This window comes from Schaalia georgiae DSM 6843 (genome assembly GCF_000429245.1).
In the GTDB taxonomy this organism is placed as follows: Bacteria; Actinomycetota; Actinomycetes; order Actinomycetales; family Actinomycetaceae; genus Pauljensenia; species Pauljensenia georgiae.
The window spans coordinates 415079-472749 of the sequence record NZ_AUBM01000006.1 but is presented as its reverse complement, the minus strand read 5'-3'; the positions used below and the strand labels follow the sequence as shown (position 1 = coordinate 472749).

39 protein-coding genes and 1 riboswitch (2 of these 40 running past the window's edge) are annotated in these 57671 nt (G+C 69.6%); of the genes, 20 read left to right on the top strand and 19 right to left on the bottom strand.

Annotation, left to right across the window (positions count from 1 at the left end; translation table 11 throughout):
- Positions 1-813 carry the 3' portion of a LacI family DNA-binding transcriptional regulator gene (locus G447_RS10895; RefSeq protein ID WP_034475927.1) on the top strand. The gene continues 219 nt to the left of window position 1, outside the view, so the window shows 813 of its 1032 coding nt (coding positions 220-1032); the start codon falls outside the window, past its left edge; the stop codon is at positions 811-813.
- Positions 814-940: 127 nt separating this feature from the next.
- On the opposite strand, the gene G447_RS0102060 is transcribed toward G447_RS10895, so the two are convergent.
- The 5 genes from G447_RS0102060 to G447_RS0102040 all read right to left on the bottom strand — a co-directional run bounded on the left by G447_RS0102060 (position 941) and on the right by G447_RS0102040 (position 6342).
- Entirely contained in the window at positions 941-1504 is a 564-nt protein-coding gene (locus tag G447_RS0102060; protein WP_026429855.1) for an RpiB/LacA/LacB family sugar-phosphate isomerase, read from the bottom strand.
- Positions 1501-2571 (bottom strand): ABC transporter permease, encoded by a 1071-nt coding sequence (locus tag G447_RS0102055; RefSeq protein WP_026429854.1) that lies wholly within the window; start codon positions 2569-2571, stop codon positions 1501-1503. Before G447_RS0102055 ends, G447_RS0102060 begins: the two co-directional genes overlap by 4 nt.
- A 12-nt stretch (positions 2572-2583) precedes the next feature.
- The gene (locus tag G447_RS0102050; RefSeq protein WP_034475925.1) at positions 2584-3588 is read right to left on the bottom strand and encodes an ABC transporter permease; all 1005 of its coding nucleotides are present in this window, start codon (positions 3586-3588) and stop codon (positions 2584-2586) included.
- Entirely contained in the window at positions 3585-5141 is a 1557-nt protein-coding gene (locus G447_RS0102045; protein ID WP_026429852.1) for a sugar ABC transporter ATP-binding protein, read from the bottom strand. Before G447_RS0102045 ends, G447_RS0102050 begins: the two co-directional genes overlap by 4 nt.
- Before the next feature lie 160 nt (positions 5142-5301).
- Positions 5302-6342 carry an autoinducer 2 ABC transporter substrate-binding protein gene (locus G447_RS0102040; RefSeq protein WP_026429851.1) on the bottom strand — a complete coding sequence of 347 codons (1041 nt, stop codon included), beginning with the start codon at positions 6340-6342 and terminating at the stop codon, positions 5302-5304.
- A gap of 1495 nt (positions 6343-7837) precedes the next feature.
- Here G447_RS0102040 and G447_RS0102035 point away from each other — a divergent pair.
- Entirely contained in the window at positions 7838-8713 is an 876-nt protein-coding gene (locus G447_RS0102035) for a BtrH N-terminal domain-containing protein (RefSeq protein WP_243442281.1), read from the top strand.
- A 235-nt stretch (positions 8714-8948) separates the two neighbouring features.
- On the opposite strand, the gene G447_RS0102025 is transcribed toward G447_RS0102035, so the two are convergent.
- From G447_RS0102025 to G447_RS0102010, 4 genes are all read right to left on the bottom strand, one after another.
- Complete coding sequence (locus tag G447_RS0102025) at positions 8949-10406, bottom strand: ATP-binding protein (RefSeq protein ID WP_026429849.1); 1458 nt, start codon at positions 10404-10406, stop codon at positions 8949-8951.
- A gap of 494 nt (positions 10407-10900) precedes the next feature.
- On the bottom strand, positions 10901-12832 hold the full coding sequence (locus G447_RS0102020; protein ID WP_026429848.1) for a carbohydrate-binding domain-containing protein: 1932 nt from the start codon (positions 12830-12832) through the stop codon (positions 10901-10903).
- Positions 12833-12851: 19 nt separating this feature from the next.
- Positions 12852-13643 carry a polyphosphate polymerase domain-containing protein gene (locus tag G447_RS0102015; RefSeq protein WP_005868717.1) on the bottom strand — a complete coding sequence of 264 codons (792 nt, stop codon included), beginning with the start codon at positions 13641-13643 and terminating at the stop codon, positions 12852-12854.
- Between the two features lie 46 nt (positions 13644-13689).
- The gene (locus G447_RS0102010; protein WP_026429847.1) at positions 13690-14322 is read right to left on the bottom strand and encodes a DUF4956 domain-containing protein; all 633 of its coding nucleotides are present in this window, start codon (positions 14320-14322) and stop codon (positions 13690-13692) included.
- 138 nt (positions 14323-14460) lie between these two features.
- On the opposite strand from G447_RS0102010, the gene G447_RS0102005 reads away from it, so the two are divergent.
- Complete coding sequence (locus tag G447_RS0102005) at positions 14461-15471, top strand: potassium channel family protein (protein ID WP_034475923.1); 1011 nt, start codon at positions 14461-14463, stop codon at positions 15469-15471.
- Positions 15472-15596: 125 nt separating this feature from the next.
- Here the strand turns inward: G447_RS0102005 and G447_RS0102000 are convergent, their stop codons facing one another.
- The 3 genes from G447_RS0102000 to G447_RS0101990 form a co-directional block, all read right to left on the bottom strand.
- A complete protein-coding gene (locus G447_RS0102000) occupies positions 15597-16862 on the bottom strand; it encodes an MFS transporter (protein ID WP_026429845.1) in 1266 nt (421 codons plus the stop codon).
- A gap of 9 nt (positions 16863-16871) precedes the next feature.
- A complete protein-coding gene (locus tag G447_RS0101995) occupies positions 16872-17504 on the bottom strand; it encodes a TetR/AcrR family transcriptional regulator (RefSeq protein WP_026429844.1) in 633 nt (210 codons plus the stop codon).
- A 391-nt stretch (positions 17505-17895) separates the two neighbouring features.
- On the bottom strand, positions 17896-18570 hold the full coding sequence (locus G447_RS0101990) for an SA1002 family membrane protein (RefSeq protein ID WP_026429843.1): 675 nt from the start codon (positions 18568-18570) through the stop codon (positions 17896-17898).
- Between the two features lie 131 nt (positions 18571-18701).
- Here G447_RS0101990 and G447_RS0101985 point away from each other — a divergent pair, with 131 nt between their 5' ends.
- The 11 genes from G447_RS0101985 to G447_RS0101935 all read left to right on the top strand — a co-directional run bounded on the left by G447_RS0101985 (position 18702) and on the right by G447_RS0101935 (position 30238).
- A complete protein-coding gene (locus G447_RS0101985; RefSeq protein WP_026429842.1) occupies positions 18702-19166 on the top strand; it encodes a RidA family protein in 465 nt (154 codons plus the stop codon).
- Positions 19167-19740: 574 nt separating this feature from the next.
- Positions 19741-20172: a DUF2249 domain-containing protein gene (locus G447_RS0101980; protein ID WP_026429841.1), complete on the top strand. Its 432-nt coding sequence runs from the start codon at positions 19741-19743 to the stop codon at positions 20170-20172.
- 59 nt (positions 20173-20231) lie between these two features.
- Positions 20232-20705 (top strand): SRPBCC family protein, encoded by a 474-nt coding sequence (locus G447_RS0101975; RefSeq protein WP_026429840.1) that lies wholly within the window; start codon positions 20232-20234, stop codon positions 20703-20705.
- A gap of 128 nt (positions 20706-20833) precedes the next feature.
- Positions 20834-21292: a helix-turn-helix domain-containing protein gene (locus G447_RS10890; protein WP_051226194.1), complete on the top strand. Its 459-nt coding sequence runs from the start codon at positions 20834-20836 to the stop codon at positions 21290-21292.
- Between the two features lie 9 nt (positions 21293-21301).
- On the top strand, positions 21302-21883 hold the full coding sequence (locus G447_RS0101965) for a PIN domain-containing protein (protein ID WP_026429839.1): 582 nt from the start codon (positions 21302-21304) through the stop codon (positions 21881-21883).
- A gap of 205 nt (positions 21884-22088) precedes the next feature.
- A riboswitch (TPP riboswitch) is annotated at positions 22089-22191 on the top strand.
- Positions 22192-22223: 32 nt separating this feature from the next.
- Complete coding sequence (locus tag G447_RS0101960) at positions 22224-22832, top strand: ECF transporter S component (RefSeq protein ID WP_026429838.1); 609 nt, start codon at positions 22224-22226, stop codon at positions 22830-22832.
- The gene (locus G447_RS10885; protein ID WP_034475920.1) at positions 22825-25338 is read left to right on the top strand and encodes an ATP-binding cassette domain-containing protein; all 2514 of its coding nucleotides are present in this window, start codon (positions 22825-22827) and stop codon (positions 25336-25338) included. The genes G447_RS0101960 and G447_RS10885 overlap by 8 nt, the downstream gene beginning before the upstream one ends.
- Complete coding sequence (locus G447_RS10880; protein WP_034475919.1) at positions 25335-25889, top strand: nucleoside/nucleotide kinase family protein; 555 nt, start codon at positions 25335-25337, stop codon at positions 25887-25889. The genes G447_RS10885 and G447_RS10880 overlap by 4 nt, the downstream gene beginning before the upstream one ends.
- A 24-nt stretch (positions 25890-25913) precedes the next feature.
- The gene (locus G447_RS0101945; protein ID WP_026429837.1) at positions 25914-27407 is read left to right on the top strand and encodes a phospholipase D-like domain-containing protein; all 1494 of its coding nucleotides are present in this window, start codon (positions 25914-25916) and stop codon (positions 27405-27407) included.
- Between the two features lie 116 nt (positions 27408-27523).
- Positions 27524-28378 (top strand): class I SAM-dependent methyltransferase, encoded by an 855-nt coding sequence (locus G447_RS0101940; protein ID WP_026429836.1) that lies wholly within the window; start codon positions 27524-27526, stop codon positions 28376-28378.
- 138 nt (positions 28379-28516) lie between these two features.
- Positions 28517-30238 (top strand): alpha/beta hydrolase, encoded by a 1722-nt coding sequence (locus G447_RS0101935; RefSeq protein WP_005867739.1) that lies wholly within the window; start codon positions 28517-28519, stop codon positions 30236-30238.
- A gap of 145 nt (positions 30239-30383) precedes the next feature.
- On the opposite strand, the gene G447_RS0101930 is transcribed toward G447_RS0101935, so the two are convergent.
- The 3 genes from G447_RS0101930 to G447_RS0101920 all read right to left on the bottom strand — a co-directional run bounded on the left by G447_RS0101930 (position 30384) and on the right by G447_RS0101920 (position 35233).
- Positions 30384-31289: an alpha/beta hydrolase gene (locus G447_RS0101930; RefSeq protein ID WP_034475917.1), complete on the bottom strand. Its 906-nt coding sequence runs from the start codon at positions 31287-31289 to the stop codon at positions 30384-30386.
- Between the two features lie 165 nt (positions 31290-31454).
- Positions 31455-33503, bottom strand: a complete 2049-nt coding sequence (locus tag G447_RS0101925; protein ID WP_026429834.1) for an ABC transporter ATP-binding protein — start codon at positions 33501-33503, stop codon at positions 31455-31457.
- Positions 33500-35233 carry an ABC transporter ATP-binding protein gene (locus G447_RS0101920; RefSeq protein ID WP_026429833.1) on the bottom strand — a complete coding sequence of 578 codons (1734 nt, stop codon included), beginning with the start codon at positions 35231-35233 and terminating at the stop codon, positions 33500-33502. Before G447_RS0101920 ends, G447_RS0101925 begins: the two co-directional genes overlap by 4 nt.
- 162 nt (positions 35234-35395) lie before the next feature.
- Here G447_RS0101920 and G447_RS11665 point away from each other — a divergent pair, with 162 nt between their 5' ends.
- Both G447_RS11665 and G447_RS10865 read left to right on the top strand, forming a co-directional pair.
- Positions 35396-42607, top strand: coding sequence for a leucine-rich repeat protein (locus G447_RS11665; RefSeq protein WP_081697829.1), 7212 nt, complete (start codon positions 35396-35398; stop codon positions 42605-42607).
- A gap of 951 nt (positions 42608-43558) precedes the next feature.
- Positions 43559-46690: a leucine-rich repeat protein gene (locus G447_RS10865; protein ID WP_026429832.1), complete on the top strand. Its 3132-nt coding sequence runs from the start codon at positions 43559-43561 to the stop codon at positions 46688-46690.
- Positions 46691-46774: 84 nt separating this feature from the next.
- Here the strand turns inward: G447_RS10865 and G447_RS0101905 are convergent, their stop codons facing one another.
- The 3 genes from G447_RS0101905 to G447_RS0101895 form a co-directional block, all read right to left on the bottom strand.
- Positions 46775-47035 (bottom strand): hypothetical protein, encoded by a 261-nt coding sequence (locus G447_RS0101905; RefSeq protein WP_026429831.1) that lies wholly within the window; start codon positions 47033-47035, stop codon positions 46775-46777.
- A gap of 3 nt (positions 47036-47038) precedes the next feature.
- Positions 47039-48067: a trypsin-like serine peptidase gene (locus G447_RS0101900; protein WP_005871842.1), complete on the bottom strand. Its 1029-nt coding sequence runs from the start codon at positions 48065-48067 to the stop codon at positions 47039-47041.
- A gap of 130 nt (positions 48068-48197) precedes the next feature.
- Entirely contained in the window at positions 48198-50885 is a 2688-nt protein-coding gene (locus G447_RS0101895) for a lysylphosphatidylglycerol synthase transmembrane domain-containing protein (protein WP_026429830.1), read from the bottom strand.
- Positions 50886-50959: 74 nt separating this feature from the next.
- Between G447_RS0101895 and G447_RS0101890 the strand changes: the two genes are divergently transcribed.
- From G447_RS0101890 to pheA, 3 genes are all read left to right on the top strand, one after another.
- On the top strand, positions 50960-51643 hold the full coding sequence (locus G447_RS0101890) for a DedA family protein (RefSeq protein WP_005871848.1): 684 nt from the start codon (positions 50960-50962) through the stop codon (positions 51641-51643).
- 7 nt (positions 51644-51650) lie between these two features.
- Entirely contained in the window at positions 51651-54020 is a 2370-nt protein-coding gene (locus G447_RS0101885; RefSeq protein ID WP_026429828.1) for a DUF6541 family protein, read from the top strand.
- A gap of 174 nt (positions 54021-54194) precedes the next feature.
- Positions 54195-55208 (top strand): prephenate dehydratase, encoded by a 1014-nt coding sequence (pheA, locus tag G447_RS0101880; protein ID WP_005870058.1) that lies wholly within the window; start codon positions 54195-54197, stop codon positions 55206-55208.
- 246 nt (positions 55209-55454) lie between these two features.
- Here pheA and G447_RS0101875 read toward each other — a convergent pair whose 3' ends face one another.
- On the bottom strand, positions 55455-56852 hold the full coding sequence (locus G447_RS0101875; protein WP_026429827.1) for a diacylglycerol/lipid kinase family protein: 1398 nt from the start codon (positions 56850-56852) through the stop codon (positions 55455-55457).
- 274 nt (positions 56853-57126) lie between these two features.
- Between G447_RS0101875 and serS the strand changes: the two genes are divergently transcribed.
- On the top strand, positions 57127-57671 hold the 5' end (the start) of the coding sequence (serS, locus tag G447_RS0101870; protein WP_005870011.1) for a serine--tRNA ligase. It continues 730 nt past the right edge of the window; 545 of the gene's 1275 nt are visible here — the first part of the coding sequence; it begins with the start codon at positions 57127-57129; the stop codon falls past the right edge of the window.

Below are 57671 nucleotides of genomic sequence, written 5' to 3'. Positions count from 1 at the left end.
GTCCCCTCCATCGGGAACCCGTTCTTCATGGAGCTGGTGGCCCAAGTGGAGCACTGCCTGGCCGAGCGCGGACTCAACCTGCTGCTCGCGGACGCGCGCATGTCCGTGGCCCACGAGGACCACCTGCTCCGCTCCCTGGAGAGCGGTGCCGTGGACGGGCTCGTCGTCGTGCCCTGCCACGAGACCTACTCGACCCCCGCCCTGGAGCGCGCCGCCGCGCACGTGCCCACGGTCCAACTGGACCGCGGCGTCCGACTGGACGTGCCGATGGTGGGGGTGGACGACCCGCACGGCATCCGCACCCTGCTCGACCACCTGGCCGAGCGGGGCGTGGAGCGGATCGCGCTCCTGTCGAACACCGGCTCCAACGTCTCCTCGGTGACCCGCGTCCGCGCCGCCCGCGCAGTCGCGGAGGAACTGGGGATGCGCCTGGACCCCGACGACGTCATCGAGTGCAGCTTCTCGGTCGACGAGGCGGGGGCCGCCGTCAACCGGGTCCTCGACCGTTCTGGCGCGGTGCCCGACGCGTTCCTCTGCCTCAACGACCTGCTGGCCATCGGCGCCATCACGGCGCTGCGCGGCCGGGGCATCGCCGTGCCCGAACGCGTCCAGGTCACAGGCTTCGACGACATCCAGTTCGCGGCGCTCATGCGCCCCACGATCACGACCCTGCACCAGCCGCTCGACGCGATCGCCCACCGGGGGGTGTCGATCCTGATGGGGGACGATGACTCCACGGGCAGGATCCACATCGAGGGCACCCTGGTCGAAAGGGAGTCGACGAGGCGCCGCCCGGGCGCCGTCGGGGAGTGACGGGCCCGGGCGGGCGGGTGCGGGCGCGGCCGGGACCAGCGCACTGGAACGCGCCCGGGGCCAGCGGCTCTAGGCCGGGGGAGGCTGAGCGCGCCGGGCGATCAGCGCCCCCCGGGGCGGAGCGGGGTCAGTAAGCCAGGCCCCGGGGCTGTTCGGCGAGTTCGGCGGTCTGCGGGTCCACCACTTCGAAGCCGTTGGCCTTGTATGCCTCGTAGTCGAAGTTCTCGCACTCGTCGTAGCCGATGCGGTGGTAGGCGTAGAAGCCCTCCCAGTCCTCGTAGCCGCTGCCGAGCTCGGAGGCCAGGAACGCGTCCGCCATCGCCATCGCGGTGCGGGGCGCCACGTAGAACGCCCCCATCGCCAGCAGGTTCGCGTTGTTCGCGGCGGACGCCCGGCGGGCCGAGGGCACGGACTCGCAGACGGCGGCGTGCACGTGGGGCACCTTCGAGGCGGCGATGTGGATCCCCATGCCCGTGCCGCAGAACGCCAGGGCCCTCTCGAAGTGGCCCTCAGCGATCTGGGCGCCCAGGGCGAAGCCGACGCGGTGGTACATCGGGGTCTCCTCGAGGACGGGCGTCAGATCCGTCACCGTCCACCCCCTCTCCTCCAGGTGGCGCTTCACGGCCTCCTTCAGTGGGAAACCCGCGAAGTCCGCCCCTACGACGACGTTCTTGAACCGGACGGTCTTCATTGTTGTGTTCCTTTCTTGAGGAGGCGCCGCGAGGCGTCGATGAGGCGGCGCGCGGAGAGGGCCCCTTCGTTCATGCAGATGACGACGAGCAGGACCGCGCCCCAGATGAGTGGCCTGTAGAAGTTGGAGATGGTGGGGAACATGTTGAGCCCGGAGGAGAGGACCTGCAGCATCACGATGGCGAAGAGCACGCCCGACAGGCGGCCCGACCCGCCGTTCGGGTTCACCCCGCCCAGCACCACGATGAGGACGGTGAGCAGCGTGTACGAGGCGCCGTAGTCGGACTTCGCGGAGTTGTAGTTCGCCAGCATGACCAGCCCGGCCATCGCGGCCATCACGCCCGACAGGACGTAGGTGCGGATCAATAGGCTCGCCACGCGCATGCCGGAGAAACGGGCGGCCTTCTCGTTCGTGCCCAGCAGCAGGATCCTGGTGCCGAAGCCCGTCATCCCCAGGATCGCGGCCGCGACGAGGGCGCACACGATGAACACCACCAGGGGCATGGGGACGACCCCGCCCACGCGCGCGGCGAACACCGCGCCAAACGCCTCCGGGACGCCGGACACGGGCTTGCCGTCGGTGAGGACGATGGCGACGCCGCCGAAGAGCTCCAGAGTGCCCAGGGTCGCCAGGATCGGCGGGATCTTGGCGACGGCGATGAGGACTCCGTTGATGAGGCCGCACAGCGCGCCCACGGCCAGTGCGATCCCCAGTGCGACCGCTGTCGCCGTGGCCATCGACGGGACGGTGGCCGCGGGCTGCCCGTCCAGGACGGCCCGCAGGGCCAGGGCCGCGCAGATCGACGTGACATTGGCGATGGCCACCGCCGACAGGTCGATGCCGGCTGTGAACATGGTGAACATGACGCCCAGGCTCATCAGGCCGAACTCGGGGAACTGGATGGCCATGGACTGCCAGGTGCGCACCGCGAAGAACGGGCCGGATTTGACGATGGCGAAGAACGCCAGCAGCAGCACCAGCACCAGGACCAGGCGCGTGATGTAGGGGTCCCGCGTGAGGAACGCGGGCAGTGCTCCCGTCTTGGTGGAACGGGTCTTCGTGTTCATGGGCGTCTCCTCCTACGCTGTGCGCCCGCGGGAGCGGGCGACCTGGACGGCCGAGATCCCCGTGCCGACGATGATCAGCAGGCCCAGGGCGAAGTTCTGCCAGATCGTTGGGATGCCGGTGAGGATCATCGAGTTCTGAACGATGACGATGAGCAGGGTGCCCAGCATGACTCCGGTCAAGGAGCCCTTGCCCCCCGTGATCGCGGTGCCGCCCAGAACGACGGCGGCGATGACCATCATCTCCATGCCCAGCAGGTTCGTCGGGTGCATCTGGCCCATCGAGCACGTGCGGACCATGCCGGCCAGGGCCGCGATGATCCCCACGATCACGTAGAGCCAGAACTTCGTGCCCGCCACGGAGAACCCTGCGCGCGCGGCAGCCGCCTCGTCGCCCCCGATCGCGAAGATCCCGCGCCCGAACATCGTGTACCGGGTGAGGAAGAACGCCGCCGCGACCACTGCGACCAGCAGCAGGAACGACACGGGCATGGCCGACTGGAGGCCCGAGGCGCGGTTCTGCGCGACGAAGAGGGACGCCTGCCCGAAGGACTGCATCGAGGAGGGGATGGTGTTGATCTGCACGGACTTGAGTGCGCCCTGCATGAACCCGTTGAACACGTTCGCCGTGCCCAGTGTGATGATCAGGGTCGGCACCGTCAGCCGCGAGGTGAAGATCCCGTTGAACGCGCCCAGCAGCGCGCCGAGCCCGGCCGCGATCAGGAAGGGCACGATGACGGGCCCGTCGAAACCGTTATCGACCAGCATGCGCGTGGTCGCGTACACAGCCAACGAGGCCAGGGCCGGGAACGACACGTCGATGCCCCCCGAGACCAGGACCAGGTGGGCGGCCACGGCGAAGAGGCCGGGGACCACCATCGCGCCCGCCAGGTCCACCAGGTTGTTCGCGGTGAAGAACTGGCCCGAGCGCACTTGGATGATGAGCGCGAGGGCAACGACCACCAGGAACACCCAGAACTCGTTGGCGCGCAGCGTCTTCTTCTTCAACGCCTCCATCATCGCCCTCCTTCGGCTTGGTCGGCGCCGGCGTCCCCGGCGGGCCCGGAGGATCCGGGCTGTGAGTCGGTGGCGGCCAGCAGTTCCCCGAGGCGCGCCTCGGATGTCGTGGCGGGGTCCACGGCCTCGCGCAGCTGGCCACCGCGCATGATGAGGACCCGCGAGCAGTTCGTGAGCACCTCGGAGATGTCATCGGAGATGATGATGACCGCCATGCCGTCGGCGGCCAGCTCGCGCAGGATCGAGTGGATCGTGAACTTCGAGCCGATATCGACGCCGACGGTGGGACCGTTGAGTATCAGCACGTCGGGTTTGGTGGCGAGCCACTTGGCCAGGACGACCTTCTGCTGGTTGCCGCCCGACAGTGTGTTGACGGCGTTGGCGGGGTCGGGCGTGGCGATCTCGAGGTCGGACACCCAGCGGTCCTGCTCGGTGGCGATGGCCCTCTTGTCGACTCCGCCCAGGGCGTTGGTGAAGTCGGATAGCTCCGAGATCACGATGTTCTCGCCGATGGAGCGCGACAGGAACAAGCCCTCGGTGAGGCGGTCCTCCGGCACGTAGGCGATGCCCGCGTCGATGGCGTCGTTGACGCTGCGCAGTCGCACTTCGTCGCCCTGCACGCGGATGGTGCCCGCCTGGGTGGGGTGGGCGCCGAACAGCGCGAGCGCCAGCTCCGTGCGGCCCGAGCCGAGCAGGCCGGTGATGCCCAGGATCTCGCCGCGGCGCAGTTCGAAGGAGACGTCCTCGAAGGCGCCAGGGGCGCTGAGGCCCGCGACCTCCAGCACTGGCTCATCACTGAGCGCGGTGGGCTCGAAACGGGTCTCGTCGAACTCCTTGCCGGTCATGTGCTTGGCGAAGGAGCGCCGGTCGAGGTCCTCCTTCGGGCATGTGATGATCTTCTGGCCGTTGCGCAGGACCGTGAATCGCTCGGCGATCTCGAAGACCTCCTCGAGCTTGTGGGACACGAAGAGGATCGCGATGCCCCTGGAGCGCAGGTCCAGGATGATGCGGAAGAGCGCGGCCACCTCGTTCTTCGTGAGGGCCGTGGTCGGCTCGTCCATGATGATCAGCTTCGCGTCGGAGATGAGGGCGCGGCAGATGGCGACCAGCTGTTTGTCCGCGACCGACAGGTCCCCGACCTTTGCGTCCAGGTCGACCTTGAAGCCGATGGTCGCCACCGCGCGCTCGGCGATGGCGCGGAAGCGCTTCCAGTTGACCAGTTTTCGCCCGGCGGCCACTTCCGTGGTCAGCGCCAGGTTCTCCATGACGGAGAGGTTGGGGAACACGGAGAAGTCCTGGTAGATGACCTGAACGCCGGCTGCGATGGCCTCCAGTGGTGTGAGCCGGTCCCATGTGGTCCCGTTGATCGTGATCGAACCCGAGTCCGGGGCGTGCACCCCGGAGATGACTTTGATGAGCGTTGACTTGCCCGAGCCGTTCTCGCCCGCCAGGCAGTGGATCTCGCCCGGAGCCAGCTCCAGGTCGATGCCTTGCAGAGCGTGGACGCCTTTGAAGGACTTGCTCACGCCCGTCACAGTGAGCAATGGGGCTTCCATTGATTTTCCTTTCAGCCCGCAGTGCGCCGCGGCTGCCCTGCGGGGGCGCCGGCGCGGGAATTAGTGTGCGGGGCCCGTCGGGCCCGGCCCCCGCCCCGTCAATGGGGTCTACGAGGCGGGGGCCGGGGCGGTGCGGAACGGGCCCCGGGTGGTGGTGGGGTCAGAAACCGAAGGAGTCGACGTTGTCCTTGTTGATCTGGATCCAGCCGTTGCCTTCGAGGACCTTGTTGGACCCGGGCGAGAAGTGCATGTTCTCGTAGCCGGTGACGCCCAGGTTCACGCCGTCCGAGATCTTCTCGCCGTTGAGGATCTTCGTGGCCAGCGAGGCCATCGCGTAGCCGGCGTCAGCGGGGTCCCACAGGGTCAGCGAGGCGACCGAGCCGTCCTGGAGGATCTGCTTGTTGGCGTTGGGCAGGCCAGTTCCGGCGGTGAAGACCTTGCCCTTGAGGCCCAGTTCGTCGATGGCGCGGGCCGTTCCGGGCGCGTCGAAGGAGGACGTGCCCAGGATGCCCGTGACCTCCGGGTACTTCTTGAGGACCTCCTTGGCGGTCTGGTAGGCGGTCTCCGCGTTGTCCTGCGACTCGACTCGGGGCTCGGCCTCCAGCAGCTTCATGTTCGGGTACTTCTCCTTCTGGTGGGCCACCGCGCCGTCGGCCCACTCGTTGTGGGACGCGTTTGTCACGTGGCCGACCATCGTCGTGTAGGTGCCCTCCTCGCCCATGGCCGCGGCCAGGTTGTCCATGATGAAGGCGCCGTACTCGGCGTTGTTGAAGGCCTCGATGTCGTACATGGTGTTCTGCTGGGAGGCGCCCTCGTGGGTGACCACCGTGATGCCGGCGTCCATCGCCTGCTTGAGGACGGGCTCGATGGCCCCGGGATCAACGGGGACGACGCAGATGGCGTCAACGCCCTGGGCGATGAGGTCCTGGATGACCTGCGCCTGCATGGTCGCGTCGGTCTCGGCGGGGCCCTTCTGGAAGACGTTCATGCCGCTCTCCTGGGCGTAGCGCTGCACGCCCGTCTCCATGCGGACGAACCAGGGGTTCGTGGAGTCCTTGGGGACCACGGCGATGGTGTAGTTGCCTCCGCCGCCCGTGCCCGTTGTCCCGGACTGCGTGGTGCCGCCCCCCGAACATGCTCCGAGTGACAGTGCGATGGCCGAAGTGAAAACGATTGCACTTGCGGCGATGCGGGATTTCATGTCAACTCCTCCGTTGATTCTCAACCACTGTGTTGAGCCCTCGGGCACTCCGCCTGAGGGCAACGGCTCCTACCCGCCCGAAGTGGGGCTCCGGCCGTTGACGGTGCGGTCAGCGGGGCGCAGGGCAGTAGCGCGGTGTGTCCACTATACGGGCAGCCTTTTGCGTGCTGGAAGCGCTTTGGTGCAACGGTTATGCAATCGTTATCATCAGTGGGTTCGCGGGTGTCCGGGGGTGGCCAGGTGTCCGGGGACGGGCGGGTGTCCGGGGTTCGCGGGTGTCCGGGGGTGGCCAGGTGTCCGGGGACGGGCGGATGTCCGGGGGCGCGCGGGGGTGGGTGTGAGCAAGGCCGGCGACTGATGTGGCCGATCTGGGCGTGGGCGTGGTGGTGCAGGCGCGGGCGGATGCGCGTCCGCATTGGGGCAGGTAATGGCCTATCGGAGTAGGAACCGGATCATTGGGGTAGGAAACGGGTCATTGGGGCAGGTTATTAACCTGCCCCAATGCGGGCTAACGTGCCCCAATGCAGCTAACCTGCCCCAATGCGATTTGCGGCGCCCGGGCGGGCGCGGTGCGCGCGACGGGGCCTGTTTTCGCTGTGGTACCGCCTGGCCCGTGGGCGTCTGAGCCCGGGTATCCCGGCTGTGGGCTGTTTCCACGGCGGTACCGACACGACGGGCTCCGTTTTCACAGCGATGCCTCCGCTTTCACAGGGATGCAACACTTTGCAAGCGTTATAACACTTGCAAAGTGACGGTATCCCTTTGAAAACTCCGCTTCGCTTGCAAAACGGCCCCGAGCGCCCGCCCTGCGGGCGCGGTTTCCCTTTGAAAATGTGGCATTGCTTGCAAAACTGCTCGCGCGCAGTCCCGATCGCCCGCGTTCTATGGTGGAGCTCCCTCAGGAGGGTGCTAGGAGGTCGGGCGCCTTTCTGGTGGGATCGTTCCGCAACACATGACGCCACCAGGGCCGCCCGGCCAGGAGGACACCACACTCACACTCACCGCATAACCCACCCGAAGGACACGAAACGATTACACCGCTCCACTGGACGTGACCCGCTCCGGGTACCAGTTTCACCGCCATGGCGCCACCAGTGCCCGCGGCCCCAGCCGTCAGGGGGCCAGTGAAGCGGGGAATCCTGCGTCATCGAACGCCCCCCGGCCGAAAATAAATACGGGAAAAATAGTTGGAGAGAACCCGGGGAGCCCGAAGTGTTGACCGGAAATTTTATTGCCACTATGGTGATGGCGAGCGGTTCCCCGAGGACGAAGGAGGTCAAGATTCCGCAGAATGGAGCGTCGGTGGGGAATACTTCTCCGTCCGGTGCGAATAGCCCACCCTTTGTGGTGGATGACCGGTCGAGTATGCCTCTAGGAGTACTGTGCCCGGGAGCCGCCAAAAGACAGATTGATCTACTGTGCGCATAGGAAGAGAGGATGCGGCATGGACATGTACTTCGGAGACGTCTCGTTGTGCTATACCAATTCTTTGGCTATGGCACTTGATTCATACGGATTCCGTTTCCGCCCCGAGTATTTGGAGGCGCTGATGGTGATGGGCAACGGCGCGAGCGTCGTGGAGCGCGACGCGAAGCACCCGTTGGTCTTCTTCGACAACGGTCTGCCCGATGTCTCCATCAGCAACTGCCTGCGCATCCTCGGGTTCGAATACGAGGACTTCTATGTCGAAGAGGCAGAGGGGCTCAGCGCCGATGACGCCTGGGAGCGGCTTCAGCGGATGCTGGACAATGGCCCTGTGGTGGCGGGGCCCTTGGATATGGGCTACCTGACATACAACCCGAACTGCCAGGACCTGGGAGGGGTTGATCATTTCGTCTGCGTCTCAGGCCTCCACGAGGGGCGCGTCCGCCTGCACGATCCGGCGGGATTCCCCTGCATGGAAATGGAGTTGGAGGACTTCGCCAGGGCGTGGGCGGCAGAGGGGATCGCGTACAAGAGGGGCGCCTTCTCCATGTGGGGTGATTTCGCGCGGACAAGGGAACCGGATGCTGAGGAGATCTACCACGAGGTATCCATGGTCATGCGGAAGCGGTACGAGCAAGGCGAATCAGGCGTCATGCGGATGTACGCGGACTCGATCAGGAAGAATGGGATGAGCCGGCAGCAGAAGCAGATCCACAAGTTCTTCAGTTTCCGTCTCGCTGCGGCGAGGAGCCTCTACATGGGCCGGTTCCTCAAAGAACACGACCCCGAAAGGGCGGACCTGAAAGAACGGATCGCCGCCCTGTTCGGACAGGCGCATGTCAACAGCATGAAGGACGACAGTGCTCGACTGGCCGATACCCTGGCCAGGATCGCAGAGCTCGACGAGCGCTTCAAAGCGCTGTGCCTCCAGTACGAACGGGGGTGACCCCGTGCGTGCAGCCGCTGGGGCCGGGCCGGCAGCTAGGGGGATGAGGCCGGGGGTGACCCCGTGCCTGCAGCCGCCGAGGTCGGGCTGGGAGCAGGGGGATGAGGCGGGGGCGGGCTGGGCGCGTGCGAGTAGTCGGCAGGGCCGGGCCGGGGGCAGGGCGTGGGCGGCGGACTTGCGGACCTGGCTGCGCGCGTTGGCGTAGGAGGGCGCGGGCCGCGTTATTCGGAACCGCTCATAGGCGGGACGGCAGGCGGTACGTCACCCATCTCCGCTCGCCGGACCGCTCCGCCAGGCCCCGGCGCACCAGGTCCGCCAAGTCGGCCCGCGCCTCGTCGGCCGCAACACCGAAGCGCGCCCGGTAAGCGGAGTTCGTGAACACGGTCCCGTGGCGCATGTCCACCAGCGCGCGGGACTGGCGGTGGGACAACCCGCTGGCGCCCAGGGAGCCCAGCCATGCCAGATCCGATTCGGGCAGCAGTGACGACGATGGGAACAGGACGGTGAAGGACACGCCGTTGTCGAAGAAGCGGGGCTCGGCCAGGTTCGCGTCGCGCAGGGCGTCGCGGGCGGCAGCGATGCCCGAGCCCAGGGCCTCAATGACGCGGCCGTGCCGGGACTCCACATTCTGGCAGATCGTGTAGAGGAACTCGTTGACCGCGGACTTGCTGTTCTGCGTGCCCAACTGGTCGACGGTGACCCCCCACAGGCCGCCCGGATTGGTGAGCCGGAACTCGCGGTTCCCCAGGCGCAGCTCGACCCCTTTGCCCGAGGCGGGCTCGGAAAGGTCGCGGTGGACCAGGGCGTTCGTCACCACCTCGCGGACGGCCAGCTCCGGCATAGAGGGGTTCGTGATCCCGACGCCGCCGGAGGTCACCACCTGCGCGGAATCCACGTTCCGCATGACCCAGTCGAGGGTGTCGTCGAGGATCTCCGGGATCGGGCCGACGAAGTTCCGTCGGTTGACCGCCCGAGCCCCGCCGCTCCCCTCGATGGCCGCAGTCAGCGTCAAATGCGGGAGCAGGCGCTGCGGGTACTCGCCCAGCGCGTACAAGCCGGCGGTCGTGAGCCGCCCGTCGCCCGTCACGATGTTCATGCGGTAGAGGATCGCGTCGTCGTCCACATCGGCCATGCGCGACGTGGAGCGGCGGACCGAGGCGGTGAATGCGGCGACCAGGTCCGCGTTGAGGTCCGCCCTGCTGGAGCCGTCGACCGGTTTGGAGTCCTCCCTGGGGCGGCCGCGGCGCAGGAGGAGCTGCTGCTCCTCCTGCGGGGACATCGCGTAGTCGCCGTCGTACTGGCGGATGTAGGACTTCTTGCGCTTGTTCCAACGGCAGGGCTTCTCGTTGGCGGGGACCTCGTTGACGTTGAGGACCGCGACCGTTCTGCCGTCGATGGCGAACGCGCCGCCCTCGACCCGGATCTCCGTGGAGAACCCGTTGCGCGCCTGGGAGACGGCGCTCTGGATGAGGGCGTGCGCGTCGTCGACGCCCACGACGGACACGCCGTCATCCTCCGAGACCCCTAGTAGGATCGATCCTCCGCCGGGCAGGTTCGCGAAGGCGCTGAGCGTCGGGCCGAGGGCGTTGGCCGAGTACTCGGAGAACGTCTTCGCCTCCAGGGACAGGGTGTCACCGCTGTGGAGTTCCATCTGCGCCAGCGCCAGTTGGAGGTCTTCGAGGGTCTGGATCATAGGGGCATTCTATCCGCTATGACACATTTCTATCTCATAGGAGAAGGCTCCTATCTCATAGATGACGGTTTCTATCTCATAGGAGGGGGCTTCTATGTCATAGAGGTTGTCCCTCGCGAAGGGCTGCTCGGGGAACAAGGGCGTTCCGCGCGCAGGGCACGAGGCGGCCCCGGCCCAGGCCCCGCTTCCCGGCGTTGGGGATAGCGATGCCGAGGGTGCGGGCGGCCCCGGCCCAGGCCCCGCTTCCCGGGCCCCGTGGTGGGGCCGGGAGGGGGCGCGAGCCGGGGCTGTGTCCGGACCGTTGGCCGGAGCGTTCGCCGGAGGCGCATCCAGGCCGAGGCGGCTGGTCGCGCGGAACCGGGTGTCCGGACCGGCAGGTCGCGCGGAACCGGATGCCCGGGTCGGCCGACAGTCGATCCGTGCCCGGACCGGCAGGCAGTCGGCTGCTCTCATCCGGACAGGCGCCGGACCGGCCGACGGCCGCTCTGTGCCTGTCAGCTGAGTGACGGCGGCTGCGTCGGCAGGACAGCGCCATCACTGGGCGGCTCAAGCGGATTCCCCGCAGGCGGCTCGCCACCCGGCGCCCCCGGCCCTCCCGGTGCTCCCGGTGCCCCGGGCTGTCCGCCCGGACCCCCTGGGCCACCGGGCCGGCCCGGACCGACCCCGCCTTGACCGGCGGTCGCCTCGGCGGTGTTGGAGCCCGCGGTCACCGTGTAGGTGGAGCCGTTCGTCATGCCCGGCGCGGAGAATATGACGTTCCCGAACGCCTTGGGCGACGTGAACGAGCCGAGTACCGTGCCCGACGAGTCCGCGACCGTCACGGCGTCCCCCGCGGCGCCGGTGACCGCGGCGCTCACCCAGCCCTGGCCGTCCGTGGAGGTCGGGGTCTCCACCATCTCGTTCGTGGACACCGCCATGACGGTGCCGCCCGTGATGGTCATCGCGCCGTTGGAGTCCAGCGCGCTGTTCGCCCCGGCGCTCGGGCCGTAGACGGTGACTGTGCCGCCGCTGATGGTGAGCGAGCCGTTCGAGTCCAAGCCGTCGCCATCGGCGTTCACCGTGAGGACTCCGCCCGTGATGGTGAGCTGCTCGCCGGTGTCCTCCATGGTGCCCCTGCCGTCCGGCGAAGCCGGCTGCGACGACGCGGTCGATGAGTCCGACTCCTCCTTCGCGGCCAGCCCCGCCTCGACGGTGGTCGAACCGGAGGCGTTGACGCCGTCATCGGTGCTGGTGAGGTCGACCTTCCCCGCGGACACCGTGATCAGGCCGCCCTCGAGGGCCTCGGTGGACCGTGTGACCGTGAGGTCCGCGCCGTCCAGGACCGCCGCGACCTCCGCGTGCGCGCCGTCGTCTCCCGACGAGGCGGAGATCGTGCCCCCGCCCAGGCGCAGCGCGCCGTCGGAGTGGATGGCGTCGTCCCCGGAGTCCACGGTCACGGTGGGGGAGCCGCCCGTGAGGACGTAGGTCCCCGCCTTGATGCCCTTGGCCGAGCCGGAGGCCGGTTCTCCGGCCGCCGCCCCGCCGCCGCTTGTGATGTCGACGGAGCCGCCCGTGATGATGGCGTCCGTTTCCGCCGCGATGCCGTCCCCATCGGTGACGGCCCTCACCGTTCCGCCGGTGATGGCGATGTAGCCCTTCGTCTCATCGGAGTCCTGGTCCGACTTGAGGGCGTCCCCGCCCGAGGCCACCGTCACCTCGCCGCCCGCGATGGTGAGGGAGTCCTTGCCCCGCAGGCCGTCGTCCGAGGCGGTGGCCGTGACCGTGCCCGAGGCGACGTACAGGTCGTCCTTCGAGGTGATCGCATCGGAGGCGCCAGAGGTGACGGACAGCGACCCCGACCCCGTGATGGTGAGGTCCATGTCCGCGTAGACCGCGGCGTTCGCCTTGGCGTCCGCCTCGTAGGCGCCGTCGGTCACGGTCGAGCTGCCCACCAGGGAGAGCACCAGGTCGTCGCCGGAGGTCGCTTCGATCGCCGCTCCGGATGACGAGGCGATGGTCGCGTTGTCGAGGATCAGCACGACGCGGTCCTCGTCCCCGGCGGCCACGACGACCTTCCCGCTGAGGGAGCCGGTGAGGCGGTAGACCCCCGCCTTCGAAATGGTGACGGTCCCGTCGGCGCTGGACACTCCGTCCGAGGAACTGGTCGCGCCGCCTCCGCTGAGCGCCACGTCGACCGCGTTTGAGGCGGACCAGTCGGAGTCTTCCACGTGGGAGGCCTTCGCGTTCGCGGCCAGCGCCTCGGCGGCCGTCGGCGGTGCGGTCGTGTCGCCGTCGCCCGTTGCGGAAGCCGATGCGGTCGTCGTGGTGGCCGCGCCGCTCGCCTGGCCATTCGAACCCGGTGAGCATGCGCCGAGGGCGAGTGCGGAGACGAGGGCGACGGCGCCGAGCGCCCGGGCTGGGGTGAATACTGGTTTCAAGGTTTTCATGGGCGTGTCTTCCTCTCAGTCAGGCTGCGAGCCCGAAGTGCCGGGTGAGGACGCGGTTCCACCGGTTGGTGGGCAGCTCTTCGTGGAGCGCGGCCATGGCCGTCGCGTATTTCGAAATCCTGGTGGGTCTGTGTCCATTGCACCACAGGAGGTGGTCGAGGTACGAGGGGGTGGCGGTCCCCTTCGTCTCGATGATGACGAGGTCGGGGCGCGCCAGCGTGCGCGCCGGGCGCCCCTGGGGGTCCAGCGCCGCCCACGCGAGGTCGGAGTCGATGGTGGCCCGCGCCCGGCCCCCGGGCAACAACAGCGTGGACCGCGAGTAGGATCCCCGCAGCACTGGTTCCACTTCCTGGGCCGCCTCGGGGCGGCCCACCCGTTCGAGGCGGGCGGCCACCCACCCCCGGCGGGCGGCGGTCAGGGGCCTTCCCGCCTCGTGGGGCGCGATCCGCTGACGTTCTTTAATAGTGGTGCCGCGCGGGCCACGGGTCTTGACCTCGAGGAACGCCTGGCCGGAGTCCACGTAGCGGCGGGTGCGCACTTTGAAGCGGCGCCTGCGGGGGCGCGCGGTCATGGTGAACGCGTCCAGCCCGGGCGTGTCGTAGTAGGTGGTGGAGTAGGCGGACACGTCAAGCCCGTCGATGCTCAGCAGGCGCGAGGCCGGGTCGACCAGTGCCAGGATCCTGCGGGCCTCCTCGAGCCCCAAGACGTACTTGCGGTCGACGCGGGTGAGCAGGGCGGCGCGTTTATTGAGGTCCCCGAGGCCGATGGGTGCGAGGGCGCGCGGCACGACGCGGGTGCGGGTGGTGGGCATTGCTTCTCCTCCTTCTTGTGGGGCCACTCCTCTTCGCGGGGCCGGCCTACGCGGCCGTGGCGTGGGCGGGCGACTGGGCGTCGTCGGCGGTGCGGGACGCGGCGCCGTGGCGGGGGGCCGTCGCAGCGCTTTTCCCGCGCGACTGCCTCGTGCGCACATCGACCAGAGTGAGGTCGTTGACGAGGTCGAGCTTGATGACCCTGGTCGCGACCACGGAGGCCCCCAGGCGCTCCTCGAGGGCGGCAGCGAGGGCGTCCTGGTCGGCGATCGCGCTGTCCAGTTGGACGGTTTGCGTCGTGTAGCGGCCGAAGACCAGTGTCGAGTCGCCCAGTGCCAGGGCGCCCAGTATGAGGGCGATGAGCCCGAGCAGCAGGGGCGTGGCCTGGGTGGTCATGCCCGACAGCAGTCCGATCGACAGGGCGGCGAAGTAGTAGGCGATCTCCGTTTGCGAGATCTGGTCCGAGCGCAGGCGGATGATGGAGAGGACGCCGAAGAGCCCCAAGCCCAGGCCCGCGCTCACTGTCGAATTGGCCAGGACCGTCGCCACCGCGAGCACGCCGACGTTCACACCGAGGAAGGCGGCGACCAGGTCGGAGCGGCGGTGGCGGGGGAAGTAGAGTCCGAAAACGAGGACGAGCATGGCCGCGAGGTCGATGCCGATCATCTGCAAGGTGCTCATTGGCGCTCCTCCGTAGGTAACATTTTGATTACGATTAATTACTCCACTCATTTCTGGGAGATCCCTGGATTGTTTCTGGGCGACTTTTGGGACTTTCTGGGTATTCCATCTGATCGTGAAGCGATGCACAATAGGGGAATGACGCGCCCCACGAAAGATCCTGATTCGCGTGAGGGGCTCCACAAGAGGTGGGAGCGCCTCACTGAATGGCCGATGATCGCGATCGCCGTCGTCTTCTTGGCCGTCTACTCCGCCGAGGTCCTCACCGACTCCGGGGAGGGGAGCGGCCACGAGGTGGTCCTCGACTGCTGTTGGGCGCTCTTCGCCGTGGACTTCGCTGCCCGACTGGCCACCGCGCCCCGCAGATGGCACTGGCTGCGCCACAATATGCTGGACTTCGCATCCGTGGTGCTGCCCGCGCTGCGGCCGCTGCGCCTCGTGCGGATACTCGCGGCGTTCCGCGTTTTCCAGCGCCGCGCGGAAACCACTTTCCGGGGGCGCCTCGTCCTGTACACGGGTGGGCTGTCCGTCCTGCTCGTGTGGATGGGGGCGCTCGCGGTCCTCCAAGCGGAACGGCACGCGCAGGGCGCCCTCATCACCGACGTCGGCCGAGCCCTGTGGTGGTCGCTGGTCACGGTCACCACCGTCGGCTACGGGGACATCTCCCCGGTCACCCCCACCGGGAGGATCGTCGCCACAGGTTTCATGTTCTTCGGCATAGCGCTGCTCGGCGTGGTCACGGGCCTGTTCTCCTCGTGGATCGTCGAGCGGGTCCGCGACGACGCGGAACAGGCAGCGCGCGGGCCGGATCACACGCCCGGGAACGTCCTCGGCGCCGCGCGGGCCAGTGTGGGCGGAACGCCGTGGGGCCGCGGGGCCGATGACAGGGCGCGGGCCGGTGTTGGCGGAGCGGGCGTCGTGGGGGATGGCGTTGGTCCGGACACCGCCGCCCTCGCCAGGGAGGTCGCCCAGTTGCGCCGCGCGGTCGCACGCCTCACACTCCACGTCCAGCGCCTCGACGGCAGTGCGGGGCGCTCGGACGGCCCTCCCCAGGGGCCGTCGGACTGCCCGCAGGACGGAGCGGAAGAGGGGAGCGGGGAATGGGGCGGTGGCCCGGTCCCGCCAGGCGCCTCAACGGATGCGGACTGAGCGGGGAGCGGCACTGGGCGGGCGGCGGCCCGTGCCTCGTAGTGCCTAGTCGCCGCCCACCGCCCCCGGATCCGAGTGCGCCCCCGCCCTGATCGACGGGCGGGGGCGCACTTGAGTGCGTAGTGTCACGCACGGGTTCCGTCTGCGCGAGCGGTGGTGGAGGCGCGCTCGGCGGCCCATCCGGTGGGCAGGCGCGTCAGGGCACCGCCGCCGAGAGCGGCGAGCACGACGGCGGCAATCACCATCGCCGTGGCGAACCCGGTCTGCTGCACGCCGAAGCCCGTCAACAGTGGGCCGATCGCCAGTCCCGTGGCGTAGGCGAGGTTGTACAGGGCGAAGGAGCCGCCCAACGTGGGCGGGTCCGACCTGAACCCCTGTTCGCTGATCAAGGTGGTGGCCGGGGCGAGCAGCAGGGCTGAGGACAGGCCGAGCAGGCTCATGCCGACCCCGGCTTCCCAGACTCCGGTCGAGCGGCCGAGCACCACCAGCGCAGCACCGGCCGCGACGACGCCGATTCCAATGAGCAGACGGGGGCTCGTCGATGCCACGAACCGCCCCACGATCGGGTTGGCGATGATGCCCGCCAGCGCAGCGACGCCGAAAAGGACGCCGATGGCTGTGGTGGATGCCCGCGTCCCGAGGTGGGCCGGCAGAACCGGCTCCACTGCTGCGAGGACCGCCGCGCCGATGGCGATGGTGGTCACGATGGATGCAGAACCGGGCACGCGCAGCACCGCGAGGGGGCCGGCCGTGTCGTCGGCGCGTCGGGGCGAGCCTGGGATCAGAACCAACAGTGCAACGAGGTCGGCGAGTGCGACGGCAGTGGCGACCAGGAACGGGGAAGCCGGTCCGAGGGCGTCGACCAGGAAGCCGGCCAGGGGTGGGCCGACGAGCACGCCGAGGGTCACGGTCGACATCGCGATGCCCATCATCTGGCCCCGTTCGTCGAAGCCAGTCGATGCGGCGATCAGGGAAAGGGCCGCGACCCATGCGACGCCGCCGGCCAAGCCCTGCGCGAAACGCGCTGTCAGCAGTAGCCAGTAGGGGCCGCCGGTTGCGAACAGGAGAGTGGCGATCGCTAGGACGATGACGCCGGCCACGAGCAGCCCCTTGCTCCCACGCCGGTCGACCATGCGACCGGCGAAGAGCGTGGCGATCACCATCGCCACGGCGTAGGAGGCGAAGAGGATGCCAGTCGCGGCGGCTCCCCGCTCCACCACGGCGGGCAGCAGTGGCAGAACTGGGATCGCCAGGCCCTGGAGCAGCATGTCAGTGAAGAGGATCGCCCCGGAGACGGCAGTCGCCCGGGCGGGAGTTGTGCGGAGAAGCGCGCCGTCGTCGGGGGCCGCGCCGTCGGGGCGCGGATCGTTGGTGGTCGTATTGGTGGTCATGTGGTTCTTTCATGTTTCAAGCAACCCCTTCACCAGTGCCGCCATCGTGGCGTCGAGCCGGTCGGGTTGCGGAATGTCATCGGGTCGGGTCACCGCAGCTACGGTGAACCCCTGGAGCAGTACGAGGACGAGGCCCGCGATGTCCCGTGGTGCGACGTTGGTCGCGCCCCTGCGGGAGGCGACGATCCCCTCGATGCGCTCACGCCAGTCGTTGAGCGCGTCGCCCTTGTCGTAGTGTTCGAATGCTTGGGGCGCGACCAGTACCGTCGTCGAGGCCAGGGCCCTGAACGCCCGGTCGCCGGTGATGAGTCGCACGAAGCGCGCGAGCAGTTCTTCGACTGCGCGATGCGCCCGCTCATCGAGTGCGACAGTCTCGTCGTCGGCACTGCCGGTATCGCCAGTGGCGGGGCTGACCGTATCGAATAGGCGCTGGCCGTAGTCGGACCAGCCCCATTCGAGTGCTTCCACCAACAGGGTCCGCTTGTCGCGGAAGTGATGGTGCAACGCGCCCCGCGTCACGCCCGCTCGTTCGGCGATGTGCTCGAACGTCGCCCCCCTCCACCCCTTCTCCTCGAAGGACATCAGCGCCGCTTCCAGCAGCGCGACGCGGGTCTTGGCCGCGTCCTCAGCTGTTCGTCTCATATATACATGTTAATTCGTATGTTAAAGAAGGATGGGGGTTTCTACTGTCCGGAACTATGGTGCTGTTCACTTGGCGGGTTGTTGCGAAACGCGCTCGGGCGCCGTCGTCGAGGGCGGGGCCGCATGCTCCTGGGCGGGTGCGGGTCGGCATCAGGGCTGGCTGCGGCGCGCTGAGGCTGACTGAGAGGTGTGTTGGGGTCGGCTGTGGCGCATTGGGGTAGGCAAGTTGCCTACCCCAATGCGTGGTTTCCTACCCCAATGGGATCGCCGGGCTTGGATCGCCGGGCTCGGGACGGCGTCGAGCGGGTGGCGGTGCTGGGGGCACAGGATAACACCAAGCAGGCGGGGGCTCGGGACGGCACTGAGCGCGGCGGAGTGCGCCTCGTAGTGCCTAGTCGCCGCCCACCGCCCCGGACCCCGGGTCTTCGGGCGCGCCAGGGGGTTCGGAGCGCGCCGCGTGCTTGCGCATGTGCTCGACGGCGATGACGACCCACGTCGAGAAGGCGATGGGCTGCATGACGATATTGAGGTTCTCCGGCGTCAACGCGATATCGAAGGCCATGTTCGTCAAGGACCTGCTCAGGTACGCTTCGAACATCTCCTTGATCCCGGCGAAGTACAACTGGTACACCACCAGGAAGATCGTGAACCACTGGATGAAGTACTCGGCGATCTGGTAGACCTCCTCGTCGGCGGCCAAGTGGAAGCGCAGGGTGAGTGCGCGCCTCACCACCAATTGGATGACGGCCGTGAGCAGGACGAGGAGTAGCAGCGTCAGCAGCAGCCACACGCTGCGGAAGTCCCCGAAACGCGACTGGAGGATCCCCGCGGCGTTCCTGGCGCTGTCGAAAGCGTTCGGATCCTTGATCAGCGCTACTGCGCTCAGCAGCGCGCCCCCGCCTACGGCCAGGAGTATCAGCAGCAGCGCGTTGCCCAGGGCCGTCAAGGCCAGGAAGGCCAGAGTCCGCAAGAACACGAGGCGCCGATGCGAGCGCCTGCCGTGCAGGAGAACTCCGAGCACGTACAGCAGCGCGCAGATCAGTCCGATTTGAATGACGATGTCCATAGGGCTCCCTTCCGCCACACTATTGTGCCCGAGGGGCGCAGTGGGCAGCTGCGGCGTTCGCGGCCCCGCGCTACCCTGAACGCGGCGCCAGCCGCCGCAACCGCGCAGGCGCCGCCGCGAAAGGAGCAACCATGACGAAACCCTCAGTGAAGCTGGCTGAACTGGGCATTGAGCTGCCGCCCGTCGCCACCCCCGTCGCCGCGTACACGCCCGCCACCATCGACCGCGGAGTCGTGCGGACCTCCGGGCAGATCCCCGTCGTCGGAGGGGAACCGGTGTGCGTCGGCGCAGTGGGCGATGACGGGGTCGACCCCGAGGACGCCAAGGAGGCGGCGCGCGTGTGCGCCCTCAACGCGCTCGCGGCCGCCGCTGCTGCCGCCGGGGGAGTGGATGGGCTGGCAGGGGTCGTCAAGGTGGTGGGGTTCGTGTCCTCGCGCCCTGACTTCTACGGGCAGGCCGGGGTCGTCAACGGCGCTTCCGAGCTGTTCAGCGAGGTCTTCGGCTCCGCCCACGCTCGCAGCGCAGTCGGCGTCGCGGCCCTTCCCCTGGGCGTGTCGGTAGAGGTCGAGGCGGAGTTCGCCCTGCGCCAGGACTGAGGGCAACCGGTGGTCGGGCGGGACGGCCGCTGTGCGCCCGCGGGTGTCGTGGCGGCCGTCGCCCTTGGCGCCGACGATGGGCACCGGCGCGGATGATGGCCACTGGCGCGGTGTCGGCACCGGCCGACGCCGACGCGCGTTATCGGCACCAGCGCGCGTTATAACCCCCTCACATTGTCGACAACGCGCGTCCGTGTCGACAGCGCGCGTTCATGCTCGCGTCTGGGGAACGTTGTGTTCCCGCAAGGGCAGGGCCCCGGACCGGTTCCCCCAGGGGTACGCACACAAGGACCCTGATTTACGAAACACCCGCCGCACACAAGGGCTTGATCCTGCCCTTGTGTGCGGTGCGGTGTTGTTTAATTCCCTCCCTTGTGTGCGGCACCAAGAAGGGATGAGGAGTGGGCCTGAGGGGGAACCGGTGGTCGGGCGGGACGGCCGCTGTGCGCATGCGGGTGTCGCGGCTGCCGGTCCGGGTGGCCCTGGCCCTTTCCGCGCGACGGCCCCATTGGGGGACCCTACACTGGTCGCCCGTGGGCGCAGCGCCCATGATCGCGAGGCATGAGGAGACACCGTGGCAACCAATTCCGAGGCGGCCCCCGCGGGCGCCCAGACCTTCAAACTGGTCGATGCCAGCACGCAGCCCGGCGCCGGTTGCGGCTGTGGTGGGCACGAGGCGCCCGAGGCGGCTCCGGCCTCGTCGAGCTGCGGGTGCGGTGGGCACGGCGGCGGCCACCGCCACGGGCACGAGCACCGCGGGGGCGCGGGAGTGGCCCACCAGGGCAACGACGACGAGTTGGACATCCACTCCATCCCCCGCGTGGTGCGGCACGCCGTGCTCTTCGCGGCGGTGGACAGCTTGCCCGTCGGCGAGAACATCCGGATCCGCGCGCCCCACCAGCCCGAACCGCTCTTCGCCCACCTGCGGGACTCCTCGTCCCACTACCGTGTGGAGACGCTCGAGGCCGGCCCCAGCTGGCGCTACCGCGTCACCCGCCTGGCCTGATCCGCGCCCCCCGGACGCGCCGCGGCGCGCGGGGCAGTCCGGGGCGCTACCGTTGTCGCATGAGCATCTTCGATGATGAGCCCGTTGAGGGTGAGAACGACTTCGACCGGGTCGAGACCGATGTCTTGGTGGACGCGACGGTCGAGAGGGTGTGGGCGCTCGTGTCCGAACCCGGGTGGTGGGTCAACGACGGCCCCCTCGGCGACCACGACGTCACCCGGGGTGATGACGGCGTCTACCGCGTCAACGACCCCGAGGCGGGGCAGTGGTTGATCGAGAAGGCCGACGAGGACCCGATGGATGTCGTCGCCTACCGCTGGTACCCCCTGGCCGACGATGAACTGCCCGACGACCGGGCGGCGCGCGTCGAGATCTCGTTGTCCGAGGAGCGCGGCGGCGTCGCCATCCACGTTGAGGAGTCCGGCCTCTCGTCGGTCAGTGACGACGAGGACGTGGCCCGCCAGGCCTGGGAGGACGAGGTCGGCATGTGGGACCAGGTCCTCACCGCCGCCAAGGAGTACCTGGAGTCCTGAGCCTCTGGTGGCGTGGATCATATGTAGACAGTTGCAGTTATAACTGCAACTGTCTACATTTGTGCGTGTAAGCCCCTTGGGGCGGGTGGTCGACCGGGGAGCCGGCGACCGTGATTGAGGAGTGCACCATGGCTGCCGCAGTGATGGCCAGGGGGGCGGAGACGCTCATCGTCTCCCAGAAGGAGCAGGCCGCTGCCGAGAAAGTCGTCAATGAGGTTGATGGTGGGCGGGGCATCGCCCGTGTCCGCCTGAAACTGGTCGTCGGCGACCGGGAGACCGATCTTTCCGACGAGCTGACGCAGCTCGTGCTCGCGGCCCTGCGCTGCGCGGGCAATGGGAGGACCCTGACGCTGGGCTCCATGCCGAAGGAGCTCACCACGACCGCAGCGGCGAAACTCCTAGGGGTGTCGCGCCCCACGCTGATGAAATGGGTCGGCGAGGGACGGCTCGCGTCCCACAAGGTCGGCAGGCACACGAGGTTCAAGTCCGACGACGTGCTGCGCTTCAAGAAGCAGCGCAGGCGCGCCCAGATCGACTCCGTGAGAAGGATGATGGAACTGGAGGATGAGATGGAGGACTTCAGCTAGTCTTGTTCCATGTCCGCTCATCCTTATCACACGGTTCTGGTCGATGCGAATGTGTGGTACTCACGGACCCTGAGGGACTGGGTGTGCATGCTCGCCACCGAGGCGGAAGGCGATTTGTACACCGTCCTGTGGACCGACGACATCCTCGCCGAGTGCACCTACCACCTGCGCAAAGCCAACCCGCGGTGGGAAGGCGGGAAAACCAGTCGTATTCGCGAATTGATAGAAGAGGTCTTTCCCGATGGGCGAGTGCGTGACTTCGTTGTGGAGGGCGGCGCCCTTGATGAAGGGGATCAGCATGTTCACGCAGCCGCCGTCGCCGGGGGCGCCGACTTCGTCCTGACGATGAACGTGAAGGACTTCCCCGGAGGGGATGAATGCCCGTACGAGGTCTACACCCCGGGGGAGTTCTTCATGCTGGTCTGGGACTCCGCCCCTGGACTTGTCGAACGTGTCTCTCGGAAAATGGACTGCTACTGGAGTGGGAAAGGGCATCTGTACTCAGTTGCTGAGCGCCTGCGGAGCGCGGAGAAGAGCGCCGCGATGCAGGAGTTCGCCCAGAGGGTCGCTAGGGCCCTCTGTGATCGTTGACGAGCACCCCCGGGCCTCTTTCAATCAGTCGTGCTCCTCGACCTGTTCCATGGTGAGCCGCCAGCCGCCGTGCGACTGTTTCGCGGGCCAAGGCCCTCGACGAGCGGGCCGCGTCCGCCGGCCGGGGCGCCGAGGTGTGCCGGCGCAGGCCGGAGCCGGTCCTCGCGCCCGGACTCGCGAAGAGAATGGTTGGTGACTATGCTCACCACTGTGCCACGGGAGCTCACGACGAGCTGAGAAGGGGATGGACCCCGACCGTTGAACCTGAACCGGACCATACCGGCGTAGGAAGGCTTCTTCCCTCGTGGCCGCTGTGCTTGACGAGAGGAGACACCTGAGCATGGCCGCACCACGCACCCCCGCCGCCCCGAAACTGGGATGGCGGGTCATCGATTTCGTCACCGCCGCCGTACTCGCCGTCGCGTGCGGCCTCATCTTCCTGGTGTGGAACCAGGTCGGCGAGGTCGGAATCGGTACCCTTGACAAACTGACCCCCGGCTTCGGTGGCCTGGCCACCGGGATCTGGATGCTGGGCGGGCCCCTGGGCGGTTTCATCATCCGCAAGCCCGGAGCCGCCCTCTTCGTCGAGTTCCTCGCCGCTTCGGTGTCCGCCGCCCTCGGATCCCAGTGGGGCATCACCACCCTGTACTCCGGCCTCGTCCAGGGCCTGGGCGCGGAGCTCTTCTTCCTGCTCTTCGTCTACCGGCGCTACACCATCGTCACCGCCGCCCTGGCGGGGGCCGGGGCCTTCTGCGGCGCCTGGGCCTACGAGTTCGTGACGGGCAACTACGAGAAAGCCCTCTCCGTCAACCTGGTCTACCTGGGCACGGGCGTCGTCTCCGGGGCCCTTTTGGGAGGCGTCCTCGCGTGGGCGCTCACCCGGGCACTGGCCGCCACCGGCGCCCTCGACCGTTTCGCCGCCGGCAGGCAGGCCCGCCAGCGTGTCTGACCCCCGAGCGAACGGGGACGCGCTCGCCCGCGCCCCGCAGGCCGGGGGCGGGGCCGGCGTCGAGGCGCGCGGCTGGGGCTGGCGCCACGCCGGCCGCCTCGCCTGGGCCCTCGACGGCGTCGACCTGCGGATCGAGCCCGGTGAGCGCGTCCTCGTCCTCGGGCCGTCCGGGTCCGGCAAGTCCACGCTCATGGCCGGGCTGGCCGGGCTCCTGGGCGGCGAGGACGAGGGCGAGGCGAAGGGGAGCCTCGTCGTCGACGGGGCCGCCCCCGCGGACCTGCGGGGCCGTATCGGGCTCGTGATGCAGGACCCCGAGGCCCAGGTGGTCCTGGCCCGCGTCGGGGACGACGTGGCCTTCGGGATGGAGAACCTGGGGGTCCCCCGCGAGGAGATATGGCCGCGCGTCAGCGCCGCCACCGGCGCCGTCGGCCTCGACGCCGCCGCCGACCACCCCACCACCGCCCTGTCGGGCGGCCAGAAGCAGCGGCTCGCCCTCGCCTCGGTCCTCGCCATGGGACCCTGCCTCCTCCTGCTCGACGAACCCACCGCCAACCTGGACCCGGTGGGCGTCGCCGGAGTGCGCGGCGCGGTCGAGAGGGTCCTCGACGAGTCGGAGGCCACCCTGGTGGTCATCGAGCACCGCGTCGACATCTGGGCGGACCTGGTCGACCGCGTCGTGGTGGTCCTGGACGGCGCGATCGCCGCCGACGGCCCCATCAACGAGGTACTGGCCTGCCAGGCCCGCGTTCTGCGCGACAGGGGGATCTGGCTGCCCGGGGACGACGTGGCCGCAGAAGCGGGCGCACTGCCCCCGCTGCCCGCCGCGGACTCCAGCGCCCCCGTCCTCAGTGCGCGCGGCCTCGCCATCGGCTACGACCCGGGAGCGCCTGTCCGCGAAGACATCGACCTGGACATCGCGCGCGGAGCCTCCACGTGCGTCGTCGGCCCCAACGGCGTCGGCAAGTCCACCCTCGCCCTCACCCTGGCGGGGCTGCTGCCCGCCCTGAGCGGGACCATCAGCGCCACCTCGTCCCACGGGGCCCCGGACCGCAAGGGCGACGACCCGCACGAGTGGTCGAGCCGCGACATGCTGGGCCGCATCTCCATGGTCTTCCAGGAGCCCGAGTACCAGTTCGTCGCCCGGACCGTGCGCGGGGAATTGGAGGTGGGACCCCGGGCCGCCGGCGCCTCGGGCCCCGAACTGGACGCCCTGGTGGACGAGCACCTCGACGCCCTCGGCCTGTCGTCCCTGGCCGGTGCGAACCCCATGACCCTGTCCGGTGGCGAGAAGCGCCGCCTCTCAGTGGCCACCGCCCTCATCAGCGCCCCGGACCTGCTGATCCTGGACGAGCCCACGTTCGGACAGGACCGCAGGACGTGGCTGGGCCTCGTGCGCCTGCTGCGCGGGGCGCGCGAGCGGGGAACGACCCTGGTGTCCATCACCCACGATCCGGCCTTCGTCGCGGCCATGGGCGACGCAGTCATCGACCTGTCCGAGGTCGGCCGCCCGCCCGCCCAGAACCCGGAGGGCAGCGCCCGGGACGCGGGCCCCGCCAGGAGCGGCGGCGCCGGCGAGGGGGAGCACGGCCCTGCGGGAACAGGCGCGGACGAAGCCGGGGACGCGGACGAAGCCGGGGGAGCCGGCAGCAGCGGCGCCCAGGCGGCCGCCACCGCAGCGGGGGGCGCGGTCCGCGCCGACCACCCCCGGGCGCGGGCGCGGAGGACCCCGGGCCGCGAGGGCGGGAGGGCGCGCCGTGGACTCGACCGCTTCAACCCCGTCACCCGGATCCTCGCGCTCATCGTCATGACGACGCCCCTGCTCATCAGCGTCGACCCAGTCAGCGCCTCAGTGGCGCTCGGCCTCGAACTCCTCGTCCTGCCCGCCGCGCGGATGAGGGCGCGCAACCTCGCGCTGCGCTGCTCGCCCCTGGCGGTCGCCGCGCCCCTGTCGGCCCTGTCGATGCTGCTCTACGCCTCCCCCGGGGGCGCCACCTACTGGAGCATGGGGCCCGCGGCCATCACCGACAGGTCCATCTGGCTGGCCATCGGCATCGCGCTCCGCGTGTGCGCGGTCGCCCTGCCCGCCATCGTGCTGCTGTCGAACATCGACCCCACCGACATGGGCGACGGGCTGGCACAGATCCTCCACCTGCCCGCCCGGCCCATCCTGGCCGCGCTGGCGGGCGCGCGCATGACCGGCCTCATGGCGGCCGACTGGAAGGCACTCGAACGGGCAAGGCGCATCCGGGGCATCGGCGACGGCTCCCGCGTCCGCTCCTTCCTCAGGGGGAGTTTCTCCCTGCTGGTCTTCGCCCTGCGGCGCAGCGCGAAACTCTCCCTCACCATGGAGGCCCGCGGATTCGGCGCCCCTGGCCCGCGCACGTGGGCGCGTCCGTCCCAGATGGGCGCAGCGGACGCCGCGCTCATGGCGGTCGCCGTCCTGATCCCCGCCGCCGCAATCACCGTCGCGGTCCTCACCTCCAACCTGTCGTTGGTGGGCCGGTGACGGCGCCCCGGGCCACAGTCCCCGCCGTCGCCAGGGCGCTCGAAGCCCTGGCGCGCACCCGCCACACGCGGCGCCCCGGCGCCCCCCTCGTGCTGATCGACGGCCTTTCCGGTGCCGGCAAGAGCACGCTCGCGGCCGCCGTGGCGCCCCCGGGCGGCCCGTGGAGGGTCCTCGGCCTCGACTCCTACTACCCCGGGTGGGACGGCCTCGAGGAGGGCTCCCGCGAAACCGCCCGCATCGCCCGCGACCTCGCCGCCGGGCGGGACACCCACTACACGCCGTGGGACTGGGAAGCGGGGCGCCCCCTCGCCCCGGTGCCCCTGCCCGCGGGGATCCCCACCGTCATCGAGGGCTGTGGTGCGCTGACGCCCGCCTCGCGCGCCAGCGCCGACCTGGCGGTGTGGGTGGAAGCGGGCGGAGGCGCCGACCAGCGCCGAACCAGGGCGCTCGCCCGCGACGGCGACGTGTACGCGCCCCACTGGCACAGGTGGGCGGCGCAGGACGGGGCACGGGACGGGGCGCGCCTCGCCGACTTGGTCGTACGCACCTGAGGGGGCCGCCGGTAGTCTGGGCGCATGGTCCCGTTGCCGCCGCCCGAGTTGCCGACGTGGTTGATCGCCACGATCATCGGAGTCGATACCGTCATCCGCCTGGTCGCGCTCGGGGTGGTCCCCAAACACAGGCGCGCCTCCACCTCGACCGCCTGGCTGCTGATCATCTTCCCGGTGCCCTTCCTGGGGGTCCCCCTCTACCTCGTCTTCGGGTCGTGGTGGGCAATGGGCAGGGCTCTCGACGACGACCCCAAGGCGTCCGGAATCGTCAAGGAACTGCTGGCCGCCGCGCCCGGGTGGGCGCCGCACGCCCACGAGGCGACCGCCGCCATTATGCGGATGAACCGCGAGACCACCCGGTTCGGCGAGACCACCGGGCGCGTGGGCGGGCTCTACAACGCGCCCGCCGATGCCTTCGCCGCCATGGCCGACGCCGTGGACCGCGCCACCCACCACGTCCACGTCCTGTACTACCAGACCAGCTGGGACGACGACACCGCGGTCCTCTACGAGGCGCTCCAACGCGCCGCGGCCCGGGGCGTCGTCGTGCGCCTGCTGGTGGACCACCACGGGCTGCGCTCCATCCCCGGGTGGCGGGGGTTCCGCGACCGCCTGGATGGATCCGGCGTCCAATGGCACGTCATGCTGCCCTTCAACCCCTTCAGGGGCCCCGTGCGGCGGCCCGACCTGCGCAACCACCGCAAACTGCTCGTCGTCGACTCCCGCACCGCCTTCGTCGGCTCGCACAACCTGGTCGCCGCCGACTACGACACCCCCGCCTACGCCGAGGCCGGCATAGAGTTCCACGACACGACCGTCAGCGTCCACGGCGGTATCGCCCGCCAAGTGGAGACGGTGTTCGCCACCGACTGGTTCTACGCGTGCGGCGAGGTGCTGGGCTCCGCCGACCTGGATCCCGCCGACCTGGGCGGCGACGAGGCCGCCGAGCGCACGGGCGAGGCCCACGCCTCGCCGATGCAGATCGTCCCCTCGGGGCCGGCGTACCGTTCCGAGCCCAGCCTGCGGATGTTCGTCGACCTCATCCACTGCGCGACCCGCTCCGTGTCGGTCGTCAGCCCGTACTTCATCCCCGACGAGGCCCTGCTGTCGGCACTGACGAACGCCGCGCTCAAGGGCGTCGACGTCGAGTTGTTCGTGTCGGAGGAGTCCGACCAGTTCCTGGTCGGCCACGCCCAGCGCTCCTACTACGGGCCCCTACTCAAATCGGGCGTGCGCATCCACCTGTACCAGGCGCCCACCGTCCTGCACTCCAAATACGTCATGATCGACCGCCGGACCGTCACCATCGGGTCGTCGAACATGGACTTCCGGTCCTTCGGCCTCAACTACGAGGTGATGCTGCTGGCCGAGGACCCCGGGCTGGCGGAGATGATCGCCGCAAACGACCAGCGCTACCGCGAGCGGTCCCGGGAACTCACCCTGGCCGAGTGGATCGGGAAGCCGTGGTACGCGCACTACGTGGACAACGTGTGCCGCCTCGGGTCGGCGCTGCTGTGAGCGCACCGGAGAACAGGAGCGGCGTGGCCGGGACCGATCCGGGGAACCGAGGAGAAGCGGACGGGAACAGCCCGGGGAGCCGGGGAGAAGCGGGCGGGGCCGGCCCAAGGAGCCGCGTGGGCACGTGCGGGAGCAGCCCGGACAATCCCTTCGAGGCGGCGCGCCCCAGCTACGCGCGCGTGCGGCCCTCCTACCCGGCCGCCGCCGTCGCCGCTGTCCTGCGGGCGGCTGGCCTGGACGTGCGGGGGAGCGCGGGCGGTTCCAGGAACCGGGGAGGCGCGGTGGGCCCCACTGCCCTGGGGAGCGCGGGAGCGCCCGCGCCCACCGCGCCCACCGACCGTCCCGCCCTCGCCGCCGACATCGGGGCGGGCACGGGCAAGATGAGCGCCCTGCTGGCCGAGGAGGGCCTGGAGGTGCGGGCCGTGGAGCCCTCCGCCGCGATGCGCGCCCAGGCGCGCCCCCACCCGCTCATCACGCAGGTCGCCGCCACCGCCGAGGGCACGGGGCTGGGGTCCGCCAGCTGCGACCTGGTCGTCTACGCCCAGTCGTGGCACTGGGTGGATCCTGTGGCGGCGGGGGCCGAGGCGGTGCGCATCCTGAAGCCGGGGGCGCCCCTGGTCATCGTCTTCAACCAAATGGACGTCACCGTCCAGTGGGTCCACCGACTCTCCCGCATCATGCGCTCCGGGGACGTGCACCGCGCCGACCGCCCTCCCCGTCCGGCGGGCTTCGCCCCGCCCGTCCTCGAGCAGTTCTGGTGGGAGGACCGGATGCCTCCCGAGCAGATCCTCGAACTGGGCACCACCCGCTCGTCCTACCTGCGCGCGGACGGTGCCCGCAGGCGCGCGATGCAGGACAACCTGCGCTGGTACCTGTACGAGCACCTGGGGCACCAGGCGGGCCAGGAGATCACGATCCCCTACTCGACGCTCGTGTGGACCACCCGCGCCCCCGCTGCCCGGGTCCCGTAGCGGAAGCGCCTCGCCCCCGAGGTCCCGTAGCGGCAACGGCAGCGGTCCCGGGTCGAGGCGCCTGTCGGCACCCGCCCTGGAGTGAGCACGGTCACGCGATCTGCTTTTCCGGCCGCGCGACTGGCAGAATCGACCACTATGGGATTGTCGTTTCTGGGGCTGATCGGCGCGCTCGCCATGTACGCGGTGTCGGTCTCCCCCTCCCTCATGGCCAGGTCCTGGTGGTGGCACGCCGTGGCATCGGGCGTCCTGGTCTCCATCGGCTACGTCCTGGGTCTCATCGTGCAGAGCGCGGGCGCGCGCCTCATCGAGGCGGCGGACCTGAGGATCAGTGCCGACGAATCCGTCGAATGGGCCTCGCGGGCGGGCGTCGCGGTGCTGTTCCTCACCTGGTGGTTGTACGCCGTCGTCCAGTCGTACCGCCGCGCCCGCCGCGCGGCCGCGCTGGTGGGGATGCGCGCCGAAACGCCGTGGAGCTACCTGCTGGGGGCCGTCGGCACCGTCATCATCGCCCACCTCTTCGTCGGAGTCATCACGGGCGTCAGCCTGGTCGGGCGGGCGCTCATCAACGCGCTGGCCGACCACATGCCGCGCTGGGCGGCGGCGCTGGCAGGCGTCGCCATCCTGAGCGTGATCATCTACTTCCTCACCTCCAACGTGATCCTGCGCGGCGGCATCGGGTTCTTCCGGCGGCACGCCGAGCGGATGAACACGCGCACCGCGAAGGGTATTTTCCAGCCGAGCGTTCCCGAGCGCTCCGCCTCGCCCGCCTCGCCCTCCACGTGGGAGTCGGTGGGCGGCCAGGGGAGGGTCTTCCTCGGGCGGGGCCCCAGCCGCGCCGATGTCGAAGCGGTGACCGGGCGCCCGGCGCAGGAACCGATCCGCGTGTACGCGGGAATGCCCTCCCCAGGGGCGGGCATCGACGAGGCCGCCGCCCTGGTCGTCGCCGAACTGGAGCGCACCGGCGCCTTCCGACGGGCAGCGGTCCTGGTCGCCGCGTCCACGGGCTCGGGATGGGTGGACGAGTGGCAGGTCCAGCCCTTCGAATACCTGACCGGAGGCGACTGCGCGACCGCGTCCCTGCAGTACTCCTACGTGCCCTCCGCCCTCAACTGGCTGACGGGTCTGGAGCCCGCCCAGGAGGCCTCCCGCGCCCTTTTCCGCGCTGTTCGCGAGGCGATCGACGCCATCGACGAGGCTGAGCGCCCCGCCCTCTTCGTGTGCGGGGAGTCCCTGGGCGCGTTCGCCTCGCAGTCCGTGTTCGACTCCCCCGCCGATGCCCTGGCCCGCGTCGATGGGGCGCTGTGGGTGGGCACGCCCGCCTTCACCCCGATGCACCGGGTGCTCACGGCCTCGCGCCACCGGGGGAGCCCCGAGGTGGCTCCCGTCGTCGATAACGGCCGCAATGTGCGCTTCGTCAACGCCCCCGAGGACCTGCGCCAGGACCTGTACGGGCGGGAACTGGGCCGCTGGTCCTTCCCGCGGATCGTCTACGCCCAGCACGCCTCGGACCCTGTCGTGTGGTGGAACCCCCGGCTGCTGTGGCGCCAGCCCGACTGGTTGCGCGAGCGCGCTGGGCGGGACGTGTCGAAGAACGTCGAGTTCACCCGGGGAGTGACCTACCTGCAGATCATGGCGGATCTGCCCGTCGCCGGCACCGCCCCCGCCGGCCACGGGCACACCTACAACGAGGAGCTGGTGCCCCTGTGGCGGGCCCTGCTGGGCTTCGACTTGGAGGAGGGCGAGTCCGTCCCCGTCGCGCGCCTGGCCGGACTCGACGGCAGCTGGGCGACCGCCGAGGCGCTGGACCGCATCGGCGCGGCCGTGCGCGCCAACCTGGCGCTGTCCGAGCGGCAGTGAGGGCGGGCCGCTTCATCGTCGCAATAGCCGCTGGAACTGGGGGGCGTCACCGCGGAATCGGACTCCGTCGCACTGCCGGGTGGCTCTGCCGGGCCCAATGCGGGGATCGGTGCCGGCCCCGGGGCTATCCACAGGGCAGCGCGGGCTACTTGAGGTAGTCGTCCAGGGCGGCCAGTACCGTTGGGATAACGCGCTCGGCTTTCTCGTTGAGGACCAGGTGGTGGTCGGCGGGCAACTCGACCAACCGCTTCTCGGGCGCCACCAGCCGCTCGTAGACCAAGCGGCTGTACTCGAGGGTGAACAGGGGATCGCCCGTCGACACGAACGCCACCACCGGACAGGTGATACTGCCATCGACGAGGGCCGACATATCAGTCGTGAACAGGCTGGACAGAAAACTCATCGGGTAGGATTCGAGCCGCATGGGATCCTGGAAGAACGCGTCGCGCCACTGCCGCTCTGAGAAGACTTTGTCGATGTCGAGGTAGAAGCCCGGCGGCACCTGCAGCCCGGGAAGCACCCGGCCAACCACGGCGATGATCCTGCGGACCGCCGGGTACACCGCGCCGAGCGCGTTGGGGAAGCGTGTGACCGATAGGGATTCACGCAGGGGCGTGAATAGGACGTTGTGCGGGAAGGCGGCCCGGATGCGGTGCTCGGCGCCGGCGGTCAGCAGGGTGAGGACGCCGCCCTGACTCGACCCCATTAGCCCGACGGCGCCGGGGAAACGGGCGCAGGCGTAGCCCACCGCGTCCCGGACGTTCCCGATCATGTCGTCGAGGGTGAACCGGCGGATGACCCGGGGGCTGCGCCCGTGGGACAGCGGGTGGACGCCAATCACGTGGTAGCCGTGCCGGCTGAGAGCGTCCAGGAAGGGGCTGTAGAACAGGGGGTGGGTCATGGTGCCCGGGACGAACACGACCGTCGGCGCCGTGTCTTGCTCCGCCTCCCAGATGGACAGGGTGATGGGGGCACGGCCCGATTCGATCGAGACCTCCGAATAACTGGGCAGGTCGATCGAGTGCTCCTCCAGCAGCGTTGCGATGCCCATGGCGGATACACTCCTCCCCGCTCTCCCAGTACTCCGATACCGTACTCGCGTTCTTCCGGGGCGCCCACTCGTGGACCATCCAGTCGGTGACGGGCGCGCCGCCAGGCGCAGCGCCCGGCCACGGGGGCCGCCCGGAGGCGGTACGGACCCCGTGGCCGGACGGGCTCAGTGGGAGGCGCTCGCGAACTGGGCGGCGTGCAGGCGCGCGTAGGCCCCGCCCTTGGCGAGGAGCTCCGCGTGGCCGCCCTGCTCCACGATGTCGCCGTCCTCCATGACCAGGATCGTGTCGGCGTCGCGGATCGTGGAGAGGCGGTGGGCGATGATGAAGCTCGTGCGCCCCTGGCGCAGCGCGTTCATGGCGCGCTGGACCAGCAGCTCAGTGCGAGTGTCGACCGAGCTGGTCGCCTCGTCGAGGATCAGCACCGAGGGGTTCGCCACGAACGCGCGCGCGATGGTGAGCAACTGGCGCTCGCCCGCGGAGATGTTCTCCGCGTCCTCCTCCAGGACCGTGTCGTAGCCGTGGGGGAGCGCGCGGATGATGTGGTCGACGAAGCACGCCCTGGCGGCCTCCTCCACCTCGGCGTCCGAGGCGCCGGGACGGCCGTAGCGGATGTTCTCGCGCACGGTGCCCGCGAAGAGCCACGGGTCCTGGAGGACCATGCCGGTGCGGCGCCGGACCTCCTGGCGGTCCATGGCGGCGATGTCGCGGCCGTCGATGGTGATCCGCCCGGAGTCGAGCTCGTAGAAGCGCATGAGCAGGTTGACCAGAGTGGTCTTGCCCGCGCCTGTCGGTCCCACGACCGCCACCGTGTTCCCGGGGTCGACGCGCAGCGTGAGATCGCGGATCAGCTCGGTGTCCGGCGAGTAGGAGAAGCGCACGTGCTGCATCTCAATGGCGCCGGCCCCCTCCCCGTCCGACAGGGCGGGGGAGTCCACTGCCGCGCTGTGCCCGCCCGTGGCCGACGAGGCGCGGGCCGGGGCGTCCGCCCCCGCGGCCGAAGGCGCGTCGTCCCCCTCCTCCTCGGCGTCCAGGAGCTCGAAGATGCGCTCCGCACTGGCGGTGCCCGACTGGACGGCGGTAGCCATGGCGCCCAATTGGCCCAGCGGCTGCGAGAACTGCTGCGAGTACTGGATGAACGCCTGCACGTCGCCGAGCAGCAGCGCCCCCGAGGCCACCATGGCGCCGCCGACCACGGCGATGGCGACGTACACGATGTTCCCGATGACCAGCATGATCGGCATCATGATCCCCGAGAGGAACTGGGCGCGCAGCGCCGTGCGGTAGAGCTGCTCGTTCTCCTCGGCGAACGCCCGGCGCACCGAGTCGGTGCGCCCGTAGACGCGCACCAGGGCGTGCCCGGAGAAGGACTCCTCCACGCGCGTGTTGAGGGCCCCGGTCCGGGCCCACTGTGCGGTGAACGCCTTCTGCGAGCGGGGGCCGATGAAACCGAAGACGACGCCCGACAGCGGCACGGTGATGAGCGCGACCAGCGCCAGTTTCCACGAGATGGAGAACATCATGGCGAGCACCCCGACCACTGTGAGGACGGAGGTCAGCGCGGTGGAGAGGGCCTGCTGGAGCGTGTTGTTCACGTTGTCCACGTCGTTGGTGAGGCGCGAGAGCACATCACCGCGGCGCATCCGATCGAAGTGGCTCAGAGGCAGGCGATGGATCTTCTGCTCGACCCGGCGCCGCAGGCGGTAGAGCGCGCGGGCGGTGATCCGGTTGAGCATGTGCCCCTGGAACCAGTTGAGGAAGGCGGAGCCCACGTACAGGCCCAGGACGAGGGCGAGGATCCCCGCCAGGCGCGGGAAGTCGATCCCAGTGCCGGGCACGATGTCCATGGCGGAGAGCATCGTGGCGAAGTCGTCCATCCCCTGGGCGCGCAGGGCCTCGATGGCCTGCTCCTTCGTGGACCCGGCCGGCAGGGCCTGTGAGACGACGCCCTCGAAGACCACGTTCGTCGCCCGACCGAGGACCTTCGGCGCGATGACCGCGAGGGCGACGGAGGCCGCCGTGGCGACCAGGATCGCCCCGATCCAGTTGCGGTGGGCGGTCAGCAGCCCGATCATGCGCTTGAACGAGGGCCAGAACGCCTTCGCCTTGCCGGGCGGCGGCCCGTCGTGCCAGTTGCCGGACGAGGCGAGGGCCTCGGCTGCCAGCTCCTCCTCGGCGCTCGTCTGGGTGGTGGGGGTTTTGTCCGGGGTGCTCATGAGAGGGCCTCCGCTCCGAATTGGGAGGTGACGATTTCCTTGTAGACCTCCGAGGCCGCGAGCAGCTGCTCGTGGGTGCCGCTGGCGACCAGGCGCCCAGCGTCGAGGACCAGGATCTGGTCCGCATCGACGATGGTGGACACCCGGGAGGCGACGACGATCTTCGTGGTCCCTGCGGTGGCGGGCCCCAGGGCTGCGCGCAGGCGCGCGTCGGTGGCGACGTCGAGGGCGGAGAAGGAGTCGTCGAAAATGAGAATGGGGGGCCTGCGCACGAGGGCGCGGGCGATGGCGAGTCTCTGGCGTTGGCCGCCCGAGACATTCGTGCCGCCCTGTGCGACGGTGGCGTCGAGGCCGCCGTCCATCTCGGACACGAAGCCCTTGGCTTGGGCGACCCCGAGGGCCTCCCACAGCTCCTCGTCGGTGGCGTCCTCGCGGCCCAGGCGCAGGTTCGAGGCGACGGTGCCGGCGAAGAGGAAGGGGTGCTGGGGGATGAGGCCGATCTGCGCCCACAGCGCCTCGGGATCGGCTTCGCGCACGTCCGTGCCGCCGATGAGGATCCGCCCTTCGGACGCGTCGAGCAGGTGGGTCAGCAGGCGCACCACCGTGGACTTGCCGGAGGCTGTGGAGCCGACGATGGCGGTCGTGGTCCCGGGCGCCGCGGTGAAGCTCACGCCTTCGAGCACGCGCTCGTCGGCGTCGGGGTAGGTGAAGCCCACGTCCCGCATTTCGACGGTGCCGGGCGAGGGGAAGACGGTCGTCGCGCCGTCGGGGGCGGTGATCGTGGGCGGGGTGGCCAGGACCTCGCTGATGCGCTCGGCGCAGACTGCGGCGCGGGGGATCATGATGGTCATGAAGGAGGCCATGACGATGCCCATGAGGATTTGCATGAGGTAGGCCATGAAGGCGATGAGGGTGCCGATCTCGACGTCGCCGTCGCCGACGCGGTGCCCGCCGAACCAGATGACGCCGACGATGGTGACGTCGAGCATGAGCATCACCAGGGGGAAGAGGAGGACGAAGAGCTGTCCGACGCGTTCGCTGACGCGGGTGATGGAGCTGTTCGCCTCCTCGAAGCGGCCGGTCTCAGCGCGCTCGCGGACGAAGGCCCGGATGACGCGGATTCCGGCGAGCTGTTCGCGCATTACGCGGTTGATGCCGTCGAGCTTGTCCTGGTAGGAGCGGAACAACGGGACCATGCGGCTGACGATGAGGGCGACCACGACCAGCAGGAGGGGGACCGAGACCGCGATGAGCCACGAGAGGGCGGGTGCTTTGCTGACGGCCATGATGATCCCGCCGATGGCCATGATCGGCGCGGTCACTGCTATCGTGCAGCTCATCATGACGAGCGTCTGGACCTGCTGGATATCGTTCGTGTTGCGGGTGATCAGGGATCCGGCGCCGAAACGGGTGATCTCCCGTTCGGAGAAGCCGCTGACGCGCTCGAAGACTGCGCCGCGCAGGTCGCGCCCCATGCCCATCGAGGCCCGGGCAGCCAGGTAGGTCGCCAGGACCGAGCAGATCCCCTGGAGGGCGCTCACCGCCAGCATGAAGGCGCCGGTGCGCCAGATGTAGCCGGTGTCGCCGGTGGCCACGCCCTTGTCGATGATGTCGGCGTTGAGGGTGGGCAAGTAGAGGGAGGCCATCACTTCCGCGAATTGGAGGACGACAACCCCTATGAGAAGCCATGTGTATGGGCGCAGGTGCGCCCCTAATAGTCGAATGAGCATATTGGGATCGTAGTAGTCTCACGCTGTGGGAGGGGCGCGGTGTTTCGCGCCACAACACACTTGATGCGAAGGACAGTTCGCCAATAGGGTGGCAGAAATAGGAGTGGCCTTATTCCCCGAAAAGGGTGCGCTTATCCAATATCCGTCAACCATGGGGCAGTCATGAAACGACACATTCCACGCGCGACTCTCACGCTCACGCTCTCAAGCGCGCTCGTCGCCAGCGCGGTGGCGCTGGCATCACCCACGGCGGCCGCGCCCCCACCCGCTCCGTCGGCCTCCCACGCGGCCCGCCCGTCCGCTCCGGCCCCCGCGGAGCCGTCGGGCGCTGCGGCTCAGTCCGGGACGGGTGCCGGCGACGACTCGCAGAGCGGCCGCAGCCTCGAGACCGGGCTCAGTTCGATGTCCGAACTGGCCGGTGGCGGCGCCAAGGCGCCGGACGGCGGCCTGCTCGCCGACGAGGACCGCACCGGCGGCACCACGCCGGTCACAGTCATCGTCCAACTCGACGAGGGCACTGTGGGAGTCCCGTGGTACAGGCGGATCTTCGGCCTCTCCTCCTCCACGAAGCACGAGGTCGTCAAAGACCGCATCACCTCCGCCGTCTCGGGCGCGCTGCCCGGCGTGAGCACCTCCGGCGGTACTCCCATCACCGACATCAAGGACTACTCCACCGTCATCGACGGATTCGCCATCGAGATCCCCCGTGGGGCGCTCGAGGCGGTCCGCGGCGTAGAGGGGGTCAAGGCGGCGTTCGTGGAGGAGCTCCACCAGCGCGACATCGAGACCCCCGCCCTCGACACAGTCGAGCCCCCCGCCAACGCGTCCTCACTGGCGATGACCCACGCGGACTCCACCGCCTACAAGGGCGACGGCCAGGTGATCGCGGTCATCGACACCGGCCTCGAGGTGGGCCACCCCGCATTCAGCGGCGACCTGGACGACTCCACCGTCAAACTCCACGAAGGCGACGTCTCCTCCTTGAAGTCGAAGCTCGCCGTCGGCAAGGAGGGCGTCTACGTCTCTGAGAAGATCGCCTTCGCCTACGACTACGCGGACAACGACGCGGACGTGGTGCCCCACTCCAGCGCCGACCTCTCGCACGGCACCCACGTGTCGGGCATCGCCACCGGCAACGGCGGCACGATCCGCGGCACTGCGCCGAACGCCCAGCTCATGGCCCTCAAGGTGGCGCGCGACTCCGATGGCGCCCTACCCGACTCCGCGATCCTGGGCGCCCTCGACGACGTGGGCGTGCTGGAGCCCGACTCGGTCAACATGTCCTTCGGATCCGACGCGGGCATGAGCGACGAGGCCGCCTCCATCTACGCCGACGCCTACAAGGTCCTGCGCGAGAAGGGCATCACCCTCAATGTCGCAGCGGGCAACTCGTACTCCTCGGCCCATGGCAACACCTCCGGGGTGAACCTTCCCTACGCCTCGGATCCCGACTCCTCCACAGTGGACGAGCCCTCGACGTTCCAGACGTCCCTGTCCGTGGCCTCGGTCGACAACACCCAGGAGGGCCTGCCCTGCTTCACCGCAGCGGGTCGGCAGATCGGGTACATGGAGGGCCACAACCCCTTGGAGGAGGGCATGGCGTCCTTCGGCGACATCGAGTCGGGGACGTACCGCTACGTGGACGCGGGCGAGGGCAAGGCCGCTGATATCGCGGCCATGGTCCAGGCGAATCCCGACGGGATCGAGGGCGCCTTCGCCCTGGTCCGCAGGGGCGGGACCTCCGACGCAGGCAAGCCCATGACCTTCGAGGACAAGGTCAAGGCCCTGGCGCCCTACAAACCGACTGCGGTCGTCATCTACGACAACGAGGACTCGGACTCGCTGACGCGCCCCGCCGTCCAGACCACCACCATCCCCGTCGCCTTCATCTCCAAGGCGAACGGCGAGGCGATGCTGGCCGCGGCCGACCACAACCTGGTCATCGAGAAGGGCGCGCGCCTGGCCCCCTCCACCGACTACGCGATGTCCGACTTCTCGTCCTGGGGCGTCTCGCCCGATCTGACCCTCAAGCCCGAGATCTCCGCGCCCGGTGGCAACATCTACTCGGCGCTCCCCGGTGACAAGTACGGCTATATGTCGGGCACGTCGATGGCGACCCCGCAGATGGCGGGCATCGCCGCGCAGGTGCGCCAGCGGGTCGCCTCGGACAAGCGCTTCTCGTCCTTCTCGGACTCCGACAAACACGACGTCGTCACCAATTTGCTGATGGGCACGGCGCACCCGGTCGTCGACGCCCACCAGGGCACGGGCGCCTACTACTCCCCGCGCAAGCAGGGCGCTGGGATCGCCGACGCCCTGGCGGCCACGACGGCCACCGTCTACCCCACGGTCGATGGGGCCCGCTCCCCGTCGCGCCCCAAGGCCGACCTGGGTGATGGCACCAGCGGCTGGACCTTCGGCATCACCCTGCGCAACGTGGACTCCGAGGCGCGCTCCTACGCGCTGTCCAGCCAGGCCCTGTCCGAGCTGGTCAACGAGAGCGGTCTGATCTGCGAGCACTCGAAGAACTTCCGCAGTGAGGGCATCACCGTGTCCTACTCGGGCGAGGGCGTCTCGGGCACCTCCGAGGGCGCCACCATCACCGTCCCCGCCGGGGGCACGGCGCGGGTGGGCATCGCCATCGCCGTCGAGCAGTCCTTCGCCGACTACGTCGGCGCGAACCTGCCCAAGGGGACCTTCATCGACGGATTCGTCGAGTTCGCCTCGCAGACCGAGGGGGAGCCCGGCCTGACGGTGCCCTTCCTGGGCTTCTACGGGAACTGGGGCGCCGCGAACGTGTTCGACACGAAGTGGTCCGACGAGGGCGCCCAGAAGGCCCACATCTACAAGTCGGCCCTCGCCTCGACGACGACCGGGATGCCGCTGGGAGTCAACCCGCTGCAGAAGATCGGCTCCCTCGACCAGGTGAAGCCCGACCCGTCGCGCTACATCGTGTCGAACAGTGGATGGTCGGTGTCGCCCAACTCGATCCAGCCCGTGACCGGCACACTGCGCTCCACCGCGAAGATGACGTACACGTACACCAACGAGGCGGGCGAGACGGTGCGCTCCTACACCTTCGACGGCGCCCACAAGTCGCTGTTCAACCCCCGGAGGATGGAGGTCCTCTACGCCGAGGCCCGGATCGGCTCGCCGATCTTCGACGGGCGCGATGAGCAGGGCGACCTCGTGCCCGACGGCGCCTACAAGCTGACGATCTCGACGGACACCGATGGCCCGGACTCCTCCCACCAGGAGCTGTCCTACGACTTCACGATGGACACCGTGGCGCCTGAGATCTCCAACCTCGCCACCACGGGCGAAGGCGCGGAGAAGACCATTTCCTTCGACGTGGCCGACTCCTCGCCCCTGGCAGCGGTCGACTTCGCCGACCCGGACAGCGGCGGCTGGTTCCACCGCATCCTGGTGGCCGACGACGGCACGGTCGAAGCGGACGGGACCCACCGCTACCACTTCGACGTGCGCGCCTCCGATCTGCAGAAGAGCTGGACGGAGCAGGGCGGCAAGGGCAAACTCCCCTCCACCCCGCTGCTGCACGCGTGGGACTTCGGGATCAATGCCTCGAAGAGCCACCGCGTCGTCGTCGAGTCCATTCCGATGACCTCGCTCACCCTGGACCAGTCGTCGCTGTCGCTGGTGCCCGGCCAGAACGCGAAGCTGGGCGTGAGCCACGAGCCCGCCGAAGCCAACATGACCGACGTCACGTGGTCCTCCAGCGACCAGGCGGTGGCCACGGTCAGCGACTCCGGCGTGGTGACGGGCGTCGGCCAGGGGGAGGCGGACATCGTCGTGGCGTCGGCCGCGGATCCGGCGGTCAGCGCAACGGCCCATGTGAAGGTCGCCCCCGTCTCCGACGAGACCGGGATCGCCCTCTCCGACTCCCCGATCATCATCCCCACCAGCGGGCAGGCGGGCGTCTCGGCGCTGCTGGCCCCCTCGCTGCGGGGATCCTCGGTGACGTGGGCCCTGGACGTGGAGGGCGCATCCATCCAGCCCTCCGCCGACACCCTGAGCGCCACCATTACAGCGGGGGACCGCTCCGCGCGCGGCACCGTCACCGCCACGGTGGCGACCCCCGCCGGTGATAAGACGGCGACCGCCCCAGTCGAGGTGCACCAGGGCGACTACGACGACTTCGTCATCGACGCGGACGGCGTGCTCACGCAGTACCGCGGCTCGGGCAGCACCATCAGCGTGCCCGACACGGTCACCGCGATCGCCGACGAGGCGCTGCGGGGCGTCAACGCCGAGCGCATCACCATCCCCGCCACCGTCCGCACGATCGGGAACCGGGCGTTCGCCGACGCGCGCAGGCTGACGGCAGTGGTCTTCGAGGACACCGCCGCACACCCCTCCCAGCTCACCGAGCTCGGGGGCGCCCTGGTCGATAACGACTACAGCCTCGACGAGATCCTCCTGCCGTCGAAGGTCGTCAAGCTGGGAGGCGGCGCGTTCTCGAACTCCACGATCAAGCGCCTGTCCCTGCCTGATTCGCTGACGGCGATCCCCTCGGATCTTGCCGAACGCAGTTCCCAGCTCAACGAGGTGACCATCGGCGACGCGGTCACGCAGATCGGGGCGTCCGCCTTCTCGGAGAACACCTCGCTCGGCGAGCTGCGCATCCGCCAGGCCGACGGCTCCACCAAGGCAGGACTGCCCTCGGCCCTGACGACCATCGGGGCGAGCGCGTTCAGCGGCACCCGTTTCGCCTCGTTGGACCTGCCGGCCTCCGTGAGCACCATCGGCGACAGCGCCTTCATGAAGGCGCCGCTCACCCACCTGGGCCTCAACAAAGGCCTCGTCTCCGTGGGCGAGCAGGCGTTCTCAGGAACGCTGCTCACCGAGGTCGAGCTGCCCGACTCGGTGACCACAGTCGGAAAGGGCGCCTTCAAGGCGATGCCCGAGCTGACGAAGGCCCACCTGGGCCCGAATGTGGCCCCGGACCAACTGGTCTCCGCTTTCACGCTCTCGCCCAAGCTCTCGTCCATCACGGTGGACTCGGCGAACGCCTCCTACGAGAGCGTCGACGGAGTCCTGTACACGAAGGACCACACGCACCTGGTCGCCTACCCCATGGCGAAGAACAGCGGCGGGTCCTACACGGTGGTCGATGGGACCGCCCGCATCGACGACGAGGCGTTCCAGCAGGCCCCCCTGCGTCAGATCAGCTTCCCGGCGTCGCTGCGGTCCATCGGCGTGTGCGCCTTCGCGAACGCGCAACTGACCGATGTGGTGCTGCCCGACCAGTTCGAGACGCTGGAGGCGCACGCCTTCCAGTCGACGGCGAACCTGGCCAGCGCCAACCTGGGTGGCACGGTGACGATCGGCGACTCCGCCTTCGACTCCTCCTCGCTCACATCAGTGGACTTCAGGACCGACCTGAACCGGCTGGAGGCGGTGGGCTCTATGGCGTTCTCCGGCGTCCCCGTCCGTGTCCTCGTCTTCCCGGACTCGCTGAAGTCGGTCGGCGCCTTCGCCTTCGAGAACAACCCGCACCTGGAGGAGGTCCGCATCGGGGCGGCGCTGACGGATCTGGACACGGGCTTCCTCGCCGGTTCGGATGTGCTGCGGGCACTGACCGTCAGCCCGGACAACCCCGTGTACTCGGCGGAGAACAACGTCCTGTACGCGAAACGGCAGGACGGGACGCACCTGGTGCTGTCCCTGCCGACGAACACGTTCACCGAGTACTCGGTGCGCCCCGGGACCGTGCAGATCGACGCGCAGGCGTTCCGCAACAACAAGGCGCTCCAGCGCGTCGTCCTGCCCGAGGGCCTGAAGGTCCTCAAGGCCGGGTCCTTCAACAACGCGTCGTCACTGACTGAGATCGTCCTGCCCGACTCCCTGGAGACGGTCGATGGCCTGTACTCCACGGCGATCGAGTTCATCGAGTTCGGCACGCGGATCCACACCATCGACGAGAACGCCTTCAAGGGCAACGTGCCGGACCGCATGATCGTGCGCGGTGGCGTCGGCGGCTCCTTCACCGGGTCGACGGACTCCACGGGCGCCCGCGCTACGGCCGCGTTCTTCGGCGAGGGCATGAAACGGATCAATTACGGCTACGGGGGTTCCTTCCCGCAGACGCTGGTGCTCCCCTCCACCGTCGAGGTACTCGCGCTGGGGACCTACGCGCTCAGCGCCGAGCAGCTCGCCGCCTCTCACGTGTACGTGGCCGCTGGTGAGGGGTCGGTCGCGTGGTCGGTGGCCAGGGCGGCTATGGAGAAGGCCGGTTTGGATCCGGCGTCCCAGCTGCACCGGTATGTGGATCCGGCTCTGTCGTTGTCCTCGCCTGTGATCGACCAGGTGGGGGATGCCTCGAAGGTCCAGGTGGAGGCGGGCCAGACCATTGAGGTGACGGCCACGCTGACCGGCGGCGTCTCCGTCGGACGCGAGGCCCGCGCCATCGAGATCGGGCCCGGCGGCGCTGAGACCGTCGTCTCCGACTGGGCCGCCATGGGCGCCGCCCAGCCCTCCCCCGCGCCGGGCGCGAACGCCGGGGCGGAGCCGGGTGCGCAGGCGCCCGCAGGCGCGGACGAGGGCGGGGCCCAGTCCGGCTCGGATCAAGCCCAGTCCGGCTCAGGCCAAGCCCAGTCCGGCTCAGGCCAAGCCCAGTCCGGCTCCGGCCAGGCAGCGCCCGCGGGCCAGGCCGCGCCCACGCAGTCCGTTGCCTCCGGCCAGGCGGCCGGGGCGGCTGACGGACCCACTGGGGACGGGCGCGTGCCCTCGTCGTCGGCTGCCTTCACGTGGGTTCCGTCGGTTGATGGGGCGTCGTTGCGCGTCGAGGCGCGTGATGCCACGTTCCGTGTGGTCGCTGGTGTGGTGGGTTCTGCCGTGCCTTCTGCTCCGGTGCCTGGTGAGGGCCAGTGGGTGCGGGATTCTGTTGGTTGGTGGTACCGGTTCGGCGATGGGACGTATCCGCGTGGTCAGGCCCTGGTGATCGATGGTGCGACGTACCGTTTCGACGAGTCGGGATACCTGCGCACTGGTTGGGTGCGTGATGGCGGGTACTGGTTCCACCATGGGGCTTCTGGTGCGATGTCCACTGGTTGGTTGGTCGATGGTGGCGCCTGGTACTACCTGATCCCCGGTTGGGGCGCTATGGCGACCGGCTGGGTCAATGACGGTGGAACCTGGTACTACATGGGCTCCTCGGGCCGCATGGCCACCGGCTGGGTTGCCGACGGCGGGTACTGGTACTACCTCGCTCCCTCGGGCGCCATGGTGACCGGTTGGGTTGTCGACGGCGGGTACTGGTACTACCTGGATGCCTCCGGCCGCATGGCCACGGGCTGGCAGCAGATCGGCGGCAAGTGGTACGAGTTCGGCCCATCCGGTGCGCTGAAAGGGTGATCCCCTGAGCGAACCGCTCCGGGGCTGGCGCGCAGCGAGGAATCGCTGCGCGCCAGCCCCTTCTCTGTGCAATGCGGGGGTGGAGTAGCGCTGTCTGATCGGACCAGCCGTCCGTGGGACACCCTTCTCCGCGTAATGCTGGGCGGGGCAGTGCCGCCTGATCGGACTACCCGTCTGATCGGACCGCTCGTCCGTGGGGCCCTTTTCTGCGCAATGCGGGGCGGAGCGGGGTCTGTTCCCGCAGCGGTGCCCTGTGGCGTGCTCCCGCTGCCCGGTGACGAGCCGGCCCGTGTCTCCGGGTCATTGGGCACTGTTGAGCCGCCATGCTGTTCGGCGTCGGTGCGCGTCCGCATTGGGGTAGGTTACGGTGCATTGGGGTAGGTTATTAACCTGCCCCAATGGGGGTTAACCTGCCCCAGTAGGTGGTTTCCTGCCCCGATGCGCCCCGCCGGGCGCCGCGGGGCGCGCGGTGGGCTGTTCTCACAGCGGTACCTCCGCTTTTACAGGGCTACCACACTTTGCAAGTGTTATAACGCTTGCAAAGTGTGGTAGCCCTTTGAAAACTCAACTTCGCTTGTAAAACAGCCCGTGCTCCGCCCCGACCACCAAGGAGCTCGGCCGCACGCAGTCGGGCAACGCTTGCAAAACAGCCCGTGCTCCGCCCCGACCGCCAAGCGATTGCACAACTATGCGGAACGCCACTGTCGGCAGGCCAGGGGCGAGCCCGGACCGGAGGCGCCCGGTGCCCCGGACTCCAATGAGAAGGCGGCTCAGTCCGCCGGACGACTAGTTGCTCAATCGAACGATTAAGCGGTAATGAATACGCGCTATTTATAATGCCGTATGATAAATTGCTTGAAGTGGTAATGAATAACCAATACCGTTAATGGAATCAGGGACTGCCGTCCATGGCCGTCCCCACTCCCCGCCCCCTCGACCATTGGAACGGCCATGACTCCCCATATGCCACGCGGCGCGCTCGCGATCGCGCTCACAGGAGCGTTAATCGGGGGCGCAGCTTTCGCAGCACCAGCACAAGCGCTTCCAGGCGGCCGCGACCAGGCCGCGGCCCCCGCCTCGTCCAGCCCCGCCTCGTCCGCGCTCAAACCCGCCGTCGGCGCCACAACCAACGAAGACGGCTTCGAGATCGACGCCAACGGCGTGCTCCTGCGCTACACCGGCTCCGCCAGCGACGTCAGGATCCCCGGCAAGGTCACGGCGATCGCCGACGAGGCGATGCGCGGCACCACCGCCGAGCGCATCACCGTCCCCTCCACCGTCCGCACCATCGGCGACAGGGCGTTCGCCGATGCCCGGCAGCTGAAGACCTTGGTCTTCGAGGACACCGCCGATCACCCCTCCCAGCTCACCGCCCTCGGCGCCGAAGTGGCCTTGAACACGCTCGCCCTCACGGAGATCACCGTGCCGGCGAAGACTGCCTCCCTCGGCGAGGGAGCCTTCGCGAGCTCCGGCATCACCCGCTTGTCGCTGCCCGACTCCCTCACCTCGCTCCCCGCTCGCATGGCGCAAGGCACCGGACTGCTCGAGGAAGTGGTCGTGGGCGACGGGGTCACCGAGATCGGCGACTCCGCTTTCCGCAGTGCGCGCGAACTCAGAGGACTGGGTGTCCGCCAGGCCGACGGCTCGGCCGCTGCGGGATTCCCCTTCTCCCTCGTGACCATTGGGCGAGACGCGTTCACCGAGTCGGGACTGCGCTCCATCGACCTGCCCGCCTCCGTGCGCTCCGTCGGCTACGGCGCGTTCGCGGAAACCCCGAACCTCGCCCACGTGGGCCTCAATGAGGGCTTGGCCTCCATCGGTGAGTTCGCCTTCAACAACACTGGTATCAGTGAACTCGCCATCCCCGACTCCGTCACCACCGTCGGGGGCTCGGCATTCGGTGGGAACGGATCCCTCACCCGCGTCCACATCGGGCGCGGTGTGGCCGCCGGGCAATTGTCCACTGTCTTCGCCGGATCCCCTCAACTCGGCGCCTTCACGGCCGACCCCGCCAACGCCTCCTACGAGGCGGTCGACGGCGTGCTCTACTCCAAGGACCGCACGGGCCTGGTCGCCTACCCGGCCGCGAAGGGCAGTGGTGGCACGTACACCGTGCTCGACGGGACGACCCGCATCGAGCCCTCCGCCGTCTTCGGGGCGGCCTTGACCGGGATCGTACTGCCCGACTCGCTGCGCAGCATCGGGAACAAGGCCTTCAGCGGCTCCGGCCTGGAGTCCGTGGTGCTTCCCAAGGGCTTCCAGGCCCTCGAGGAATCCGCGTTCTGGGCGATGCCCTCGCTGGCCCGGGTGGACTTGGGCGGCACGAAGACCATCGGCGAGGAGGCGTTCTTCGCCTCGCGCGCCCTGCGAACGGTCGACTTCAGGGCGGACCTGGGCCGTCTCACTGCTATCGGCTCCTACGCCTTCGCCGAGACGGGGCTCGTCTCGGCCGCTCTACCCGACTCCGTCGCCTCCCTCGGCGACCAGGCGTTCGCCCGCAGTCCCGAGCTGAAGGATGTCCACTTGGGCTCGGGCCTGACCGAGGTGGGCGCGCGCGTTTTCACCGGCTCCACCGCGCTCGCCTCCCTGAGCCTCGCCCCCTCCAACCCCGTGCTCTCGCTGGATGGCTCCGTCCTCTACCAGCAGCGCGACGACGGGTGCCATTTGGTCTACGCCGCTGTCGCCGCCCCCACGCCCGCGTACTCGGTGCGCCCCGGGACGGCGCAGATCGACGAGGCCGCTTTCAAGGGCATTCCAACGCTGCGCGAAGTGGTCGTCCCCGAGGGCGTGAAGGCCATCGGGGCCGAGGCCTTCGCAGAGATCCCCGAACTCACCGACGTGGCATTGCCCGACTCCCTGGAGGAGGTGGCCGACGTCTTCGCGGGGACCCGGGTCGGGACCATCGAGTTCGGCGCGCGGACCCGCACCATCGGGGAGGCCGCTTTCACCGGCGCCCTGCCCATCCGCATGATTGTGCGCGGCGGTAAGGACGGCTCCTTCACATCCCCGGAGGAAACGACCCCCAGGTACGCCGCGTCCGCCTTCTTCGGCGAGGGCATGAAGCGGATCGCCTACACCCACGGCAACTTCCCGCAGACCCTGGTGCTCCCCTCCACCGTCGAGGAGCTCGTCCTCACCACAGGCGCCCTCAAGGCCGAGCAGCTCGCCGCCTCTCACGTGTACGTGGCTGCCGGTGAGGGGTCGGTCGCGTGGTCGGTGGCCAGGGCGGCTATGGAGAAGGCCGGTTTGGATCCGGCGTCCCAGCTGCACCGGTATGTGGATCCGGCTCTGTCGTTGTCCTCGCCTGTGATCGACCAGGTGGGGGATGCCTCGAAGGTCCAGGTGGAGGCGGGCCAGACCATTGAGGTGACGGCCACGCTGACCGGCGGCGTCTCCGTCGGACGCGAGGCCCGCGCCATCGAGATCGGGCCCGGCGGCGCTGAGACCGTCGTCTCCGACTGGAATTCGGCCTACGACAGTGATCCGTCACCCGACGGCGCCGACGGGGGAGTGCTCTCCTCGTGGGTGCGCTTCACGTGGGTTCCGTTGGTTGATGGGGCGTCGTTGCGCGTCGAGACGAGGGATATCACGTTCCGTGTGGTCGCTGGTGTGGTGGGTTCTGCCGTGCCTTCTGCTCCGGTGCCTGGTGAGGGCCAGTGGGTGCGGGATTCTGTTGGTTGGTGGTACCGGTTCGGCGATGGGACGTATCCGCGTGGTCAGGCCCTGGTGATCGATGGTGCGACGTACCGTTTCGACGAGTCGGGGCATGCGCGCACTGGTTGGGTGCGTGATGGCGGGTACTGGTTCCACCATGGGGCTTCTGGTGCGATGTCCACTGGTTGGTTGGTCGATGGTGGCGCCTGGTACTACCTGATCCCCGGTTGGGGTGCTATGGCGATCGGCTGGGTCAATGACGGTGGAACCTGGTACTACCTGAACGCCGCGGGCCATATGACCACCGGCTGGCAGAAGATCGAGGGATCCTGGTACTACCTGGGGGACTCCGGCAAGATGACGACCGGCTGGCGCCACATCGACGGGTACTGGCGCTTCTTCGAGCCCACAGGGGAGTTGAGGCACTGACCCCTGCGCGGGACACAACCAGTGATGAAGGGGTCGGCGCGCCGCGAATGATCGAGGCGCGCCGACCCCCCTTCCAGCAGGAGGCTAAGGAGCGGATGGCATTTCCGCTGGCTCCGCATTGCGCATGCGGTCCTCCGTCCAGTAGGACTGGGCGCTCTGGTCGTAGGGCACGTGGGTCGCGGTGGATTCCGACGAGGGGTCGGACTGGGACACCGAGGGGCTGGGGTCCGTTGTGCCGGGTTCGCGTCCCACCGCCGTGCTCCAGGCGTACAGGGCGACGAGGACGCCCACTACGGCCACCGCCGAGACCAGGACCGCCATGCGGCTGTGTCGATACCGTCCCATCGGTTACTCCAGCGTCTTGTAGAGCCTGACGACGTCCTCGTTGAACGGCCTCGAGATGAGGCGAGGAGGGCCCGAGGTGGTCATGCGCGAGGTGACGCCGAAGACGCGGCCGACAGTGGCCGAGGAGGTGTCGGTCAGCCACGGGCCGCCGCTGGAACCGCCGTTCATCCTGCAATTCATCGCCATGTCCCCCCAGGCGTTGTGGGCGAAGGTGTCCCCGTCGCAGTGGTAGGGGCGGTTCCCGTCGAAGGGCGCAGCGGCGGGCCAGCCCCAGATGCGGACGCCCTTGTTCGTCGTGCCGCGGTTGTAGGTCAGGCCGTTGCCGCCCACGCGGTCCACCAGGTACCTGCCGTTGAGCGGGTAGACGATGAAGAAACCGTAGTCGTACCGGGCGTCCGACCTGTCCGTCCACCCGGTGAAAGCGGTCCCGGTCTTCATGTGCCATAGGCCGAAGGGGGTCGTGCCGTTGGAGTAGGCGGGCGCGTAGGCGATGCGCGAGTGCCAGGTGCCCTTCGCACCCGCGTGGAGGCAGTGGGCGGCGGTGGCGACCATCGACTTGCCCGGGGTGTTGATCGATGAACCGGAGCACACGTAGTCGTTGCTGCCCACGGAGTAGAACACCTTGCCCGTGGTGATGGGCACGTACACCTGATTGCCGAGCAGCATCGTGGGGCTGTCGCCCGACGCGGGCTCCACGGGCTCGGTGAGGTCGACGGGCGCGGAGTCGGGCGCCACGGGCGCCGACAGCAGGGAAGTGCCCGAGGGGGGCTGGGGGAAAGTGGGATCCGGGGCGGCTTCGGGGTCCGAGTCCACGGGGATGGCGTTGCGCATCCTCTCCGGGGTCCAGTAACCGGTCGCGTCCAGGTCGTTGTCCGTCGACCAGTCGGCGGACTCCGATCCGGGGGCGTCGTAGGTGACGACGTCGGTGGGGGCCGCGGGCGCGGCCTGGGCCATGCCGGCGGCGGCGAGGGAGGAGGCGGTGGCGAGGAGCGCCACCGCGAACGCGCGGAGCGGTCGTGTTGAATGCGTCATGGGATCTTCCTTTGCTTCGATAGTAGGAGGAACAGGCGCATTCTCCACGATAGACGGGGCGCGCGGCCCCGTCCAGACCCCGGGGCGGCCGCGTCAGCAGGTGCGGCGGGGACCGGCGGCGGCCGGAGTGTCAGATCAAGTCCTTGCGTTCCATGTACTTCATCGCCACCCACCCGAAGGGGATGCGCCCGTAGAACGTCACGAGGCGGTAGATGATCGCCGTCGGCAATCCGATGGACACCGACACGCCCGCCACCTGCAGGCCGGCGGTGAGGGCGGTCTCAACGGGCCCGATGCCGCCGGGGGAGGGGATGACGGAGCCGAGGGCGTTCGACGTCAGGTAGGTGAGCGCCACGTTCGAGAACTCCAGGGAGCCCCCCATCGCCGTCAGCGCGGACCAGAACGCCCCCACGTAGCCGATGTTCATCAACAGATTGCCGCACACCACCAGCGCGAGGCGGCGCGGCTGGCCGACGATCCACAGCAGGCGCGGGTACACCTGCTGCCACGTGGGCTCGACCTTGGACCACACCCACGCGCGGGCGCGGGGCACCGCCAGGGTCGCGCCCACCACGGCGACGACGACGCCGACGACGGCCAGGATCGTCCCGTAGGGGATGGACACCGACAAGGAGGCGCCCGACACCACCACGACCAGGAGCAGCAGTGTGATCGTGATGAGGACCTGGGACAGCTGCATGAGGGTCACAGTGGTGACCGCCATTGCCGTCGGTACCCGCTTCTTGCGCAGGTAGCGCAGGTTGAGGGCCGCGGGGCCGACCCCAGCGGGCGCCACGATGGTGATGATCGAGGCGGCGACCTGGGCGATGAGGGTGTCGGAGAAGCGCAGCCGCTCCGGGCTCAGGGCCATGAGCGGCACGCTCGCCCCCACCCAGATCAGGCACGCCAGGAGGGCGGAGGCCAGTATCCACCACGGGTTCGCCCGGGTGAGCGCGTTGACGATGTCGGAGAAGTTCAAAGAGCCCAGGACCACGAACACGGCGACGAAGAGGATGGCGAAGGTGATGACCGTGCGCGGCTGGAAGCGCTGGATGTTAGCGGTGCCGGCCTCCTCGGCCTCCGAGTCCTCCACGAGCGCGCCGCGCAACTCCCCCAGCAGGTCCGACCGGCGCAGCCGCTGGTTCACGGCCGTGGGCAGCACCGGCTTCTGGATGAGGGGGGCGCAGGCGGCCAGCGCCTCGTCCCCGACGCAGCGCCTGCCCGAGGCGAGCGCCCGTTCGGGCCCCGCCGCGAGAGCCTGCAGCACCAGCATCTGGGCCACGTCGATCGACCTGTTGAGGTCCGTGGTGGCCACCTCGCCGCGGTCCCAGTCGAGCAGCCACACGCGTCCCTCCGTGTCCACTACGACCGAGTTGGGGGCGAGGTTGCGGTGGGCGATGCCCCGGGTGTGGGCGGCCGCCAACTGTGCCCACGCCTCGTCGAGGAGCGTGTCGGTCAGGGCACCGCCCAACTCCGTGAGCGGCGCGGTCGGCTCCAGCGCCTCCATGACGACGATGATCGAGTCCCCGGCGGCGGTGATGCCCACGTGCTCCTGGGTGCGCACCCCGGCCTGCGATGCCTGCAACGATGTCAGCGTGGCGCGCTCGACGTTGGCTTTCGCGGAGAGGGACACCCACCGGGAGATGCCCCGCAGGCGGAAGTTGTTCCACAGGTCCACCAGCGTGCCGGTGAGTTCGCGGCCGGGCTCGACGACGACCAGCTCGAGGCTGCGGCCCTCGGTGTCCCACGCCTGGTAGTGCCGGTTGTGGCCGGAGTCGGGGCGCAGGGTCACAGCGATGTCGATATTGCCCGGACAGGTCGCTTCCGAGTGCAGGGACCCGTCCTCGTCCTCGGACACCGACCACGTGCGCAGGGGCTCCGTCGTGGTGTCCAGGTCCGTGCGGACGATGTGGGTGGGGACGATGCCGATGTCCAACAGGGCGCGCACGATCGCGCGCCCCCGCGCCCTCTGGCCGCCGAATCCGAAGCACCACCGGCCGGTGCAGCCGAAGGCGCGGCCGATCAGCACGGAGACGAACGCGCCTGGCAGCGTCACGGACGAGCGCATCACCGACAGGAAGACGATCGCCCACAGCCCGGCCCACCCCCAGCGCACCGAGCGCATCGACTGCGCTTCGCCCGAGGCTGTGAAGAGCGCGGCGAGGACGACGAACAGGATGTTGACCCCGATGACGACGCCGCTGAGGGTGCCCTGGGTCGCGATCGCCCGGTCGACGCTGAGCGGAGCCGTCAGGGACTCGGGCAGCAGGCGCGCCAGCGCGGAGAGGGCCATGCCCCCGATGGCCGCACCGACGGACGTCGCCAGCGCCTGGGTGATCGAGCGGAGCCGGCGGCGCAGCACCAGGGAGGAGACCACCGCGATGGGCGTGGTGAGGACGATCATCCCCTCGATGAAGTTGACGGGCAGAAGCAGGATCCTCCTGATGACCTGGAACTGCATGACGTCCATCGTGACGCCGCGGGTTGTGGCGCTGGCCACGACTCCGAGGGCCCAGACTGCGATGATGCCGAGGGCGCACACCGCGACCTCGACCAGGTCCTCGCGCCTGCGGGTCGTGGTGACCGTGCGGTCGGCGATGTAGACCGGCCCCCGCAGGCGGGCGGCGCGCGGTGCGGAGGGAACCCGGTCGGCGCTCTCCTCCCCGGACGGGGACCGCCCCTGCGGCGCCCCGTCCCCCTGCTCGGCGATCCCCGCCGGGGCTCCGGCCGCAGGGGTGGTGGGCGCGCACTCGTCGGAGGGGGAGGCGCCCCCGGTCGCGGAGCCGGTCCGCGGATGTGAATCCCTGCGCTTATCCATGCCGGTTATCCTAGCTTTACCGGTGGGAAAGGTAGGGTAATGGGGATACGATTCCCCCGACGGAAGGGCCCTTCGTGACCTGGTCAACTCTGGCAGCAGCTTCCGCGCCCTCTGCGCTGGACACATTCATCGGGTGGTTCAAGGACCCCGAATCACTGCTCGTCGCCATGGGGCCCTGGGTCCTGTGGGGGACGCTGCTCATCGTCCTCATCGAGTCCGGGGTCCTCTTCCCCGTGCTCCCGGGCGAGTCCCTGCTGTTCACGGCGGGACTGCTGCACGACAAACTCGGCTTGAACCTGCCGGCCCTCGTCCTCGGGACGGTGGCCGCAGCCTTCGTGGGCGCCCAGATCGGCTACTTCCTGGGGGCCAAATGGGGCAGGCGCTTCTTCAAACCGGACGCGAGGATCCTCAAGACGGCGCACCTGGAGAAGGCCGAGCACTACTTCACCAACTACGGGGGGCGCTCCCTGGTCATCGGGCGCTTCATCCCCTTCGTGCGCACCTTCATCCCCCTCGCCGCGGGGATCGCGCGCTACCCGTACACGAAGTTCGTCTTCTTCAACACCCTCGGCGCCCTCCTGTGGGGCGCGGGGTTCCTCGTCGTCGGAGCGCTCCTGGGCAACGTGCCCTTCATCCACGACAACCTCAGTGTGATCCTGGCTGTCATCATCGTGGTCTCCGTGCTCCCCGTCGTCATCGAGGTCGTGGGCAAGCGCCACAAGGGCGCCGCCGGGCAGCACATCGCCGGGGCGGAGTAAGGGCCGCATGATCGGACAGTGGTGGTTCCTGGCGCCCACATTCGCCCTGATGCTCGTCGCTCTGGTGCTGCCGGGCGTGTTCTGGACGCGCGCGGGCACGAGGTCGGCGCTGGTGGCCGTGGGCGCGGCCCCCGCCTTCACCTTCGGGGTCGTCACCGTGCTCTCCGTCCTCTATTCGCGCGCCTCGATCAGGTGGGAGGCCGCAACAGTGCTGCCGGTCCTGGGGATGTGCGCGCTGCTGGGCGCCCTCACCTGGTTCGGGCTGCACGTGAGGCGCGCGAGCGGGGGCGCGTGGCGGCCGGGAATGCCCCTCGCCGAGGCGATCGGCACGCGCGTCCCCCTGGGCGCCGTCCAGAGGGCGGTGCGCGGGGCGACATGGGGGGCGGTCGCCCTCGGCTTCGCGTTGGCTGCCCTGCCCATGCTGGCGGGCGCGGACCCCGCCGACCCCGTGCAGCAGTGGGACTCGACCTTCCACATGAACGGCGTCCACGCCATCCTCTTGGGCGGCGACGCCAGCCCCTTCGGCGGCCTCCACGAGCTCTACGGCGGGCGCGAGGTGTACTACCCGACGGGATGGCACGCCTTCGTGGCGCTCTTCGCCACGCCGCAGACGGTGGTCCCCGCCTCGAACGTCTCCTCCCTGGCCCTCATGGCGGTGTGGGTCACCGGCGCAGCGGCTCTGGTGTCCGTGCTCACCTCCTCGCGAACAGCGGTCCTGGCCGCGCCCGTCGTGGCGGGCCTCATGCCCAATATGCCCGCCGACGCGCTCACCATGTACAACCAGTGGCCCAACGCCACGGGGACCGCGCTGCTGCCCGGCCTCATGGGCCTGGCGGTCCTGGTCGGACGCCGTTTCGCCGATGACTGGCGCTCCCGTCCGCCGGGCAGGGCGCTGGCGCGCAGGGCCGGGCAGACCGTGTTCCTGATGGTGGGCGCCCTGGGCCTGATCGGAGCCCACCCGAGTGCGGTCTTCTCGCTGCTGGCGCTCCTGGCCGCCCCCCTGATGGCCGCCCTGGTGGGCCTCGCTCGGAGCTGCGACTGGCAGGGCGTGCGCGGGCGCGCCGCGGGCATCGCGTGGTCGCTGGTGGCCGCGGCGGTGGTCGTGGTGCCACTGGTCGTCCTGGCGTCGCCGAAGATCCGCGCCATGGGCAAGTATCCGAGGCAGGGCGTCAGCTGGAGCGAGGGACTGGCCCACATGTTCGTCCCCTTCCCGCCGTTCGCCCAGACGATGGGGATGACCTGGTGGACCATCGTCCAATTCGTGTTCCTCGTCGCCGGGCTGGTCGTCGTCGCCGGACTGGCGCGGCTGGCTGTGCCGGGGCGCGAGGACACCGTCCCCGCCTCGCCCGGCGGCGGCCGCATGCCCGTGTGGCCCTTCGCCTCGTACCTGGTGGCCGGGTGCCTCACCGCCCTGGCGTACAGCCCGTCCTCGCAGTTGCGGATGTTCCTGCTGGCGCCCTGGTACATGGATTCGCGCCGGATCATGGGCCTGCAGTCCCTCATGGTGTCCGTCCTGATCGCCGTCGGCTTCGCGTGGATCGCCGAGCTGGCGCGCGGCGCCGTGGCCCGGTTCAGCAGCCAGGCCGCCGATTCCGGGGCCGACCAGGACGGCCGGGCGCTGGCGGAGGGCCGGCCCTCCGCCAGCGCCGCTCCGCAGGGGGGCGCCCCCGCCGGGCTGCCCGCCCCCGCCCCGGATTCTGCGCCGGCCGTTGGCGGTGCCCCCACTGGGCTGCCCGCCTCCACCCTGGCCGGGGCCGACCAGGACGGGGACGGCAGCGCCGACGAGGACGAGGAAGCGGCCCTCCTCGCCGGGCTCCCCCGGTGGACGGTGGCCGCGGTGCTGGCAGTCGCCGCCTTGGTCGTCAGCGGCTTCGGCGCATTCGACGCGCGCGCATGGGCGGTCGACTACGTCTACGACTCCGACCACCTCGGCAAACCGGGGATGGCGACCACTGGCGAGTTGGCGATGCTGCGCCGCATGCGCTCCACCACCCCCGAGGACGCCCTGGTCGTCGGCGACCCCATCGCCGGCGAGGCCTACGTGGAGCTGCTCGGCGGGCGCAAAGCGGTGTTCCCCCAGCTCTCCGCCGTCAACCAGGACGGAGACTCCCAGAACGTCCTCACCAAGCACTTCAACGAGATCCACACCAATCCGCAAGTGTGCGAGGTCGTGCGCAAACTCGGCATCACCCACTACTACCAGGAGCAGGACGGCCAGTACTACAACTTCGCCCGCTCCTCGCGCTTCCCCGGCCTGTACAACGTCGACACCTCCACCGGATTCGAGTTGATCGACCGGGGGGACGCTGCCGTGCTCTACCGGATCACCGCCTGCGGGGACGTGGCGCCAGGCGGCGGGCCCGACGCCTTCAAGTAGTCGGCCCCGCCTCCGGGCGGCCCCGGGCGGCGCGGCCCCACCGCCTTCTCGCAGGGCCGCCTCTGTGCCCTCGAGCAGGCGCTCCGGTGTCCTCGTGCGGCTGCTCCTGGGACCGGTGCCCACGGGTCAGACGCCCCCGCGCACCCGCCCCGGCCGCTCGCTACCCTGAGCCCCATGACGACCTTCATCCCGGGCCGGGCCCCCATCGGCGAGAACATGGCCATCGCGTTCCTGGGGCCCTTCGGGACCTTCACCGAGCAGGCCGTCCACCAGATCGCCCCCGCTGGAGCAGAGCTCATCCCCATGACAAGCGCTCCCCAGGCGCTCACGGCGGTGCGGCGGGGCGAGGCGGACCGCGCCGTCGTCCCCATCGAGAACTCCATCGAAGGGGGCGTCAACGCCACCCTCGACTCCCTCTCGCACGGGGATCCCCTGGTGATCGTGGCCGAGATGGTGGTCTCCGTCGTCTTCCAACTGGCCGTCCGGCCCGGCACGCGCGCCGAGGACATCAGCCGTATCGGCACCCACCCCCACGCGTGGGCGCAGTGCCGCAACTGGCTGGAGGAGACCTTCCCCGGAGTGGTCCACGTTCCCGCCACGTCCACGGCCGCCGCCGCGCAGCTGCTCTCCGAGGGGGACGCCTCCTTCGACGCGGCGCTGTGCAATGCGATCTCCGTGTCCACCTACGGCCTCGAGGCGCTCCACACCGATGTCGCCGACAACCCCGGAGCGGTCACGCGCTTCGTCCTCGTCTCGCGCCCCGGCGCCCTGCCCGCCCCCACTGGTGCCGACAAGACGACCATTCAAGTGGCGCTGCCCGTCAACGAGTCGGGGGCGCTGCTCACCCTGCTCGAGCAGTTCGCGGTGAGGGGCGTTGATCTGTCGCGCATCGAGTCGCGCCCCAGCGGGGACGGACTGGGGAATTACACGTTCAGCATCGACATCGTGGGGCACATCCGCGAGGAGCGCGTCCAAGCGGCCCTGGTCGGCCTGCACAGGTACTCGCCGGAGGTGCGCTTCATGGGCTCCTACCCCCGGATCGACGCCATACGGCCCACGATCCTGCCGGGCACCGCCGACGATGACTTCCGCGCTGGGCGGGCATGGGTGGCAGACCTGCTGCGCGGAGGGGACGGCACAGGCAAACGCGGTGGTGCCGCCCCCGACTGGCCGCTCGCGCCGCGGTAGGGGATCGGCGCGCTGTCCCGGGGACGGTGGTGCCGCCCCCGACTGGCCGCTCATCCGGCGGATAAGGGGGCCGCTACCGGGGCGGCGCGCCCGGGTGCGAGTGCGGACGCGCCTTGTCGACACCGTGAGGGGGTTATAACGCGCGCTGGTGCCGATAACGCGCGTCGGCGTCCGTGCCGGTGGCCGCCGTCGGCCCGGAGGGCGACGCCCCCTGGCCCTGTGGCGTCCCCCGGGCCCTGCGGCCCCCTATCCGGGGAGGAGCTCCATCCACGTCCTCTCAGCTGGAACCGCCACGTCGAGGGCGTCGGGCTGAATCCTCACCCGCATCGTGCGCGCGGTCCCCAGTGCGTCACCATCGACCTGGACCGCTTGCGCGGTCTGCGCGACCACCGACGCGCCCCGCGCCTGGCGGAACGCCACCGTTCCCGTCGATACCGGCAGGTTCAGCGGCCGCAGCCCCACCAGCTGCCCCAAGAACTTCCAGGTGACATCCGCCCAACCCAGCAGCCCCGCCTGGGCGTCGACTGCGATCACGTCGATCAGACCGTCGCTGAGGTTCGCATCAGGGGCCAGCAGCACGAATTTCAGCTCCCCGCAGTTCGCGAACATCACTGAGCGCGCCTCCACGCGCGTCACCTCATCGTCGCCCCTCGGAGTGCCGACCAGGGAGTCCCCGGGGTCGATGGGCGCGCTCTCGCGCGCCTCGGGGCTGCGCAGCGTGAGCTGGGCGCGCAGGCGGGGCGCTCCGATGGAGCCCAGGCCCGCCAGGACGTAGGCGATCCACCCGAACTGCTTCTTGAGCGCGGCGTGCGTGCCCGCCATGGTCTGCCCATCGAATCCCATGCCCGCCACGACGGCGCACGCGTACTCGTCCGGTGCGGGCAGGGGCGTCGCGCCGTTGGGACCGAGCCCGGTTCCGTCGGGCGCCGGCACGGGCGCCCCGTCCCCCGGTCCGGGAGCGGGGTCCGCCTCCGAAGGGCGGCCGGGGCCGTCCGGTTCGATCGCGGGGCCGGGGGAGCCGGATAGCGGCGCGGGCTCCGGTTCCGGGGGACGGGCCGCGTGGGCCGCGAGCACGAGGCCGCCCTCGGCGGGCAGGGGGGACGCATCCTCGACCCCGTCGAGGCGCACCCACGTGAGGTCGACGTTGCGGTGGTACTCGCCCAGGGCGACCGCCATCGCGGCGGCCGGGTCGTCGGGGAGCCCGAGGTTGCCCGCCAGGACGTTCCCCGTCCCCACCGGCAGGATCCCCATGCGCACGCCCGACCCCGCCATGCCTGCGGCGACCGCGCGCACCGTGCCGTCGCCGCCCGCCGCGATCACGATGGCCGCTCCCCGTGAGACGGCCTCCACGGCCTGCCCCGCCCCGGGGTCCTCCCGCGTGGTCTCCAACCAGTGGGGCGGGCCGGCGCCCAGGTCCATCGCGGCGCGGTCCACGAGCGCGCGGAACGCCGCGGGGTCCTCGTGCTTCGAGGGGTTCATGATGATCCAGGGGCGCAAGAGCCCCTCGGCGGGGTCGGCGGGGGGAGAGGGGACCGAGAGCGCCGAGCGCCTCCTCGCCCGTCTCGCCAGGGCAACGGCCGCGCGCCCGGCCCCGACGGCACCGGCGCCCAGGACAGCCGCGACTAACCACTTGGGAATGTTCATGCGCCCAGAGTAGCCGTGGGGCGGGCCTCCTGCGGGGATGGCCGCTGACGGCGCGTGGCCGTCGTCCACAGGATTACACACCAAGGGTGGATAACTGTGGTGCGGAGTACACACCGTTTCAAGAGTTGACCATAACTCGCGGAATGCTCGTGGTTACCAGCAGGTAAGCCATAGGGGCGGGGATCCGAACGCCCCCTCCGGCGGGGCGCCCAAGCGCCCCGGGGCCGGAGGGGCCCGCACCGGGGATCGCCGCCGGGTGGCCTAGGATGAGTGCATGATTGATGTGCGTGCACTGCGTGAGAACCCCGAACCCGCCAGAGACTCCCAGCGCGCCCGCGGAGCCGACCCCGGCCTCGTCGATGAGATCATCGAAGCCGACGCGAAGCGCCGAGGGGCATTGCAGGAGTTCGAATCCCTGCGCGCCACCCAGAAGGAAGTCTCCAAGTCCGTCGGACGGGCCTCCAAGGAGGAGCGCCCCGCGATCCTCGCCAAGGCCAAAGAGCTCGCCGAACAGGTCAAGGCCGCCGAGGCCCGGGCGGGCGCCGCCGACGCCGAGGCCGACCGCCTCGCGCGCCAACTGCCCAACCTGGTGCTCGACGGCGTCCCCCGCGGCGGCGAGGACGACTACGCCGTGCTGCGCCACGAGGGGCCCGCCCCCCGCGACTTCGCGGCTGAGGGCTTCGAGCCGAAGGACCACCTCGCCCTGGGCGAGGGGCTGGATGCGATCGACATGAAACGCGGCGCGAAGGTGTCGGGCGCGCGCTTCTACTACCTCAAGGGCGTCGGCGCCCGCCTGGAGCTCGCGCTCATGTCGATGGC

What these genes read in the sequence shown, in the direction of transcription:
- G447_RS0101875 (WP_026429827.1), bottom strand. Translation starts at nt 56,852, where the DNA reads ATGAACATTCCCAAGTGGTTAGTCGCGGCTGTCCTGGGCGCCGGTGCC.
- G447_RS0102045 (WP_026429852.1), bottom strand. Translation starts at nt 5,141, where the DNA reads ATGGAAGCCCCATTGCTCACTGTGACGGGCGTGAGCAAGTCCTTCAAA.
- G447_RS0101945 (WP_026429837.1), top strand. Translation starts at nt 25,914, where the DNA reads ATGGTCCCGTTGCCGCCGCCCGAGTTGCCGACGTGGTTGATCGCCACG.
- G447_RS0101925 (WP_026429834.1), bottom strand. Translation starts at nt 33,503, where the DNA reads ATGAGCACCCCGGACAAAACCCCCACCACCCAGACGAGCGCCGAGGAG.
- G447_RS0102050 (WP_034475925.1), bottom strand. Translation starts at nt 3,588, where the DNA reads ATGATGGAGGCGTTGAAGAAGAAGACGCTGCGCGCCAACGAGTTCTGG.
- G447_RS0102000 (WP_026429845.1), bottom strand. Translation starts at nt 16,862, where the DNA reads ATGACCACCAATACGACCACCAACGATCCGCGCCCCGACGGCGCGGCC.
- G447_RS0102035 (WP_243442281.1), top strand. Translation starts at nt 7,838, where the DNA reads ATGGCACTTGATTCATACGGATTCCGTTTCCGCCCCGAGTATTTGGAG.
- G447_RS0102025 (WP_026429849.1), bottom strand. Translation starts at nt 10,406, where the DNA reads ATGATCCAGACCCTCGAAGACCTCCAACTGGCGCTGGCGCAGATGGAA.
- G447_RS0101895 (WP_026429830.1), bottom strand. Translation starts at nt 50,885, where the DNA reads ATGGATAAGCGCAGGGATTCACATCCGCGGACCGGCTCCGCGACCGGG.
- G447_RS0102015 (WP_005868717.1), bottom strand. Translation starts at nt 13,643, where the DNA reads ATGCCCACCACCCGCACCCGCGTCGTGCCGCGCGCCCTCGCACCCATC.
- G447_RS0101960 (WP_026429838.1), top strand. Translation starts at nt 22,224, where the DNA reads ATGGCCGCACCACGCACCCCCGCCGCCCCGAAACTGGGATGGCGGGTC.
- G447_RS10890 (WP_051226194.1), top strand. Translation starts at nt 20,834, where the DNA reads ATGGCTGCCGCAGTGATGGCCAGGGGGGCGGAGACGCTCATCGTCTCC.
- G447_RS0101930 (WP_034475917.1), bottom strand. Translation starts at nt 31,289, where the DNA reads ATGGGCATCGCAACGCTGCTGGAGGAGCACTCGATCGACCTGCCCAGT.
- pheA (WP_005870058.1), top strand. Translation starts at nt 54,195, where the DNA reads ATGACGACCTTCATCCCGGGCCGGGCCCCCATCGGCGAGAACATGGCC.
- G447_RS0102020 (WP_026429848.1), bottom strand. Translation starts at nt 12,832, where the DNA reads ATGAAAACCTTGAAACCAGTATTCACCCCAGCCCGGGCGCTCGGCGCC.
- G447_RS0102060 (WP_026429855.1), bottom strand. Translation starts at nt 1,504, where the DNA reads ATGAAGACCGTCCGGTTCAAGAACGTCGTCGTAGGGGCGGACTTCGCG.
- G447_RS10865 (WP_026429832.1), top strand. Translation starts at nt 43,559, where the DNA reads ATGACTCCCCATATGCCACGCGGCGCGCTCGCGATCGCGCTCACAGGA.
- G447_RS0101920 (WP_026429833.1), bottom strand. Translation starts at nt 35,233, where the DNA reads ATGCTCATTCGACTATTAGGGGCGCACCTGCGCCCATACACATGGCTT.
- G447_RS0101985 (WP_026429842.1), top strand. Translation starts at nt 18,702, where the DNA reads ATGACGAAACCCTCAGTGAAGCTGGCTGAACTGGGCATTGAGCTGCCG.
- G447_RS11665 (WP_081697829.1), top strand. Translation starts at nt 35,396, where the DNA reads ATGAAACGACACATTCCACGCGCGACTCTCACGCTCACGCTCTCAAGC.
- G447_RS0102040 (WP_026429851.1), bottom strand. Translation starts at nt 6,342, where the DNA reads ATGAAATCCCGCATCGCCGCAAGTGCAATCGTTTTCACTTCGGCCATC.
- G447_RS0101885 (WP_026429828.1), top strand. Translation starts at nt 51,651, where the DNA reads ATGATCGGACAGTGGTGGTTCCTGGCGCCCACATTCGCCCTGATGCTC.
- G447_RS0101905 (WP_026429831.1), bottom strand. Translation starts at nt 47,035, where the DNA reads ATGGGACGGTATCGACACAGCCGCATGGCGGTCCTGGTCTCGGCGGTG.
- G447_RS0101975 (WP_026429840.1), top strand. Translation starts at nt 20,232, where the DNA reads ATGAGCATCTTCGATGATGAGCCCGTTGAGGGTGAGAACGACTTCGAC.
- G447_RS0101900 (WP_005871842.1), bottom strand. Translation starts at nt 48,067, where the DNA reads ATGACGCATTCAACACGACCGCTCCGCGCGTTCGCGGTGGCGCTCCTC.
- G447_RS0101990 (WP_026429843.1), bottom strand. Translation starts at nt 18,570, where the DNA reads ATGGACATCGTCATTCAAATCGGACTGATCTGCGCGCTGCTGTACGTG.
- G447_RS0102055 (WP_026429854.1), bottom strand. Translation starts at nt 2,571, where the DNA reads ATGAACACGAAGACCCGTTCCACCAAGACGGGAGCACTGCCCGCGTTC.
- G447_RS0102005 (WP_034475923.1), top strand. Translation starts at nt 14,461, where the DNA reads ATGACGCGCCCCACGAAAGATCCTGATTCGCGTGAGGGGCTCCACAAG.
- G447_RS0102010 (WP_026429847.1), bottom strand. Translation starts at nt 14,322, where the DNA reads ATGAGCACCTTGCAGATGATCGGCATCGACCTCGCGGCCATGCTCGTC.
- G447_RS0101995 (WP_026429844.1), bottom strand. Translation starts at nt 17,504, where the DNA reads ATGAGACGAACAGCTGAGGACGCGGCCAAGACCCGCGTCGCGCTGCTG.
- G447_RS0101965 (WP_026429839.1), top strand. Translation starts at nt 21,302, where the DNA reads ATGTCCGCTCATCCTTATCACACGGTTCTGGTCGATGCGAATGTGTGG.
- G447_RS0101935 (WP_005867739.1), top strand. Translation starts at nt 28,517, where the DNA reads ATGGGATTGTCGTTTCTGGGGCTGATCGGCGCGCTCGCCATGTACGCG.